This is a genomic window from Kocuria varians, assembly GCF_006539885.1.
In the GTDB taxonomy this organism is placed as follows: Bacteria; Actinomycetota; Actinomycetes; order Actinomycetales; family Micrococcaceae; genus Kocuria; species Kocuria varians.
This window is the reverse complement of record NZ_BJNW01000002.1, coordinates 169,125-212,413: the sequence shown is the minus strand read 5'-3', so window position 1 is coordinate 212,413 and position 43,289 is coordinate 169,125. Positions and strand designations below refer to the sequence as shown.

At 70.1% G+C, this 43,289-nt stretch carries 36 protein-coding genes and 1 pseudogene (1 of these 37 only partly in view); 18 read left to right on the top strand and 19 right to left on the bottom strand.

Features of this window, described 5'->3' with window-relative positions; all coding sequences use genetic code 11:
- Positions 1 to 43 precede the first annotated feature (43 nt).
- Complete coding sequence (locus KVA01_RS02165) at positions 44 to 1,180, bottom strand: diaminopropionate ammonia-lyase (protein WP_141268729.1); 1,137 nt, start codon at positions 1,178 to 1,180, stop codon at positions 44 to 46.
- A gap of 345 nt (positions 1,181 to 1,525) precedes the next feature.
- Here KVA01_RS02165 and KVA01_RS02160 point away from each other — a divergent pair, with 345 nt between their 5' ends.
- From KVA01_RS02160 to ald, 6 genes are all read left to right on the top strand, one after another.
- Positions 1,526 to 2,857, top strand: a complete 1,332-nt coding sequence (locus tag KVA01_RS02160) for a lipase family protein (protein WP_141268727.1) — start codon at positions 1,526 to 1,528, stop codon at positions 2,855 to 2,857.
- Between the two features lie 193 nt (positions 2,858 to 3,050).
- Positions 3,051 to 4,073, top strand: coding sequence for a class II fructose-bisphosphate aldolase (gene fbaA, locus KVA01_RS02155; RefSeq protein ID WP_068467718.1), 1,023 nt, complete (start codon positions 3,051 to 3,053; stop codon positions 4,071 to 4,073).
- Positions 4,074 to 4,155: 82 nt separating this feature from the next.
- Positions 4,156 to 5,688, top strand: a complete 1,533-nt coding sequence (locus KVA01_RS02150; protein ID WP_231860559.1) for an amidohydrolase — start codon at positions 4,156 to 4,158, stop codon at positions 5,686 to 5,688.
- Between the two features lie 35 nt (positions 5,689 to 5,723).
- On the top strand, positions 5,724 to 7,358 hold the full coding sequence (locus KVA01_RS02145; RefSeq protein ID WP_068467720.1) for an AbgT family transporter: 1,635 nt from the start codon (positions 5,724 to 5,726) through the stop codon (positions 7,356 to 7,358).
- Positions 7,359 to 7,448: 90 nt separating this feature from the next.
- Positions 7,449 to 7,871: a DUF3151 domain-containing protein gene (locus KVA01_RS02140; protein WP_068467722.1), complete on the top strand. Its 423-nt coding sequence runs from the start codon at positions 7,449 to 7,451 to the stop codon at positions 7,869 to 7,871.
- Positions 7,872 to 8,053: 182 nt separating this feature from the next.
- A complete protein-coding gene (gene ald / locus KVA01_RS02135) occupies positions 8,054 to 9,142 on the top strand; it encodes an alanine dehydrogenase (RefSeq protein ID WP_141268725.1) in 1,089 nt (362 codons plus the stop codon).
- Positions 9,143 to 9,149: 7 nt separating this feature from the next.
- Here the strand turns inward: ald and KVA01_RS02130 are convergent, their stop codons facing one another.
- Positions 9,150 to 10,640, bottom strand: coding sequence for an amino acid permease (locus tag KVA01_RS02130; RefSeq protein ID WP_141268723.1), 1,491 nt, complete (start codon positions 10,638 to 10,640; stop codon positions 9,150 to 9,152).
- 229 nt (positions 10,641 to 10,869) lie between these two features.
- On the opposite strand from KVA01_RS02130, the gene KVA01_RS02125 reads away from it, so the two are divergent.
- Positions 10,870 to 12,048, top strand: coding sequence for a polysaccharide pyruvyl transferase family protein (locus KVA01_RS02125; protein WP_141268721.1), 1,179 nt, complete (start codon positions 10,870 to 10,872; stop codon positions 12,046 to 12,048).
- 113 nt (positions 12,049 to 12,161) lie between these two features.
- On the opposite strand, the gene KVA01_RS02120 is transcribed toward KVA01_RS02125, so the two are convergent.
- On the bottom strand, positions 12,162 to 16,013 hold the full coding sequence (locus KVA01_RS02120) for a S8 family serine peptidase (RefSeq protein WP_141268719.1): 3,852 nt from the start codon (positions 16,011 to 16,013) through the stop codon (positions 12,162 to 12,164).
- Positions 16,014 to 16,355: 342 nt separating this feature from the next.
- On the opposite strand from KVA01_RS02120, the gene KVA01_RS02115 reads away from it, so the two are divergent.
- On the top strand, positions 16,356 to 17,645 hold the full coding sequence (locus tag KVA01_RS02115; RefSeq protein WP_068467727.1) for an adenylosuccinate synthase: 1,290 nt from the start codon (positions 16,356 to 16,358) through the stop codon (positions 17,643 to 17,645).
- Between the two features lie 177 nt (positions 17,646 to 17,822).
- Here the strand turns inward: KVA01_RS02115 and KVA01_RS02110 are convergent, their stop codons facing one another.
- From KVA01_RS02110 to KVA01_RS02100, 3 genes are all read right to left on the bottom strand, one after another.
- Complete coding sequence (locus KVA01_RS02110; RefSeq protein WP_082810225.1) at positions 17,823 to 19,430, bottom strand: amino acid permease; 1,608 nt, start codon at positions 19,428 to 19,430, stop codon at positions 17,823 to 17,825.
- Positions 19,431 to 19,497: 67 nt separating this feature from the next.
- The gene (locus KVA01_RS02105; protein WP_068467731.1) at positions 19,498 to 19,839 is read right to left on the bottom strand and encodes a DUF202 domain-containing protein; all 342 of its coding nucleotides are present in this window, start codon (positions 19,837 to 19,839) and stop codon (positions 19,498 to 19,500) included.
- The gene (locus KVA01_RS02100; RefSeq protein ID WP_068467734.1) at positions 19,836 to 20,228 is read right to left on the bottom strand and encodes a YidH family protein; all 393 of its coding nucleotides are present in this window, start codon (positions 20,226 to 20,228) and stop codon (positions 19,836 to 19,838) included. Before KVA01_RS02100 ends, KVA01_RS02105 begins: the two co-directional genes overlap by 4 nt.
- 161 nt (positions 20,229 to 20,389) lie before the next feature.
- On the opposite strand from KVA01_RS02100, the gene KVA01_RS02095 reads away from it, so the two are divergent.
- Positions 20,390 to 20,944: a DUF4190 domain-containing protein gene (locus tag KVA01_RS02095; RefSeq protein ID WP_141268715.1), complete on the top strand. Its 555-nt coding sequence runs from the start codon at positions 20,390 to 20,392 to the stop codon at positions 20,942 to 20,944.
- 90 nt (positions 20,945 to 21,034) lie between these two features.
- Here KVA01_RS02095 and KVA01_RS02090 read toward each other — a convergent pair whose 3' ends face one another.
- Complete coding sequence (locus KVA01_RS02090) at positions 21,035 to 23,032, bottom strand: M13 family metallopeptidase (RefSeq protein WP_141268713.1); 1,998 nt, start codon at positions 23,030 to 23,032, stop codon at positions 21,035 to 21,037.
- 511 nt (positions 23,033 to 23,543) lie between these two features.
- On the opposite strand from KVA01_RS02090, the gene KVA01_RS02085 reads away from it, so the two are divergent.
- A complete protein-coding gene (locus KVA01_RS02085; protein WP_141268711.1) occupies positions 23,544 to 24,035 on the top strand; it encodes a hypothetical protein in 492 nt (163 codons plus the stop codon).
- Between the two features lie 437 nt (positions 24,036 to 24,472).
- A complete protein-coding gene (locus tag KVA01_RS02080) occupies positions 24,473 to 25,162 on the top strand; it encodes a hypothetical protein (protein WP_068467739.1) in 690 nt (229 codons plus the stop codon).
- A gap of 186 nt (positions 25,163 to 25,348) precedes the next feature.
- Here the strand turns inward: KVA01_RS02080 and KVA01_RS02075 are convergent.
- The 7 genes and pseudogenes from KVA01_RS02075 to paaA form a co-directional block, all read right to left on the bottom strand.
- Positions 25,349 to 26,202: pseudogene (locus tag KVA01_RS02075) on the bottom strand (formate/nitrite transporter family protein).
- A 282-nt stretch (positions 26,203 to 26,484) separates the two neighbouring features.
- Complete coding sequence (locus tag KVA01_RS02070) at positions 26,485 to 27,258, bottom strand: enoyl-CoA hydratase/isomerase family protein (protein ID WP_068467743.1); 774 nt, start codon at positions 27,256 to 27,258, stop codon at positions 26,485 to 26,487.
- Between the two features lie 103 nt (positions 27,259 to 27,361).
- A complete protein-coding gene (gene paaE / locus KVA01_RS02065) occupies positions 27,362 to 28,561 on the bottom strand; it encodes a 1,2-phenylacetyl-CoA epoxidase subunit PaaE (protein WP_068467745.1) in 1,200 nt (399 codons plus the stop codon).
- Positions 28,562 to 28,563: 2 nt separating this feature from the next.
- On the bottom strand, positions 28,564 to 29,100 hold the full coding sequence (gene paaD, locus KVA01_RS02060; protein WP_082810231.1) for a 1,2-phenylacetyl-CoA epoxidase subunit PaaD: 537 nt from the start codon (positions 29,098 to 29,100) through the stop codon (positions 28,564 to 28,566).
- Positions 29,101 to 29,150: 50 nt separating this feature from the next.
- Positions 29,151 to 29,987, bottom strand: a complete 837-nt coding sequence (paaC, locus tag KVA01_RS02055; protein ID WP_141268709.1) for a 1,2-phenylacetyl-CoA epoxidase subunit PaaC — start codon at positions 29,985 to 29,987, stop codon at positions 29,151 to 29,153.
- Positions 29,984 to 30,280 carry a 1,2-phenylacetyl-CoA epoxidase subunit PaaB gene (paaB, locus tag KVA01_RS02050; RefSeq protein WP_055082364.1) on the bottom strand — a complete coding sequence of 99 codons (297 nt, stop codon included), beginning with the start codon at positions 30,278 to 30,280 and terminating at the stop codon, positions 29,984 to 29,986. Before paaB ends, paaC begins: the two co-directional genes overlap by 4 nt.
- Entirely contained in the window at positions 30,277 to 31,341 is a 1,065-nt protein-coding gene (paaA, locus tag KVA01_RS02045) for a 1,2-phenylacetyl-CoA epoxidase subunit PaaA (RefSeq protein ID WP_141268707.1), read from the bottom strand. Before paaA ends, paaB begins: the two co-directional genes overlap by 4 nt.
- Before the next feature lie 233 nt (positions 31,342 to 31,574).
- Between paaA and KVA01_RS02040 the strand changes: the two genes are divergently transcribed.
- The 4 genes from KVA01_RS02040 to KVA01_RS02025 all read left to right on the top strand — a co-directional run bounded on the left by KVA01_RS02040 (position 31,575) and on the right by KVA01_RS02025 (position 34,493).
- A complete protein-coding gene (locus KVA01_RS02040) occupies positions 31,575 to 31,985 on the top strand; it encodes a PaaI family thioesterase (RefSeq protein ID WP_068467753.1) in 411 nt (136 codons plus the stop codon).
- A gap of 5 nt (positions 31,986 to 31,990) precedes the next feature.
- Positions 31,991 to 33,328 carry a phenylacetate--CoA ligase family protein gene (locus tag KVA01_RS02035; RefSeq protein ID WP_174805690.1) on the top strand — a complete coding sequence of 446 codons (1,338 nt, stop codon included), beginning with the start codon at positions 31,991 to 31,993 and terminating at the stop codon, positions 33,326 to 33,328.
- Positions 33,329 to 33,427: 99 nt separating this feature from the next.
- Positions 33,428 to 34,078 (top strand): TetR/AcrR family transcriptional regulator, encoded by a 651-nt coding sequence (locus tag KVA01_RS02030; RefSeq protein ID WP_068467756.1) that lies wholly within the window; start codon positions 33,428 to 33,430, stop codon positions 34,076 to 34,078.
- A gap of 22 nt (positions 34,079 to 34,100) precedes the next feature.
- Positions 34,101 to 34,493, top strand: a complete 393-nt coding sequence (locus KVA01_RS02025; protein WP_082810232.1) for a GNAT family N-acetyltransferase — start codon at positions 34,101 to 34,103, stop codon at positions 34,491 to 34,493.
- Positions 34,494 to 34,505: 12 nt separating this feature from the next.
- On the opposite strand, the gene KVA01_RS02020 is transcribed toward KVA01_RS02025, so the two are convergent.
- From KVA01_RS02020 to paaZ, 3 genes are all read right to left on the bottom strand, one after another.
- Positions 34,506 to 35,693: an ATP-binding protein gene (locus KVA01_RS02020; RefSeq protein ID WP_141268703.1), complete on the bottom strand. Its 1,188-nt coding sequence runs from the start codon at positions 35,691 to 35,693 to the stop codon at positions 34,506 to 34,508.
- A gap of 71 nt (positions 35,694 to 35,764) precedes the next feature.
- Entirely contained in the window at positions 35,765 to 36,259 is a 495-nt protein-coding gene (locus KVA01_RS02015) for a GNAT family N-acetyltransferase (RefSeq protein ID WP_068467765.1), read from the bottom strand.
- Positions 36,256 to 38,388: a phenylacetic acid degradation bifunctional protein PaaZ gene (gene paaZ / locus KVA01_RS02010; protein WP_141268701.1), complete on the bottom strand. Its 2,133-nt coding sequence runs from the start codon at positions 38,386 to 38,388 to the stop codon at positions 36,256 to 36,258. Before paaZ ends, KVA01_RS02015 begins: the two co-directional genes overlap by 4 nt.
- A gap of 235 nt (positions 38,389 to 38,623) precedes the next feature.
- Between paaZ and KVA01_RS02005 the strand changes: the two genes are divergently transcribed.
- Positions 38,624 to 39,055 carry a hotdog fold thioesterase gene (locus tag KVA01_RS02005; protein ID WP_141268745.1) on the top strand — a complete coding sequence of 144 codons (432 nt, stop codon included), beginning with the start codon at positions 38,624 to 38,626 and terminating at the stop codon, positions 39,053 to 39,055.
- 351 nt (positions 39,056 to 39,406) lie between these two features.
- Here the strand turns inward: KVA01_RS02005 and aceA are convergent, their stop codons facing one another.
- Entirely contained in the window at positions 39,407 to 40,693 is a 1,287-nt protein-coding gene (gene aceA, locus KVA01_RS02000; protein WP_068467815.1) for an isocitrate lyase, read from the bottom strand.
- A gap of 331 nt (positions 40,694 to 41,024) precedes the next feature.
- On the opposite strand from aceA, the gene KVA01_RS01995 reads away from it, so the two are divergent.
- Positions 41,025 to 42,497, top strand: coding sequence for a helix-turn-helix domain-containing protein (locus KVA01_RS01995; protein ID WP_141268743.1), 1,473 nt, complete (start codon positions 41,025 to 41,027; stop codon positions 42,495 to 42,497).
- 126 nt (positions 42,498 to 42,623) lie between these two features.
- Positions 42,624 to 43,091 carry a ribonuclease E activity regulator RraA gene (rraA, locus tag KVA01_RS01990; protein ID WP_141268699.1) on the top strand — a complete coding sequence of 156 codons (468 nt, stop codon included), beginning with the start codon at positions 42,624 to 42,626 and terminating at the stop codon, positions 43,089 to 43,091.
- 81 nt (positions 43,092 to 43,172) lie between these two features.
- Here the strand turns inward: rraA and KVA01_RS01985 are convergent, their stop codons facing one another.
- Positions 43,173 to 43,289, bottom strand: partial view of a hypothetical protein gene (locus KVA01_RS01985; RefSeq protein WP_068467819.1) — the 3' end only. The gene runs 717 nt beyond the window's last position; the window shows 117 of its 834 coding nt (coding positions 718-834); its start codon lies off the right edge, out of view; its stop codon occupies positions 43,173 to 43,175.

The window sequence follows — 43,289 nt, the reverse complement described above, 5'->3', positions numbered from 1 at the left end:
GGGGGGGGGGGGGGGGGGGGGGGGGACGGTCCCGGTCAGTGTGTCACGCGTTCGGGAGGGGGTTGGCGTTCAGACCCTCCGTGCTGATGAGCAGCACCGTGGAGGTGCCGTCCAGCCCCAGCTCCTCGCGTGCGCCGGGTGCGGCCAGCAGGTCGCGAACCCCCGCCAACGACGCCGCCCCGCACGGCCCCGAGTCCTGCCCCAGCTCCTGCAGGTCGAGCACGGCGCGGCGGCACTCGTCCTCGGTCACGGACACCGCCGCGCTCAGGCCGTCCCGGAGCGAGGGCCATCCGATCCCGGAGGGCGTGCCACAGTTGAGCCCGGCCATCATGGTGGGCGTTGAGGTGTCCACGGTGACGGGTTCACCGGCCGCCAGGGACCGGGCCACGCAGTCCGCGGTGCGCGGCTCCACCGTCAGCAGGGCGGCCTCCGAGCCGACGGCGCCCCTGTAGTGCTCCACCATGGAGTGCGCGAGCGCGCCGACCCCCACCGGGCAGGCCACGAGGTCCGCCGGGCGTGCTCCGGCGGCTGCGAGCTGCTCGTCCGCCTCCGCGAAGAGCGTCGTGTACCCCTCCACGATCCAGCGCGGCACCTCCTCAAAGCCGGGCCATGAGGTGTCCTGCACCAGCAGCTCGTCGGGGCCGGTGACGGACGCGGCGGCGGTGGCCACGGCGTCGTCGTACGTGGGGCCGCCGCGGAGCACCGGCGCGCCCTCCGCGGCGATGGCGCGGACCGCGGACTCGCCGACGCCGCGTGGGATGTACACGCGCGCCCGCAGCCCGAGTGCCGCGGCCATGCGGGCGACGGCGCGGCCGTGGTTGCCGTCGGTCGCCGTGACCACCGTGAGGTCCGGGGACCCTGCGGCGGCCAGTGCCGCGCGCAGAGCCGTCACCGTGAGGTGCTCGGGGGAGACCTCTATCCTGCGGGCGACCGCGCGGCACACCGCCCACGAGGCCCCCAGGATCTTGAAGGCGGGCAGGCCCAGGCGGTCGGACTCGTCCTTGATGAACACGCGGGCCACCCCGAGCTCGGTCGCCAGCACGGGCAGCTCGCGCAGGGCGGTGGGGGCGTAGCCGGCCATGCTGCGGTGCAGCTCGTGGGCGCGGGCCTGCGCGGGGGTCGTGCGCCAGTGGGCGGCGCGGGCGTTGAGGTACGGGGCGGCGGTGTGCGTGAGGGTCATGCCTCCATGCTCGGGGGCGCAGAGGGGTAAGAAAAGCGCGATTTTTTGCACATGAATGTTCACATTTGCTTCATTGTTCGGCTGCCTCGAGGCTGGGCGCTGCGGGCGGCGCGGTGACGTTGCTCGCGCCCCGGATCGCTCTCCGCCCGCAGGACCCGCCGGTCCACGCCATCTGACGGAGCGCAAAGTCTGACGGGGCGCGAAAGTCTGGCCGATCGGCTATAGGTCTGCGGGCGCGGGTGCCGTAGCGTCACGTGAGATGGATCACATGATGAAAGGGTCACCCGACCATGACGTGATCGACCTCACGCCCCGTTTCCCCTCCGCCGTTCCGCCGGCGCCGCCGTGCTCGGCCTCGGCCTGCTGCTGGCGGGGCTGCCACCCGCTCACGCCGAAACCCGGCCCGGATCTCCTGCCGGTGCTGCGGCGGACGGCGAGTTCTCCAAGCTGCCGAGCGCCCAGCAGGACCAGAAGCTGGAGGAGGAGGGCCTGACCCGCGCTGACGTGGCCCGGGAGGACGCCCTCCAGAAGCTCCGGGCCACCACCGACCCGTCCTTCTACAGTCCCCCGGCCCAGCTGCCCGCCGCGAACGGAGCAGTGGTGCGCTCGGAGGAGTCCACGTTCTACCTGGACCCCGTCAGGCTCATCAAGCCCAACGCGTCCGTCACGCGCCTCATGTACCGGACCACCAACAGCAAGAACCAGGCGGTGGCGGCCAGCGGCACCGTGCTGCAGTCGAAGAACGCGTGGCGCAAGTCCACACCCCGCCCGCTCGTGGTGTTCTCCCCTGGCGCGCAGGGCATGGGCGACTCCTGCGCGCCCTCCCGCCAGCTCGCGTTCGGCACGAACTACGAGGGACTCAACCTGACCGGGCTGGTCAACGCCGGGTACAACGTGGTGGTCCCGGACTACGTGGGTCTGGGAACACCGGGCGCGCACACCTACATGAACCGGGTGGGCCAGGGCCATGCGGTGCTCGACGCCGTGCGCGCGGCCCAGGGACTCGGCCTGAAGGGTGTGGACGCCACGACCCCCGTGGCCGCGGTGGGCTACTCGCAGGGCGGCGGCGCCACGGCGTCGGCGGTGGAGATGGCGGCGGACTACGCACCGGAGGTGAAGCTCGCCAGCGGGTGGGTGGGCGCGCCCCCGGCGGACCTCGTCGCGACGGGCAAGAAGATTGACTCCACCCTGTTCACGGGCCTGTCCCTCTACGTGATGGGCGCCGCCCAGGACACCGGTGTGGACGTGCGCGGCAAGCTCAATGCGGAGGGGCAGCGGCACTACGACCGGGCGCAGGACAGCTGCGTGGTCGGCACCGTGCTCGGGGAGGCGTTCGTCCCGTCCAAGAAGCTCACCGCGGACGGCCGCACGTTCTCCCAGCTGCTCGGCGACCCCGGTCTGAAGGAGTACCTGGCCGAGCAGACCAACGGCGTGGCGGGGCGCCACCCGCGCATCCCGGTGCGGATCGCACACGGGCTCACGGACGACGTCGTGCCCTACCAGGCCGGGCGCACGCTCGCCCAGAACTGGTGCGCCCAGGGCACGAATGTGTCCCTGCAGACCCTTGCCACGCCCACCCACCTGGGCGGCTACGTCGAGGGCATCCCCTCGATGCTGGCCTACCTGGACGCCCGTTTCAACGGCATCCCGCAGGTCAACTCCTGCTGGCGGCTGTGAGGCCGGACGGCGACGCCGCGGCGTCGCCGTCCGGGCCCGTCGGGCTGCCGGGGAGGCTGCCGGGAATCCCGGAAATCCCCGAATTTCCGGGTGCCGCCCCGGTCCGTGAGGGCCCCGGCGGACTAGACTGGGGGGGGCAGGCCTCAGGCCACGGTCCAGCCGTGCACCGGTAACCGAGTAGAAGGAGCACTCCATGCCCATCGCAACCCCTGACGTTTACTCCGAGATGATCGACCGGGCCAAGGAGAAGGGCTTCGCGTACCCGGCCATCAACGTGACCTCCTCGCAGACGCTGAACGCCGCAATCCGCGGTTTCGCCGAGGCTGGTTCGGACGGCATCGTCCAGGTCTCCACCGGCGGTGCGGCCTACTGGTCCGGTGCCTCCGTGAAGGACATGGTCACCGGTTCGCTGGCCATGGCCGCGTTCGCGCGCGAAGTGGCGAAGAACTACGACGTCAACATCGCCCTGCACACGGACCACTGCCCGAAGGACAAGCTCGAGGGCTTCGTGCTGCCGTTGCTCGCCGAGTCCGAGAAGGCCGTGGCCCGCGGCGAGGACCCCATCTTCCAGTCGCACATGTGGGACGGATCCGCGATCCCCCTGGACGAGAACCTCAAGATCGCCCAAGAGCTGCTGGAGCGCACCAACAAGGCGCACATCATCCTGGAGGTGGAGATCGGCGCCGTCGGCGGTGAGGAGGACGGCGTGGTCGGCGAGATCAACGACTCCCTCTACACCACCGTGGCGGACGCCATGAAGACCATCGAGGCGCTCGGCACCGGTGAGAAGGGCCGCTACCTCACCGCGCTGACCTTCGGCAACGTGCACGGCGTGTACAAGCCGGGCAACGTGCGCCTGCGACCGGAGCTGCTCAAGGAGATCCAGGACGAGGTCGGCCAGAAGATCGGCAAGGACCGCCCCTTCGACCTCGTGTTCCACGGCGGCTCCGGCTCCACCGCGCAGGAGATCGCGGACGCGGTGTCCTACGGCGTGGTCAAGATGAACGTGGACACGGACACCCAGTACGCGTTCACGCGCCCCGTGGCCGGGTTCATGTTCAGCAACTACGACGGCGTCCTCAAGGTCGACGGCGGGGTCGGCGACAAGAAGAAGTACGACCCCCGCGTGTGGGGCGCCGAGGCGGAGGCCGGCATGGCTGCGCGCGTGGTCGAAGCCTGCCAGAACCTCGGTTCCGCGGGTACCTCCCTCAAGTAGTCCCGCCCTCCGGCGACCCGGTGCCCCGCACGTCCGCGTGCGGGGCACCGCTGTGTTCCGGGTCACGTGCTAGTGTCCTGGCATGGCATCCGAGCAGCCGCAGGGCACACCGCCCGAGCGAACGACGACGCCGCCGCGAGACCGAGCCCCGCAGGGCCGGGCGTCGGGGGACCGGGTGCCGCGAGACCGCGCCTCGCAGGATCCTGCTCCGGGGGATCGGGCGGCGGCGGACCGGGCGCCGCACGACGGGGCGCGTGGAGACGGGGCGCCGCGGGACGCGGCCCCCGAGCCGTCCCACGCGTACCTGGACCAGCTGCGGCGGGACACCGAGGGCCGCAAGGGCGAGCTCGCCCACCACCTCGCGGACCACCGGGGTGCGGCACAGGAGCTGCACGAGCGGCTGGAGTCCCTCGTGGACGCCCAGGCCCAGGGGCTGACGCGTGTCCTGCACCTGCTGCACGAGAACCCCGAGACCGCGTTCCAGGAGCACCGGGCCGCCGCGTGGATCGTGGAGTACCTGGCCGCGCACGACATCGCCGCGCAGAGCCCCGTTCACGGTCTGGACACCGCCGTGCGCGCGGAGCTCGAGTCCGAGGACTTCGATCCCGGCCGGCACCGCACGATCGCGGTGATGTCCGAGTACGACGCGCTTCCGGGCATCGGCCACGGCTGCGGGCACAACGTGATCGCCGTGACCGGGCTGGGCGCGTTCGTGGCGCTCGTGGAACTGCTGCGCGAGGACCCGCGGGCGTTCTCCGGCCGCGTGGTCTACCTGGGGACCCCCGCGGAGGAGGGTGAGGGCGGCAAGGAGATCATGGCCCGGGCCGGTGCGCTCGAGGGCGTCGACGCCGCCGCGATGGTCCACTCCTACCCCGTGGACCTCGTGGACCAGGTCTGGCTCGGGCGCCGCCAGTGCGAGGTGCGCTTCCACGGCCGTGCCTCCCACGCGTCGTCGCACCCGTTCCTGGGCCGCAACGCGCTCGACGCCGCCGTGCTCGCCTACCAGGGGCTCGGCCTGCTGCGGCAGCAGACCCCTCCCACGGACCGCATCCACGCGGTGCTACCGGAGGGTGGTGAGCGGCCGAACATCATCACGGAGGAGGCCACGCTGCGGCTCTACGTGCGCTCGCAGCGTCCGGAGACCCTGGGGACGCTGTCCACGCGCGTCACCGAGGTGATGGAGGGAGCCGCACTGATGGCCGGTGTGGGCGTGACGGTCGCGTGGGACACCTCTCCCGCCACCCTGCCCGTCCTGGGCAATGGACCGCTGTCCGACCGCTGGGTGCTGGCCCAGCGGCGTCGTGACCGGGAGCCGTACCCCGCCGGAACCGTGTCCGAGGTGCTGGCCGCGTCCACGGACTTCGGCAACGTCAGCTACCGGGTCCCCGGGATCCACCCGCTCATCGGCCTCGCGGACGAGGACACCGGGCTGCACTCCCGCGAGTTCGCGGCCGCGGCGGCCACCCCCGCGGCGGAGAAGGCGGGCCTCGACGGCGCGTACGGCCTCGCGGCGGTGGCCCTGGACTACCTCACGGACGACGACCTCGCGCACGACGTCGCCGAGGACTTCCGCGCCAACGGCGGCGGCATCTCCGTGCCCGACTACTTCGCCTGACCCCGCCCTCAGCCCCCGACCACCACGGAGCCCGCATGAACGCCACCGCCAACGCCAGGCGCAGCCTGGGAGACCGCCTCCTCACGAGCATCGAGCGGGTGGGCAACAAGCTGCCCGAGCCCTTCGCGCTGTTCACCCTCCTCTTCCTGCTCACCGCCGTGGTCTCCACCGCCATGGCCTGGGCGCACGTGGTCGTGCAGGTCCCCGGCAAGGAGGACCCGGTGGCCGTGAAGGGGCTGTTCACGGGCGAGGGCATCGCGTGGTTCACCACCACGCTGGGGGAGAACTACATCGGCTTCCCACCCCTCGTGACCGTGGCGACCATCCTGCTGGCCATCGGGATCGCGGAGAAGTCCGGGTTCCTGGCCGCGGCCATCCGCTTCACGATCGGAAGCGCCCCGCGGTGGCTGCTGCCCTACACCGTGGGGTTCGTGGGCGTGGTGGGCTCGATCATGGCGGACTCCGCGTTCGTGGTGATCCCGCCCCTGGCCGCGCTCGCGTTCAAGGCCGCCGGGCGGCACCCCGTGGCCGGTCTGCTCGGAGGCTTCGCGGCGGCCGGCGCCGGGTACTCGACCAACATCTTCCCCACGTCCCTCGACGCCCTGTTTGCGGGCATCACCAACGCCGTGATCCCCACCGTTCCCGCGCTCGCGGCGAACGCGACCGAGGTCAACCCGCTGTCGAACTACTGGTTCAACATCGTGGCGGCCGTGGTGCTCTCCCTCGTGGCGGGCTGGGTCATCGACAGGGTCGTGGAACCGCGGATCCAGCGGGCCGGGGTCTCCACGGAGGAGGTGAACCCGGAGACCGACCAGCTCATGACGGACACCCGGGCCATCCGGATCATTGGTGACGAGCAAACCGTGGCCGAGTCCCGGGAACCGGACGTGGCGGCGTCGTTGTCCCCGCGGGAGCGCAAGGCCCTGCTGTGGGCGTGCACGGCATTCGTGCTGATCGGCGTGGCCATGGTCGTCTTCGCCCTGCTGCCCCACTCGCCGTGGCGCAACGAGGCCGGTCACTTCCTGCCCAAGTCCCCGCTGCTGTCCTCGATCGTGTTCATCATCTTCGTGTTCTTCTCCGTGAGCGGCTACGTCTACGGCCGCGTGGCCGGAACCGTGCGGGGCTACAAGGACGTTCCCGTGATGATGGGTGCCGCGCTGCGGGACATGATCTCGTTCCTGGTGCTCGCGTTCGTCCTGGGCCAGTTCATCGCGCTGTTCAACTGGTCCGGGATCGGCTCGTGGATCGCCGTCACGGGTGCCAGCGGGCTGGAGCACGCGGGAGTGACCGGGTTCCCGGTGGTCATCGGGTTCATCATCCTGTGCTCCCTGCTGAACCTGTTCATCATCTCCGGCTCCTCCATGTGGACGCTCATGGCCGCGGTGTTCGTGCCCATGTTCGGAATCCTGGGCTTCGAACCCGCCTTCATCCAGGCGGCGTTCCGCGTGGGCGACTCCGCGACCCAGGTGATGACCCCGCTGAACCCCTACATGGTGGTACTGCTGACCATGCTCCGGAAGTACGAACCCTCCGCGGGCCTGGGCACGGTCATGGCCCGGATGATCCCGTTCGTCGTTCCCTTCTGGGTGGTGTGGGTGATCATCCTGATGGTCTTCTACTTCCTGGACCTGCCGCTGGGGCCCGGCGTGGGCATCATGATCGGGAAGTAGCCTGCCGCTCGCAGGACCCGCCCTGCGGCGTCGTCGTGGCCCTGCGTAGAGTGGTGGCAAATCCCGTGACGACCGTGGAGAGGAACCACCGTGGCACTGCTCGGCAAGAACCTGCTGGACGAACCCGCCCCCACCTACCTGGAGGAGAACCCGGAACTCGTGTCCCGCTTCGAGGCGGGTGACGAGGCCGAGGACCTCGCCGCCGCGTTCCCCAAGGAGCAGCTGCCGTGGGCGATTCTCGCGGAGGAGGCGCTCGCGGACGGCCGCACCCTGGAGGGCTACGCGTACGCCCGCGTGGGCTACCACCGCGGCCTGGACTCCCTGCGCGGCCACGGCTGGAAGGGCCACGGCGCCGTGCCGTACTCCCACGAGCCCAACCGCGGATTCCTGCGGGCGCTCGCCGCGCTCGGCCAGGCCGCCGCGCAGATCGGTGAGACGGACGAGGCCGCCCGCATCGACAAGTTCCTCAACGATTCAGACCCGGAGGCCGCAGCGCAGATCCAGGCGCGCTGAGACCGGCAGTGAGCGCACTCGGAGCGCCCGTCCCCGCTGGGGGCGGGCGCTCCGGTCATGTTCCGGGGCTCCCTGGCGGCGCACGGTGATGCGGGACACAATGGGGGACACCCCACGGGGCTCACCGCCGAGCCCGAGCACATCCTCTCGGGTACGCGCGCCCCACGAAGGAGCGCGCAGCCATGAGAATCTCCGTACCCCGCGAGATCAAGCCCGAGGAGGCCCGCGTGGGCCTCACCCCCACCATGGTCACCTCCCTCACGGCCCAGGGCCACGAGGTGTTCGTGGAGGAGGGTGCCGGTCTCGGCGCCGGCTTCTCCGACGACGACTACGCCGCCGCCGGGGCACAGCTCACCACTCAGGAGGACGCCTGGGCCCGGGCCGATCTCCTGGTCAAGGTCAAGGAGCCGGTGGGTCCCGAGTACGGTTTCCTCCGCCCGGACCTCACGCTGTTCACGTACCTGCACCTGGCCGCGAGCAGGCCGCTCACCGAGGCGATGCTGGACAGCGGCATCACCGGCATCGCGTACGAGACGGTGCGCGTGGGCCGCACGCTGCCGCTGCTGCGGCCCATGTCCGAGATCGCGGGGCGTCTGGCCATTGCGAACGCCGCACACCACCTGCAGTTCCACGCGGACGGGCCCGGCATCCTGCTGGGCCGCGTGCCGGGCGTGGTGCCCGCCACGGCCCTCGTGATCGGCGGCGGCACGGTGGGGGAGCACGCGGCCCGCGCCGCCGTGGGTGCCGGGGCGGACGTCACCGTCCTGGAGGCCAACGGGGACCGGCTGCGCCAGCTCGACACCCTCTTCCCCAACGCGCGCGTGCTCATGAGCGACGCCCACCGGATCGAGGAGGAGCTGCCGCGCGCGGACGTGGTCGTGGGTTCCGTGCTCATCCCGGGTGCCGCCGCCCCGAAGCTCGTGCGGCGCGAGCACCTCGCCCTCCTGAAGCCCCACGCGCTCCTGGTGGACGTGGCCGTGGACCAGGGCGGGTGCTTCGAGACCACGCACCCCACCACGTACCACGACCCCGTGTATGTTGTGGACGGCATCCGTCACTACTGCGTGGCCAACCTGCCGGGCGCGGTCCCGGTGACCGCCACCCAGGCGCTCACCCACGCGACCACGCCGTACGTCATGGCGCTGGCAGGAGGGGTGGACGCCGCACTGGCCGCCGATGCCGGCCTGGCCGCCGGGCTCTCCACGCGGCAGGGGGCCCTGTGCTCACCGGGCGTCGCCGCGGCGTTCCCGGACCTGCCCGCCGCCGGGTGAGGCTCCGCTAGAGCCGGGGTGCGGCGTCGTCCTCGGCGGGCGTTGCGCTCCGGGTCGCCGCGGCGTCGTCGCCCCGGATGAGCAGCTTGCACGCCAGGGCGATCAGGCAGACCAGCACGAACGTGGCGATGAACTGGATGCGCACGGAGGGGTCCAGCAGCCCCAGCACCACGATGGCCGCGAGCAGCGCCAGCGCGAAGTAGGACAGCCACGGGAACGCCCACATCTTCAGGGGTGAGGGCTCGCCCGCGCGGTCCGCGCGGCGCCGCAGGATGATCTGCGAGACGAGGGCGACGCCCCACACCACCAGGCACGTGGAGCCGACGACGTTGAGCATCACGTTGAGCACGGTCTCCGGCCACAGGTAGTTGAGCACCACGGCCACGAACCCGAACGCCACGGACGCCACCACGGCCGCGCGGGGGACGCCGCGACCGGTCGTGTCGCCCAGGAAGCGGGGCGCGGAGCCGCGGCGGGCCAGGGAGAAGAGCATGCGCGAGCTGCCGTAGATGTTGGCGTTCAGCGCGGAGAGCAGGGCCAGGATGATCACCACGGTCATCAGCACGTCCGCACCGGGGATCCCGGCCTCCGTGAGCACAGCGACGAACGGGCTCGCGGAGAGGCCCTCGTTGTTCCACGGCAGCACCAGGACCATCACGGTCACCGAGCCCACGTAGAACACGAGGATGCGGATCAGGATGGTGCGGATGGCGCGGGCCACGTTGGTCTGCGGGTCCTCCGTCTCCGCGGCGGCGATCGTGACCAGCTCGGTGCCGCCGAACGCGAAGACCACCACGAGCAGGGCCGAGGCCACGCCGGTGAGCCCGTTGGGCATGAACCCGCCGTGCTCCGTGAGGTTGGATAGCCCCGGGGTGGGGGACGGCAGCACGTCCAGCAGGAAGAGGATGCCCACCACCAGGAACGCCACGACGGCGGCGACCTTGAGCAGCGCGAACCAGAACTCGGCCTCGCCCAGGGCGCCCACGCGCACCAGGTTGACCACGGTGAACCCGACCATGAAGATCAGCGCCCACGCCCACTGCGGCAGGCCCGGCCACAGCTCCGTCACCAGCTGGGCGGCGGCGGTGGCTTCCGCGGCCACGACCACCACGATCTGCGCCCACCACAGCCATCCGAGGGCCCGCCCGACCGTGGGACCCAGCGCCTTGCCCGCGTACGTGGAGAACGCACCGGAGGACGGGTCCGCTGCGGCCATCTCGCCCAGCGCCCGCATCACGAGCACCAGCAGCGTGCAGGCCACCAGGTAGGAGATCAGCACCGCGGGACCGGCGGTCTTGATGGCCGCGCCGGTGCCCACGAACAGCCCGGTGCCGATCGCGGAACCGAGCGCCATCATCACCAGGTGGCGCGGCTTGAGGTAGTTGCCCTGCGCCGGCTCCGGGGGCACGTGCGGTGTGTGCTCGCGGTTGCCGCCCTGGGTCACGCTGGACGAGCCTCGGGCGGGGGAGTCGTCACGGGGAGTCTGGGGCAGGGTCATGTGAGCAAAGATTACCCGGCGGGGCGGGGCCGACGGCGTTCACGCCGCCCTGGCGACGCCGCCTGTCTGCGCATCGGGGGTCGCGCGGGGTTCCCCGGGTGGGGAGGCATCCGCTGGGTCGTGGGGCGGCAACGGTCCAGCCGTCCCGTACGGGGTGGAGGCGCCCATGAAACGTCATCGAGACGTCGTCGTCACCGGGGGCCGCCCTCCCGACGGGTACTGTGCGACCATGCGAACGCTCCTGAAGGACCACCGCAGAATCCCGCCCGCGCGGACACCGCCCGTCTACCTGGTCTCCTGGGCGGGGTACCCCAACTTCGGGGACGAGCTGATCGCCGCCACGTGGGTCAACCACCTCGCGAAGGTCGCCCCCACCACGGACGTGTGGCTGGACGTCCGCGAGCCGGGCACCGTCACCGCCCTGCTGCGCGGCCTCCACCCGCGGCTGCACGTGGTCAACACCCTCTTCCGCACGATGCACGAGATGGACCACGGCCTGGACCGCTCGTGGCACAGCCTGCTCGGGGACCTCGGCTCCCCGAAGTACGACGCCGGTCTGCTCGCCCTGCGCGAGGCCGGCACCGTGCACCTGCTGGGCGGCGGGCTGCTGCACCGGGACTGGGTCGAGAACCTCCGGATCGTGGAGGCGATGCGGGCGGTGCGCGAGATCACCGGCGCCCGGCTTGTCGCCACCGGCCAGGGCCTGATGCCCTTTGCCGGGGACCCCCTCACGGACCTGGACCACCTGAGCGTCCGGGACCGCCCGAGCGCCGACGCCGCCGGGGTCCCCCTCGGGTACGACGACGCCTTCCTCCTCGCGGAGGACCCTCGGCACGCGCGCGCCCTCGGTCTTCTCGCCGGCCAGCGGGGCGGCAGGGCGGGCACGGGGGCGGGGGCCTCGAGCGCGCCGAGCGAAGTAGTGGTGTGCGTGCAGTCGGACACCCTCGCCGAGGGCTCCTTCGACCGGATGGTGGCCTTCACCGAGACCCAGCTGAAGAGGTGGGACCTGCCCCGGGAGTCCGTGCGCTACCTCGAGGCCATCCCGGGGGACGACCACCTGGGCTACGACCGGCTGCGCGACCTCGTGGCCCCGGACGGGTTCATACCGTTCCAGGCGGCCTGGGACGGGGAGTTCGCGTTCGGCCCGCACCAGGTCTGGCTGACCACGCGCTTCCACCACCACCTGGTGGGTGCGCTGCACGGGGCCCGGGGCGTGGCCCTGAGCGGAAAGCCGGGGTACTACGACGTCAAGCACCGCTCCGTCGCGGACGCCGGCTCGGACTGGGCGGTGGTGCACGGCGGGCCGGACGCGGAGACCGTGGGGCTGGAGGAGCTGGCGGCGCCGCGGGGCTTCGCCGAGGCGGTGCGCGCCAAGCGGGACGAGGCCGCCCAGCTCTACGGGCGGTAGCCGGCGCGCGGCGTCGGCCGCCGGAGCACGAACGAGGGCCCCGCGGTCTCCACGGTGTGGAGCCCACGGGGCCCTCGCCGGTGAACGGGATCACAGGATCCCGGCCACACCCCCTACTTCATCTGGTCGTACCGGTAGAGGAACGCGGCCATCTGGTCGCGCTGCACGGGCTGCCCCGGGCGGAACGTGCCGTCCGACCAGCCCTTGGTGATGCCCTGGCTGCTCATCCAGGAGATCTCCTTGTAGAAGACGTCGCTGGTGCGGACGTCCTTGAACGGGGAGACCTTCGGGGCGGTGTACGCCGGGGAACCCGCCATCCGGTAGAAGAAGGCGGCCATCTGCTCGCGGCTGATGTGCTGGTTCGGGCGGAACGTGCCGTCCGACCAGCCCTTGGTGACGCCCTGCTCGCTCAGCCAGGAGATCTCCTTGTAGAAGACGTGGCTGGTGGGCACGTCCTTGAAGGGAGACTTCGTGGGAGCGGTGTACTGCGGGGAGCCCGCCATGCGGTAGAGGAACGCGGCCATCTGGTCACGCTGCACGCCCTGGGTGGGGCGGAAGGTGCCGTCCGGCCAGCCCTTGGTGATGCCCTTGTTGGCCAGCCAGGAGATCTCCGAGTAGAACACGTAGTTCTTCGGGACGTCCTTGAACATCGGGTCCTGGGTCGCGGGCGGCGTGGCGGCGGACTGGAAGCGCTTCACCTCGGCCTTGCCGCCGTCCTCACCCTTGTGGATGCCGGAGAGGTCCCCGGTGCCGTTGTGCAGGTGCAGGAAGAGGGCCTGGCCGGCGGCCGAGGCCGAGCCGCGCAGCGCGGTCAGCTTCTTGCCGGGCTGGTCCGTGAACAGCGAGCTGTTGAACTGCTCACCGATGAAGGAGACCTTCGGGGCCACCGGGTTGAAGGCGATCGCGCTCGTGCGGTCCACCGCCCCGTCCATGTTCGCCGCGTAGGTGTTCACCTGGTAGGTGATCTTGGTGTCCTTCTTGGCGGGATCGATCCCCAGCTTGGCGGCGCTGACCGGCAGCACCACGGCATTGGTGTCGAAGGTGTTCGTGTCCTTGTCGCCCCACGAGCCGTTGACCGGCTGGCGGTCCACCACGGTGAACTCACCGTTCACGGAGGCGTACAGGTTCGCCACCGGGTAGTCCAGGCCCGTCGCGCGGCCCAGCGTCACGTAGTGGTCCGCGCGACCGTTGCCCGTGGTGTCGATGGCGATCTCCATCTCCGCGTCCGGCTTCATGGTGCTGGCGTTGCCCCAGCTCGAGATGCCGAAGTTGATCAGACCGTTCTTGGCGGCGTCCCCGCCCTGGGCGTTCAGCGCGGGGAGGTTGGAGGACGCCCCCACGTACTGCAGGTCCGCGAACTGGGAGTTGCCGCCAGCCAGCTTGGGGGAGGCCAGCCGGTCGGACGTCGCACCCAGCTCGAAGGCGCCCACGGCGGACTTCCAGCCGCCCTGGTCCACCCCGGTGCCGGCCAGGGCCACGGACGTCTTGCCGTCCTTGTCCCACTGGTCCAGCGTGGCGTTGTCCACGCGCATGTCCGCGGACGGCTTCGGGGCGATCGAGACCGGCAGGCGCATGTCCTGGCCCTTCTCGCTCAGCACAAGGCGGCCGGACTCGGTGGCCAGGAACTGGCGGGCGAGACCCAGCTGGGTCACGGCCTCTGAGGGGTCCTGGGTCTTCTTCAGTTGCGCCCGGTCCACGGTGGCGGTCACCTTCACGGTGGCCTTCCCGCCCTTGGGGACGGTGACCGAGCCCGGGGCGGTGATGCTCACGCCCGGCATGTCGGTGGAGGGATCGAAGCGCACCGCGTAGGTGTGTGCGGCCCCGCCGGTGTTGTCCACCACCAGCTCACGCGTGAAGGTGTCCTTGGTGTTTTTGATCTCGGCGACACCGAAGGTGGAGGAGACCACGGAGGTGTCCGCCTTGTCGTAGACCAGCACGTCCTGGTTCACGGCGCGCAGTGCATCCACGCGGCCCGAGCCCACACGGTCCACTGCGGAGGTCTTGCCGTTCGCCGCGTGCACGTCGTGCACCGCCGAGTTCATGATGGCGGCCTTGAGGTTCTGCGGGCTGTAGTCCTGGTGCTTCTGCTGCACCAGGGCCGCGATGCCCGCCACGTGCGGGGTCGCCATGGAGGTGCCGGTCTTGACCGACACGCCGTTGCCCTCGGACACACCGGCCGAGCCGATGTTCGTGCCGGGGGCCGCGACGTCCGGCTTCAGCACCCCGTTGCTGCCGTGCTGGCCGCGGGACGTGGAGTCGTTGACCTGGTCCAGGCCCCCGGTGCTCGTCCGGGCGGCGCCGATCCACTCCGGGGACAGCTTGATCTTCGCCCCGCCGGCCTGGACCGCGGGCTTGATCTTGTCCACGGACGCCTTGCCCATCAGCAGGCCCGGGATCTTGTCGTTGCCGGCGATGGCCGAGGGGTCCACGGCGTAGTCGGACTCGAGCACCACGCCCTTGCCCCCGGCGGCCGCGACGTTGTCGAAGCGGACCTTCGAGCCGCAGGGGAACGGACCGTTGTCCTCCCAGTCGAGCATGACCCACTTGCCCGCGAAGTTCTGCGAGAAGGGGGTGCATCCGAACTTGTTGTCCGCGGGAGCGGCCACCACGTCACCCTCCAGGTCCTCGGACTTGGCGGTGCGGTAGGGGTAGTTCCCGCTGTAGGAACCGGTGAGCTCACCCTTGGCGCTGTCCGGGGAGAGGGCCTCCGCCTTGTCCTGCACGGCGGTGCTGCCCTGCGAGTTGGCCACGGTCAGGGCCGAGCGCGCGCTGCCCGGGGAGCCGGAGACCTCGTGGAAGTCCCCGGCGTTGCCCGCCGCGATGACCGAGAGGATCCCCTGGCGGGACAGTGCGTCGATGAGGTCGTTCTGGGGGTCGTCCGCCGGGCCGAAGTCCGAGCCCAGGGACATGTTGACGATGTCCGCCTTGTCCGAGAAGTCCCCGTCCATGTTGGGGTCGAGGGTGCGGTCCAGGGCGTTGATGGTCAGGTTGGTGGAGCCCTCGCAGCCGAAGACGCGGAAGCTCATGAGCTGCGCCTCGGGAGCGGTGCCCGGGCCGATCTTCATCTTCCCGACCTGTTCCTTGGTCAGCTTGGTGAAGTCGCCCGTGAAGGTCTTGCCGTCCGCGCCCACGCCGTAGCCCGCGGTGGTGCCGGCCACGTGCGTGCCGTGCCCACCCGTCTCGCAGTCCAGCGGGTTGTTGTCCGGCTTCGGCACGCTGCCCGCCACGCGGGCGTCGTAGGCGTCCCCGGCGAGGTCGTAGCCGCCGATGAACTTCTTCGAGTCGTAGAGTCCCGAGTCCTTGGCCGGCAGGTCCGTGGAGGCCTTGGCCTTCTTGTAGGCGTCCGTGGTGCCCGGGCCGCCGAAGTCCGCGTGGGTGTAGTCCAGGCCGGAGTCGATGACGGCCACCTTGACGCCCTTGCCGGTCTGGGTCCAGGAGTTCAGCGCACCCGTGTCCACCACGGAGCCCGCGTTGCTGCGGGACACCGGGAGGATCTTGGAGATCTTCACGACGTCCGAGCGGGACGCCAGCTCGCGCAGCTTGGCGGCGTCGCCCTCGAGCGCCACGCCGCGCAGGGCATTGGCGGTGGTGTAGAGCAGGTCGGACGCGGACTCGGAGGCCAGGGTGGAGCCCGCGGTCTCCACGGACTGGCGGATGGCCCGGACCTGCGCGGCGGCCTGGACAGGGCTCTGCGAGCCGGAGCGCACGCCTGCGGGCTGGGTGGCCTCGAACGCGCCGGGTCCCTGCAGCTGGACGAAGACGGCCACCTGGCCCTCGGCATCCTTCAGGGCGGAGTCGATCAGCTGGTCGGGGTTCTGGGGGTTGACGTCGTCGGCCGCGGGGGCGGGGGTGACGTCCGCGGCGCTGGCCGGCACCGCAGTGCCCAGGGCCAGGGTCAGACCCAGGGCGGTGGCCAGGCAGGTCGTGGCGGCTCTGCCGCGACCAGCCCGTGACTGTTGGTTCATGATTTTTCCTTTGACATTCGGGGGGAGGATGCCGTGAAGCACATCACAATGTGCTCATACTGTGCCCTGAGCCATAAAAAACCAATGATTTCGTAAAAAGTTCCTGTGTTGCAGTCGCGAAGGGGCGTCGCGGGGAGTCGTGGCCGAGCGCCGTCGTCCCTGCTGCGCGGTCCGGGGGAGGGTCCGGGAGCTCCGGGCCGCGCGGCGTCGTCCCCGGTCGCGGCCACCTGCAACGCCCGGGCCCCCGGCGCCGCGTCCGCCGTGGCAGGTAGACTGGGCCGTCGGTTCCATCGGCCGTCTGGCCTCACCCGGACAGGCCACTCCCGAACAGAGAGTGTTTCCATGCCAGCAATCGTGATCGTCGGCGCCCAGTGGGGCGATGAGGGCAAGGGCAAGGCCACGGACCTCCTGGGGGGCCGCGTGGACTACGTGGTCAAGCCCAACGGAGGCAACAACGCCGGGCACACGGTGGTGGTGGGCGGCGAGAAGTTCGAGCTCAAGCTCCTTCCCGCCGGCATCCTCAGCCCCAACGCCACCTCCGTGATCGGCAACGGCGTGGTGATCAACCCGCAGGCCCTGTTCGAGGAGATCGACGGCCTCGAGGCCCGCGGCGCCGACACCTCCCACCTGCGCATCTCCGCGAACGCGCACCTGGTGGCCCCGTACCACCAGACGCTGGACCAGGTCACCGAGCGCTTCCTGGGCAAGCGCGCGATCGGCACCACGGGCCGCGGCATCGGGCCGTCCTACATCGACAAGGTGGGCCGCCTCGGCATCCGGGTGCAGGACCTCCTGGACGAGTCGATCCTGCGGCAGAAGATCGAGGGAGCGCTGCGGCAGAAGAACGAGCTGCTCGTGAAGCTCTACAACCGCCGCGCGTTCGAGGTGGACGAGATCGCGGACTACTTCATGGGCTTCGCGGACCGTCTCGCGCCCATGATCGTGGACTCCACCCGGCTGCTCAACGAGGCGCTGGACCGTGACGAGGTGGTGCTCATGGAGGGCGGGCAGGCCACGTTCCTGGACGTGGACCACGGCACCTACCCGTTCGTGACCTCCTCCAACCCCACGGCCGGCGGCGCGTGCGTGGGCTCCGGCGTGGGCCCCACGCGCATCACCCGCGTGATCGGCATCCAGAAGGCGTACACCACGCGCGTGGGCGCCGGGCCGTTCCCCACCGAGCTCTTCGACGAGATGGGTGAGCGGCTGCGCACCACCGGCGGCGAGTTCGGCGTCAACACCGGGCGCCCGCGCCGCACGGGCTGGTACGACGCCGTCCTGGCCCGGCAGGCCGCCCGGATCAACGGCTTCACGGACCTGTTCATCACCAAGCTGGACGTCCTCACCGGCATCTCGCAGATCCCGGTGTGCGTCGCGTACGAGGTGGACGGCCAGCGCTTCGACGAGATGCCCATGACGCAGTCCGACTTCCACCACGCCGTGCCCGTCTACGAGATGTTCCCCGGGTGGAAGGAAGACATCACCGGCGCCCGCTCGCTCGAGGACCTGCCGCGCAACGCACAGGACTACGTGCACGCACTGGAGAAGCTCTCCGGCTGCCGGATCTCGGCCATCGGCGTGGGTCCCGACCGTGACGACACCATCGTGGTGCGGGACTTGATCAGCGACTGATCCCGGTCTGCAGACAGGACGAGAAGGTCCCCGGTTCCCATGGGAACCGGGGACCTTCTCTGTGGGGCACGGTGTGCGCTCCGCCCGGTGCTGCGGCGCGGGCCGCAGCTGACGGGCCCCACGGGTCCGTGCGGCGTCGTCGCCCCCGCTGGGGGAGGGGCGACGACGCCGCCCGGCTCAGTGAGCCGCGGGGGACACATCCGCGGTGCGCAGGTCCACGGGCTTGTCCTTGGTGACCAGCTTGTGCCCGACCCACAGGGCCAGGAAGATCGGCAGGCCCAGGTAGGAGGACAGCAGGCTCAGGGGGTTGACGTCCCCGGAGGTGAAGAGGCTGTAGCCCTGGCCCACGATCACGATGGCGCACATGATCAGTGCGACCACCGGACCCAGCGGGAAGAACCTGGCCCGGTAGGTCAGGTTCCCGGGGTCGCCGCCCTGCAGCACGTACGCCTTGCGGAAGCGGTAGTGGCTCCAGGCGATGCCCATCCACACGATGAACCCGGCCAGGCCGGAGGCGTTGATGAGCCACACGTACGCCTCGCCCTCACCGATCAGGGTGGTGAGGAAGCAGAACATGCCGATCAGGGTGGTGGCCAGCAGCGCCATCATCGGCACGCCGCGGCGGTTGACCCGGGCGAGGAACCTGGGGGCCTTCCCGCTCTTGGCCAGCGCGTAGAGCATGCGCGTGGAGGCATACAGTCCGGAGTTGCCCGCGGAGAGGATGGCGGTGAGGATCACGGCGTTCATCACGGAGGCCGCGGCCAGCACGCCCGCGTGCTGGAAGACCAGGGTGAACGGGGAGATCGAGACGTCCTCCACGTCCGTGGCCAGCAGGTGGGGATCCGTGTAGGGGATCAGGAAGCCGATCACGGCGATGGCGCCGATGTAGAAGAGCAGGATGCGCAGGAACACGGTGCGGATGGCCTTGGGGACCGTCTCTCCCGGGTTCTCCGCCTCGCCGGCGGCCACACCCACGAGCTCGGTGCCCTGGAAGGAGAATCCGGCGACCATGAAGATGGCCATGATGCCCGTGAAGCCGTTCACGAACGGGGCCTCGCCGTCCGTCCAGTTGTGGAAGCCGGGTGAGGGCCCGCCGATCACCCCCAGGATCATGAGCACGCCCAGGGCCAGGAAGATCACCACGGTGATCACCTTGATGAGGGAGAACCAGAACTCGCCCTCGCCGTACGCCCGCGCGCTCAGCGCGTTGAGCGAGAACAGGATGACCAGGAACAGTGCGGACCAGATCCACGCGGGGACGTCCGGGAACCAGTAGCGCATCACGAGTGCTGCGGCCACGAGCTCCGCGGCCACGGTGATCGCCCAGTTGTACCAGTAGTTCCAGCCGATGGCGAAGCCGAACGAGCGGCTGATGTACCGGGTGGAGTACTCCTCGAAGGAGCCGGAGACCGGCAGGTGCGTGGCCATCTCGCCCAGGGACTGCATCAGCAGGAAGACCATGAGGCCGATCGCGGCGTAGGCCACGAGGGCGCCGCCGGGGCCGGCCGTGTTGATCGAGTTGCCGGAGGCCACGAACAGGCCGGTGCCGATCGCGCCGCCCATGGCGATCATGGTGAGGTGGCGGGGCCTGAGCGTGCGGTGCAGAGACTCGCCGCTCGGGCCGTCCTGGCCGGCGGGCGGCGGGGCGGTGTGAGGAGAATCGGGCGCGGCGGTCGGTGTGGAGACAGCCTGGTTGATTCCCCCATCGGACGCGGATGGGGCCACTGGGTACTCCCAAATGTGTTGGTCCGGGGTCGGAGCAGAACTGCTGCGACTGTCCGCCATTATGCGGTCTTGGTGAATATCGTGGCCGAGTTCCCACGCCAAGGTCCGCAGAAGTGACGACAAGTTCTCAGAAAACCAGGATTGTGACCAGCCCCAGCACACCGAGCACCAGGCACGCCCCCGCGGTGAGCCCCACGGCCACGGCGTCCGGGGTGAGCCACTCCCCGGCGATCCCCGTGGCCGCGCGCCGGTAGCGGCGCCGCTGCGTCCCGTAGATCCCCGCGGCCACGCACAGCGCCACCGCGAACAGGGTCAGCACGAACGTGCCGTGGGTGGGCAGCCACCGCAGGTAGAGGGCTGCGGCGGTGCACAGGGTCATCAGCGTGCGACCCCACGCGAGAGCGGTGCGCTCGGGCTGCAGACCCGGGTCCTCGTGGGGGCAGGGGGCTGCGGTGGACGGCGGCGTCATCGCGTCAGGACCACGACCACGAGCACACCCGAGGCGAGTGCGCCGCCGGCCGCCACCAGCGGTGCGATCAGCGGCAGCGGCAGGGGTGCCCGGTGTCGCATCGAACGCTCCACGTTGAGCCACCGCACGGCCGAGCCGCCGCTGAGCAGCATCCCGAGCAGCAGCAGGACCACGGCGAGCAGCTTCCGGACGGCGGGATCGAAGACGTCCCCCGTGAATGCCTCGATGGCAATACCTCCGGCGAGGAACGCCAGCGACGTGCGGATCCAGGCCAGGAACGTGCGCTCGTTCGCCAGGGTGAAGCGGGGGTCGGGTTCCGTGCCGCCGCGCAGCAGCCGTTCGCTGAGGGTACGACGACGCCGTTCGTTCGGCTCCTCGGGGTGGCTCACGGTGCTCCTCGGGTGGCTGGGCGCAGAAGACGTGCCCTCCGATGGTATGCCGCACCGGGCACGCACCGCCGCGGAGCGCCGTCCCCCGGTTCCGTGTCCATGACCGTTGCATGGGTCAGGATGGTCACATCTGCACACAGTCGATGCACGGAGGTCAGATCGTGAGTTCGAGCAACCAGCCGACGCCCGGAGAGCACCAGGTCCAGGACGGTCCCCGGGGTCACCGGGACGGTTCCGACGGGGCTCCTCTCGACACACGGGGTGCCGCGAACGGCACCGACGTCCGCGAGGCCCGCGGCGGCGTCGTCCCGTCCCACGAGAGCACGGGCGCGGACGGGCAGGGCCGCGGCGCGCGAGGCATGAGCGTCCCCGCCAACGAGTACCAGCCCCACGCGCAGTCCACCGGTCACTGGGAGTACTTTCCCGCGAGCCCGAAGGACGCCCAGCGCCACCAGCAGGTCCTCAAGAGCACCGATGCTTCCCTGATCCTGGGCATCCTGAGCGTCACCGTGCTGCCACTCCTGGGGCCCTTCGCGGTCTGGCAGGCGTCCAAGGCCGAGAAGCTCGGCGGCCGGGCCACCGTGGGCAAGATTCTCGGGTGGGTCGGGGTGGCCGTGCTCATCCTGGCGGTCCTGTGGTTCGCCTTCATCGCCCTGATGTGGGGTGTCGTGTTCACGGAGCTCCAGGACCAGGTGAACACGAGCAGCCACGTCTGAGCGGTCTCCTGCACCGAACGTGACGGTGGCCGGTCCGCTCCCCGAGGAGCAGGACCGGCCACCGTTCTCATGCGCGGATCGGCGTGGACGTCACCAGATGCGCACGCGCTCCTCCTCCGGAAGCCACATGGCGTCCGAGTCGGTGACGCCGAAGGCCTCGTAGAAGGCGTCCACGTTGCGCGGGGTCTGGCTCGCCCGGAACTCCGCGGGGGAGTGCGGGTCCGTGGCGATCCGCGTGCGCAGTGCCTCGTCCCGGGACTTCTCCTGCCACACGTAGCCCCACGAGATGAACAGCCGCTGCGCCGGGGTGTAGCCGTCGATGCTCTCGGTGTCCGGGGTCTCCCGCTTCTGCTGCGCGGTCTTCCATGCCTTGTAGGCAATGGACAGTCCGCCCAGGTCCCCGATGTTCTCGCCCAGGGTGAGCTCGCCGTTGACGTGCGGGGCGTCGTCGGCGCCCTCGAACTGGGCGGGGACCAGCGCCGAGTACTGGCCCACGAGCCGGGCCGTGCGCTCCTCGAACGCCTCGCGGTCCGCGTCCGTCCACCAGTTGCGCAGCCTGCCCTCGCCGTCGCACGTGGAGCCCTTGTCGTCGAAGCCGTGGCCGATCTCGTGGCCGATCACGGAGCCGATGCCGCCGTAGTTCACGGCGTCGTCCGCCTCCTCGTCGAAGAACGGGGGCTGCAGGATGGCCGCGGGGAACACGATCTCGTTGCGCAGCGGGTGGTAGTACGCGTTGACCGTCTGCGGGGTCATCAGCCACTCGTGCTTCTCCACGGGCTTGCCGGCCTTGCGGGCGAGCTCTGCGATGGCGAACTCGGTGGTGCGCACCACGTTGCCCACGAGGTCGTCGCTGCGGATCTCCAGCGTGGAGTAGTCCTTCCACTTCTCCGGGAAGCCGATCTTGGGCGTGAACCCGGAGAGCTTCTTCAGTGCCTCCGCGCGAGTGTCCTCGGTCATCCAGTCCAGCGTCTCGATCGAGTCGCGGTAGGCGTCCAGCAGGTTGGCCACGAGCTCGTCCATGCGTGCCTTCGCCGTGGGGGAGAAGTTCTCCGCGACGTACAGCTTGCCCACGGCCTCGCCCAGCGCGCCGTTGACCAGGGCGACGCCGCGCTTCCACCGCTCGCGCAGCTGCGGCGTGCCGGAGAGCACGGTGCCGTAGAACGCGAAGTTCTCGGCCACGAACGCCTCCGGGAGGTAGGAGGCGCGGGCGGAGACGACGTTCCAGCGTGCCCAGGACTTCCACGCCTCCAGCTCGTCCTGCGTGAGCAGCCCGTCCAGTCCGGTGAAGAAGCTCGGCTGCGCGTTGACCACGGTGGCCAGGTGCTCCGGCGTCAGCCCCGCGCCCTCCAGCACGGCGTCCCAGTCCAGGTTCTGCACCTGCGCCGAGAGCTCCTCGTAGCCCATGGGGTTGTACATCTTGGTGAGGTCCCGGACCGTGACCTTGTCCCAGTGGTGGGAGGCGATGCGCGTCTCCAGGTCCATGACCGCGCGAGCCTGCTCCGCGGCGTCGTCGTACCCCGAGAGCTCGAGCATCTTCTGGACGTGCGCCACGTACTTCTCGCGGATCGGCGCGTACTGCTCCTCGCGGTAGTACTCCTCGTCCGGCAGCCCCAGCCCGGACTGCCCCACGAACACGAGGTTGCGCTGCGGGTCCCCCGGGTCCGAGTCCAGGTCGATGTCCAGCGCGGCACCCAGACCGCGGCGCATGGCCGTGCCGAACCAGCGGGACAGGGCGCGCGGTGAGTCGATCGCGGCCACGGCCTCCAGGTCCTCGCGCAGCGGCTCCGTGCCCAGCGCCTCGATCCGCCCGGTGTCCATGAAGGACTCGAACAGCAGCGCGATCTTCGTCTCCGCGCTCTGCTCGTCGGACGACGACGCCGCCTGCCCGCCGTCCGCGCTCGCCCCGGTGATGATCTCGCGCACCGCCTGCTCCGCCTTGTCGCGCAGCTCGATGAACGCGCCGGTGCTCGGCTTGTCGTCGGGGATCTCCACGCTGCGCAGCCAGGCGCCGTTGACGTGGCGGAAGAGGTCGTCCTGCGGGCGGACCGAGGGGTCGAAGCCCTCGAGGTCGAATACGGAAGTCGTCATGGTGCACACGCTAACGGCCCCGCCGGGCAGGCTCCACGGGTGCGCCGGGGCTTTTTCGGACAGCTAAACGGGAACGGCCCCCGGGGCACTCGGCGAGCCGGAGGATGTCCTCCCCCTGAAGATTTAGTGCGGCTTTCGCCATGTCGAGGGCGGTTCTTGGCACAAGCTGCACTTAATCCGCACGCCGTCTGCCTGGCGGCGTCGTCCCGAGGTCCCCAGCCTCCGTCTGTCTCCAGCGCAGCCATCAGACCCCACCCGCCACCTGCTGCACTAACGGAGCAAACGCAGCCCAGAGGGCCCGCGCGCTGCCTTTACTCCGCTGCACAGCATCACGGGGCACGGCGCGGAGATGACGACGGCGCCCCGTCGGCAGGACTCGACGCAACACCCCCCCCGGCTAGAGTTCCCAGCAGGATTGCCGCCGTGAACTGCGGCGTGCGCGGGAAGGGAGGAACGGATGGCCGAGGTGGAGGGCAATCAGGGGATGCGGGCGTGAATCGTTGTCTGGTCGGTGGCCACGGCCCTGCTGCTGGCGGTGGTCCTGGGCCTGTCGAAGATGCCCTGGGCCGTCGTGCTCTTCGTGGCTCTGGTGCCGCTGGTACTCGGGGCGTGTGCGTCCGCGACTGAACGGCGGCGGGTGCGCAGGGCCTATGGCGACTACGAGGTCCAGACGCAGGCGGCTCGCAGCGAGGCATTCCTCGTGGTCGAGGCAGATCCGGAGGCTGTGAAAGATGCCGTGCGCCGTGCGGCCACGGACCGTTTCCGACTCGTGGGCGAGCGTGGCGAGGAGCTGATCCTCCTGCGCCGGATGAACCTGGCGACGTGGGGGATGACCGCGCGTGTCACGGTTGCTGCTCACACGCAGGGAACCCGCATTCACGTGCGGGAGGAACCGCGGCTCGGGACCACGATCTACGACTGGGGCCAGGGTCGGCGCGACATCGTCCTGCTCCTCGACCCGATCGGGGAGCAGCTCACGGGGCCTGTCTCGCCTGCCGAGTGAGGCAGGGCGCTCAGCGCGATGAGGGTCCCCGGGCGTCGTCGCTTCTGACGGCCGACCGCCGGTGTGGCGGCAACCGCTGCCCCGACCCACCACAACCCTGCACCACCGCACGCGGCGTCGTCGCAAGAGCGGAGCAAATGCAGCCCAGGGGGCCGCGCGCTGTTTTCACTCCGCCGCGCAGCATCACGTGGCGCGCTCCGCCGAGAGAAACGGCGTCCCGCGAACCGGAGGCGCCCGCGCCATTGAAGATTTAGTGCAGCTTCTGCCACCTCGAGAGCGATTCCTGGCACAAGCTGCACTAGATTCTGACGGCGTACCCGGGCCGCAGAGAGTCCCCGGGGCCTGGGCGGCGCCGGACGGCCACGCGGACCGCGCCCATCCCACGTGCGAGGATGAACCGCAGGACTTCCGACGTCGACGAGGTGGAACGGGCAGGAATGGCGATCAGCGCACTGGTGGGTGGCACGGCCTCCGTGCTGGGGCTGGGCCTGGTCATGGGCTTCTCGCCCACCGTCTACGCGCTGGTGCTGCGGATCCTCACGCACCACGCCCATCCCGCCCGTGCCGTGCACTTCCTGACGCTGGGCATGGCGCTCGGCACCACGCTGCTGCTCGTCGTCTTCCGCACGGTGGACCCGCAGACCCTGACCGCTCTGCTCGAGGACCGCACCAAGGAGCTGCTGGTCCGGCGCGGTGTGGACCTCACCGCTGGGGTGCTGCTCGCGGTCCTCGCCGTGGTCGAGCTCGTCCGTTGGCGCACCCGCCCCCGCACGGCCCACCGGGCCCCGAAGTCCGAGGAGATGGACTCGCCCCGCCGCATGGTCACCCTGGGGCTCCTCAACACCGTGGTGGGCGTCAGCGGCCCGGCGACCATGTACATCGCCGGCCGCCTCTTCACCGGGCTGAGCCCCCACCTGGCCGTGCAGGCGGTGTTCTTCCTGGTGTTCCTGCTCGCCGTCGTGGGTCCGTACTGGCTCATCACGTGGGCGTGGGAGAAGGTGCCCGCCCTCTCGCGCAACGTGGAACGCGTCACCGGGTGGGTGGCCGCGCAGGACCCCCGCCCCCTCCTGGCGCTGGGTCTGGCGGTGGCGGCCGCCGTCTTCCTGGTCATGGGCGTGCGGGACTGACCCCGCGCCCCGGTGCCGCCACGGCGGCGTCGGACCTGTCTGGTGCCGACGAAGCCGCATCCGGTCGTCCGTGACGGCCGCCCCGACACCGCGGGCGTCACGCCGGGCGTGCCTTGGGCGGCCGCGGGCTGCGCCGCGGGCTTCTGGGTGCCCTGGTGACCGGAGCCGGGGCCGACGACGCCGCGTTCAGTCCTCCTCGGCGGTCGCGTCCGAGATCTTCTCGCCGTGCCGCTCCGCCATCAGCAGCTCCCACGTGCGGACCAGCCGGGGCAGGGAGATGATCACCATGCCGCCCACCATGTTCAGCGGGATGACCCACGCGAACCAGCCGAGCCAGTCCAGGTAGGAGTAGTCCCACCCGGCGTGCATGGCCCCGAAGATCACGATCGAGTTCAGCGCACCGTGGAGCATCCCCAGCCCCACCACGAGCAGCCCCCCGATCAGGGAGATCACGGCGGTCATCATGTCCTCGCCGGTGCCCTGCTGCATGCGGGTCATGAGGGTGATCGTGGAGCCGGCGAGCAGGGCCAGGCACACAGTCTCCACACCGAAGCCGTCCGAGACGTACCTGGAGGCGATGGTCACCAGGGTGTCGGAGAAGTCCGGGAACGCGGCGACCACCACCCACATGAACGCCCACCCACCCACGAGGTTGGTGACCAGGGTGACCGTCCACAGCCGCACGAGCGACCACCAGGACCCGTGCCCCGCGACCACGGCGTTGAGCGGCAGCAGGAAGTCCTCGGTGAACAGCTCCGAGTGGGCGAGGCGCAGGGCCCCAGCAGCCCGATGCCGAACGCGATCCCCGCGAGCAGCTTCGAGCCGGTGGCGTCCATGACGGCGAGCATGGCCATGATGCCCAGGCCCACGTCGATCCCGCCGAACAGCCCGGTGACGACCAGCGCCCGCCACGTGCGGTGCAACCGGTCCGCACCCTCCTGGACGGTGTTGCGGAACTCTTCGACCAGCTCGTCCTCGAGGGGCTGGGCGGTGCGCCCGGAGGAACGCCGTGCGGTCTCGCCGTCGCGGGTGTCTGCCATGCGGTTCAGCGTAGGCCACGGGGTGCACGCGTTCGCCCGTGCGGAACTGCTGCCTGGCGGAGTAAGTGCAGCCCGCGGGGTCGAAAACCTGCACTGACGGAGTAAACGCAACGGGGTGGGTGCCCCGAGAGGAGTGTGACCTGACCCCGGGAGGTTCACGGTCCGCGCATGCGAGCCCAAGGCGGATGCCCCGCAGGAACCGCTGCCTGGCGGCGCAAGTGCAGCCCGCGGGGTCGAAAACCTGCACTGACGGAGCAAATGCAACGGGGCGGGTACCCGCGATCAGGGCTTGCCGGTGAAGCGCGGCGGCCGCTTCTCCTGGAAGGCCTTGAAGCCCTCCCGGTAGTCGGCAGTGGCGGCGAGTTCGGCCTGGACGCGGTTCTCGCCGGCCATGGAGTCCCACAGCCCGGCGCGCTCGTCGCGGACCTGGGCGACGAGCCGCTTGGACGCGATGAACGACTGCGTGGCGCCGTGTGCCGCCTTCCGGACCCGTTCGAGGGTGAACTCGAGCAGCTCCTCCGCGGGCACGGCGCGCGAGAACAGTCCCGCGGCCACGGCCTCCGCACCGCTCATGAGGTCACCGGTGTAGATCAGGTCCAGGGCGCGGTGTGCCCCGAGCCGCTCGGTGAACAGGGCGTGCCCGCCGGAGTCGAGGATCGCTCCCAGGTTGGCGAACGGCGAGCCGATCTTCGCGTTCTCCGCCACGTAGACCACGTCCGTGGCGATCGCCAGGCCGAGCCCCACGCCCAGGCAGGCCCCCTGCACCGCGGCGAACGTGGGGGCGGGGAACGCGGAGATCTGGCGCAGCAGCGGCTGCAGCGTCCCGTCCAGGTATCCGGCGGTGTCGTCGGTGGCCGGGTCCACCCCAGAGATGTCGCGGCCGGCGCAGAACGCCCGGCCCTCGCCGGTGAGCACGAGCGCGCGCACCCCGGCCGCCTCCGCCTCCGTGTAGGCGGCCGAGAGCTCGGTCAGGGCGTCGCGGTCCAGCGAGTTCATCTTCTGGGGCGCGTTGAGCACCACGCGGGCGGTCTCGTCCTCGATGGTCAGGTCGATCACGGTGTTCTCCTCGGGGTTCGGGTCTCGCGCGGGGCGGGCGTGGGCAGAGACGGCGACGACGCCGCCCGGGGGCCGGTGCGGCGTCGTCGTCACGATCGGCGGGTCAGGCGTCGAAGTCCACGCTCAACCGGTCCGAGGTGGGGCGCGTCTGGCACGTGAGCACGTACCCGGCGTCCACCTCGTCCTTCTCGAGCGCGAAGTTCTCCTCCATCTCGAAGTCCCCGGAGGTGACCTTGGCACGGCACGTGCCGCACACGCCGCCGGCGCACGCGAAGGGCACGTCCGGGCGCACGCGCAGCGCGGCGTTGAGCACGGTCTCTTGCGCGGACTTGGGGGACTCCACCTGGGCGGAGGTGCCGTCCAGGTTGAAGACGATCTCGTAGTTCTCGCCCTGGGGATCCGCCTGGACCGCACGGCCCTGCTGACCCTGCGGGGCGGTGGGCTTGCCGGTGGTGAACAGCTCGAAGCGCACGCGGGACTCGTCCACCCCGCGCTCCTTGAGGACGTCGCGGCACAGCTGCACGAGCTCGAACGGACCGCACAGGAACCACTCGTCCGTGGAGTCCACCTGGATCACGTGGTCCAGCAGCTCCGCGAGCTTGTCGTGGTCGATCCGCCCGGACATCAGCGGCGAGATCCGCTGCTCCCGGGAGAGCACGTGGTGCACGGCCAGGCGGGAGGGGTACTTGTCCTTGAGGTCGCCCAGCTCCTCCGCGAACATCACGTCCATGGAGGACCGGTTGGCGTAGATCACGTCCATCGCGGCGGTGTCCGAGGCGCGCAGCAGGGCGCGGGCGATCGCCATGATGGGGGTGATCCCGGACCCGGCGGCGAAGGCCACCAGGTGCACGTCGCGCTTCTTGGCGACCTCCCGCTCGGCGAGCTTCTCGGGGTCGTTCATGGAGGTGATGTTGACCTTGGAGGTGAACGCGCCCTGCGGGTTCATCACGTCCAGGGTGTCCCCGGCGGCCAGCTGCTCGTTGGCCCACGTGGAGAAGACGCCGCCCATGTCCTTCTTGATGGCCACGCGGATCTCACCGGGGGTGGGGTCCGCGCAGATCGAGTAGGACCGGCGCACCTCGTGGCCGTTGATCGTGGCGCGGATGGCCACGTACTGGCCCGGGAGGTAGTCGTAGTCGGGGACGAGGTCCTCGGGGACCTCGAACGTGACCTCCACAGAGTCCGCGGTCAGCTTGCGCACCTCGGAGACGGCGAGGGTATTGAACGTGGCACGGCGCTTGCCGCCGCCCGCGCTGGCTTCGGTGGCGGCCTCCAGGGCGGAGGCGTCAGCGGTTTCGCTCATGATCAGTGCACCTTGAAGTAGTCGAAGGGTTCTCTGCAGTCCTGGCAGACCCACAGGGACTTGCAGGAGGTGGACCCGAAGCGGGTCATCTCACGGGTGTTCAGGGAGCTGCACCGCGGGCACTTCACGGCCAGGCTCAGCCGCACCGGGCCGGAGTTGTGCCCGGCGCTCGTGCGGCCGGTGGGCGGGGCGATGCCGTACTCGCGCAGCTTGGCCTGGCCTTCCTCGGACATCCAGTCCGTGGTCCACGCCGGGCGCAGGACCTGCACCACGCGCACGTTCTCGTACCCGGCGGCCGCGACCGCCGCTTCGAGGTCCGCGGCCATGGTGTCCATGGCGGGGCAGCCGGAGTAGGTGGGGGTGATGACGACGACGTTCTCGTCCTCCCCTGCCACGGCGTCCCGCAGCACCCCGAGGTCCTCGAGCGTGAGCACGGGGATCTCGGGATCGCACACGGTGGCGGCGACGTCCCACAGGGCGGCGTCGCGCGGGTCCCTCGGGCGCTGCGACGGGCCCACGGGAACCTCGCGGGGAGGCACCTCACCCGTGGGCGGCAGCGAACGGGGCGGAACGCGGGAGAACACGGTGCTCACCACGTGGCGCCGGGATGCTGGCGGGCGAGCCACTGCATCTCGGCGAGGATGTACCCGCGGTACTCGGAGTAGGCGCCGTCGCGCGGTGCCGCGGACAGCCGGGCCTGGGCCACGTTCGGAACCTCGAGCTCGGCCTCGGCCAGCAGGGCGGTGACCCGGTCCATGGTGGGCGCGCGCAGCGAGGAGGGCCGCACGGCAATGTCCTCGAGCTCGTCGTGCAGCGGCTCGTCCGCGAACAGCTCGTCCAGGTAGGGCCACATGTAGTAGAGGTCCTCCTGGATGCGCCGCTTGGACTCCTCGGTGCCGAGGCCCAGGCGCAGGATCCACTGGGCCGCGTGGTCCTGGTGGTACTCGACCTCCTTCAGCGCCTTGTCCGCGATGGCGGCCAGGGTCTGGTCCGTGGAGGACTGCAGCGCCGAGTAGAGCTCGTACTGGTAGAAGGAGAACAGCAGCTGACGCGCGATGGTCTGGCCGAAGTCCCCGTTCTCCTGCTCTACGAGGCGCACAGAGCGGAACTCCTCTTCGTTGCGGAAGTACGCGAGCTCGTCCTCGGTCTTGCCCCATGCGGAGCCCGCGTAGGTCAGAAGGAAGCGGGCGTGGCCGATGAGGTCCAGCGCGATGTTGCCGAGCGCGATGTCCTCCTCGAGCTCGGGGGCCCGGGAGATCCACCAGCCGAGACGCTGGGAGAGCATCAGGGCGTCGTCGCCCAGGCGCAAGGCGTACTGCGCCACGGCTTCGGAGGCCTTGCCCGCGGTCTCCGCGATCTCCTCGGGGGTGATCGCGGTGCCCGCGGACTGCTTGGTCGCGGAGTCGTGGGAGGCGAACGCGCTCACAGGTGCTTCACCCCTTCGCTCTTGGTGTAGTACGTGGCGTGGCGGTAGCTCTTGCCCTGCGCGGACTCGAAGTAGCCGCCCTTGGAGTCCGGGTCCGAGGCCGTGATGGCGTCCGCGGGGACCACCCACACGCTCGTGCCCTCGTTGCGGCGGGTGTAGAGGTCACGGGCGTTGCGCACGGCCATGGTGGCGTCCGGGGCGTGCAGGGAGCCCGCGTGCACGTGGGACAGCCCGCGCGAGGAGCGCACGAAGACCTCCCACAGGGGCCAGTTGCCGGTCTGGTTCTCGCTCATGCCCGCGCTCCGATCAGCTCGGCGGAGCCGCGCCCCGCGACGACGGTGAATTCTTCGGTGGCCTCGGCATCAGCCGACGACGACGCCGCGGCCGCCTCCGCGGCCTCGCGCGCCTGGCGCTGTGCGTAGGCCTCGGCCGCCTCGCGGACCCAGGCGCCGTTGGCGTGCGCCTCGCGACGACGCTTCATGCGCTGCACGTTGCACGGGCCGGAGCCCTGGATCACGGACATGAACTCGTCCCAGTCCAGCTGACCGTAGTCGTAGTGCCCGCGCTCCTCGTTCCACTTCAGGTCCGGGTCCGGCAGGGTCAGACCCAGGGCCTCCGCCTGCGGCACGATCATGTCCACGAAGCGCTGGCGCAGCTCGTCGTTGGAGAAGCGCTTGATGTTCCACTGCATGGACTGCTGCGAGTTGGGGGAGTCCGCGTCCGGGGGGCCGAACATCTGCAGGGCGGGGCCGTAGAAGCGGTTCACGGCGTCCTGCGCCATCTGCTTCTGCGCCTCGGTGCCGTGGGAGAGCTCGTAGAGGATCTCCCAGCCCTGGCGCTGGTGGAAGGACTCCTCCTTGCAGATGCGCACCATTGCGCGGCCGTACGGGCCGTAGGACGCGCGGCACAGCGGCACCTGGTTGCAGATCGCGGCGCCGTCCACGAGCCAGCCGATCGCACCCATGTCCGCCCAGGTGCGGGCCGGGTAGTTGAAGATCGAGGAGTACTTGGCCTTGCCGCTGAGCAGCTGCTCGTTGAGCACGGAGCGCGGGGTGCCCAGGGTCTCCGCGGCGGAGTAGAGGTACAGCCCGTGGCCTGCCTCGTCCTGGACCTTGGCCATGAGCACAGCCTTGCGCTTGAGGCTCGGCGCGCGCGTGATCCAGTTGGCCTCCGGCTGCATGCCGATGATCTCCGAGTGCGCGTGCTGGGAGACCTGACGGGTCAGGCTCTTGCGGTAGGCCTCGGGCATCCAGTCGCGGGGCTCCACGCGGGAGTCCTCGCTGATGAGGTGGTCGAAGTGCTGCTGCTCGGCGGTGAGATCCGCCTGGTCCGCGGCAGTGGTCTGCTCGGTCATGGTGTGTGTCCTCGGTTCGCGGGTGAAATGGGAGCGGAGGATGAAGTCTGTACGCTGCCGGCAATAATAACCGACCGCTCGTTCAGAATATAGGCCCCCTGTGTGATCGTCAACACATTCTCGACCCGCACGAGGCGGCGTCGTCAACGGTTCACGGGGCCGATTTCTGTTGACACAGATCACATTTCGCGGTTACCTACTGACCGATCGTTCTGAAAATCTGAGGAGTCCCCGTGCCCCACCATGCCGTTCTCGACGGAGACCACGCGTCCGAGTGGCTGGGCATCACCGTGCAGCGGGCAGACCCGGGGCACTGCGTGATCTCCATGCCCGTGCGGGAGGAGATGCTCAACGGGTTCGGCATCGTGCACGGCGGCATGGTCTTCGCGCTCGCAGACTCCTGCTTCGCCATGACCTGCAACGACCCCGAGCCGGACGGCACCTCCATGACCGTGGCCCAGGGTGTGGACATCAACTTCCTCAGCTCCGCCCACCCCGGACAGACCCTCGTCGCCGAGGGCCGTCAGATCGCAACCACCGGACGCAGCGGACTGTGCGACATCACCGTCTCCACCCAGGACGGCGACGTCGTCGCCCAGTTCCGCGGTCGCAGCCGCACCGTGCCCCTTCGCCAGAAAGCGTGAATCCCATGACGTCGTGCTCCGTCCCCAATCCGTACCACCCGGTGGCCTCCCAGGACCCGTCGCAACCGGATCCCGAGGAACTGATGAGCCGGGACCAGATCGAGGCGCTGCAGACGGAGCGCCTGAACTGGACCCTGCACTACGCGTACGAGAACGTCTCCGCGTACCGGGAGCTCTTCGACGAGCACGGCGTGCACCCGGACGACTTCCACGAGCTCGAGGACCTCGCCAAGTTCCCGTACACGGACAAGGAGTTCCTCCGGAAGGCGTATCCGTTCAAGGCGCTGGCCACGCCCATGTCCGAGATCCGCCGCATCCACGCGTCGTCGGGCACCACCGGCCAGCCCACCGTGGTGGCGTACACGGAGGAGGACCTGCAGACGTGGGGGACCCTCGTGGCCCGCTGCTTCCGGCTCTCCGGCATCAACCCCGGGGACAAGGTGCACAACGCGTACGGCTACGGGCTGTTCACCGGCGGGCTGGGGGCGCACTACGGCGCGGAGCGGCTCGGGTGCGCGGTGATCCCCATGTCCGGCGGGCAGACCGAGAAGCAGGTCCAGCTGATCCGCGACTTCGAGCCGCAGGCCATCCTCTCCACCCCCACCTACCTGCTGACCATCGCGGACGGGTTCCGCAAGCTGGGTCTGGACCCGCGCGAGACCTCCCTGCGCCACGCGGTCCTGGGTGCAGAGCCCTGGACCGAGGAGATGCGCCACGAGATCGAGAAGACGTTCAACATCTCCGCGAGCGACATCTACGGTCTCTCCGAGGTCATGGGCCCTGGCGTGGCCGGCGAGTCCTGCGAGACCAAGGACGGCTCGCACATCTGGGAGGACCACTTCCGCCCGGAGATCATCGACCCGTTCGACGACACCGTGCAGGACACCGGGCGCCCCGGCGAGCTCGTCTTCACCGCGCTGACCAAGCAGGCGCTGCCGATCATCCGCTACCGCACCCACGACCTCACGCGGCTGCTGCCCGGCACCGCGCGTCCGGGGCACCGCCGGATGGGCAGGATCACCGGGCGCTCGGACGACATGATCATCCTGCGCGGCGTGAACCTCTTTCCGTCCCAGATCGAGGAGCTCGCGCTGAAGATCCCGGCGCTCTCGCCGCACTTCACGCTCGAGATCACGCGGCCGAACCGCATGGACCAGATGACCATCCACATCGAGCGGCGCGAGGACGCCACCGTGGAGGAGGCCCAGGAGGGCGGGCGCGGGTTGCTGCACGAGATCAAGACGAAGATCGGCTCGAGCGCCACCATCGACATCGCCGAGCCGGACACCCTCGCCCGGTCCTCCGGCAAGCTGCGGCGCGTCTACGACCACCGCGACAAGTAAGTCCCGGTGTTGCTGAGGGACCTCCGCGGGAACGGGGCCCGGGTGACGAGCCGGTAACCTGATGACTCCGTTCCCGGCAGAAGGTCGAGGTGCACGAAGATGTCCCCCGAGAGCAAGCCCCCCGCTTCCGACGATGCCGCCGCGGCGCCCAAGCGCGGGCGTCCCGGCTACGACCGGGAGACCCTGCTGTCCGTGTGCGTGGACGTCTTCAACCGCTACGGCTACGACGCCACCTCCATGGGCACCCTGTCCAAGCACCTGGGGATCTCCAAGTCCGCGATCTACCACCACGTGGAGTCCAAGGAGGCGATCCTCGGGCAGGCCCTGGACCGCGCCCTGGATGCGCTGGAGGCCGTGTTCTCGGAGGTGCTCGCGAACGACAGCGACCCCGTGAACAAGCTTGAGCAGATCTTGGACGGCTCCGTGCGGGTGCTCGTGGCGCAGATGCCGTACGTGACCCTGTTGCTGCGGCTGCGCGGGAACTCGGAGGTCGAGGAGGCGGCGCTGCAGCGGCGTCGTCACCTGACCCGCACCGTGGAGGACCTGGTGCGCCAGGCACAGGAGCGCGGCGAGCTGCGCACGGACATCTCCGGGAAGTCCGCCCCGCGCCTGATGCTGGGCATGGTCAACTCCATCGTGGACTGGTACCAGCCGGGTCGCTCCGGCACGGTGGACCAGCTCGCGGCCACCGTGGTCACGATCATCTTCTCGGGACTGCGGACGCAGCCCCCGTCCGAGCTCCGCAGCTAGAGTGCGACTCTCACGCTCCCGGATGATCGACCCGTCCGCGCTGATCCGCCTGTACGACGCCGTCGGGTGGAGCACCTACACGAGCCGCCCCGAGAACTTCGGACCCATGGTCGAGAACTCTTGGCTGGTGGTCTCGGCGTGGGCGGACGGCGAACTCGTAGGGCTGGCGCGCGTGGTGGGCGACGGCGCCACGGTCGCGTACATCCAGGACCTCCTGGTGGACCCGGGGCACCAGCTGCGAGGGATCGGGCGGGCACTGCTCGCCGAGGTGCTGGCCGAGACGGCGCACATCCGCCAGACGTACATCACCACTGACGATGCCGCCCGGAACGCCCACGTGCTCGCGCTCTACCGTTCGCTGGGCTTCCGCCCCACCCCGGACCTCGGGTGCACCACGCTCGCGATCATGCGGTGAGCAGGTGGGGGGTCAGTCCTCTGTTCCTTCGTGCTCCAGGATGTAGTCACTGAAACCAGGAGCGGTAAAAGAGAGCAGACCTCGCCCCGGGGAGTCCAGGATGCCCTTGTCCATGAGAGAGCGCCGGGCCATGCTGATCGCGGTGGTCGGTTTTCCGAGTGTTGCCGCAACGTCAGCTCTGCGCGGAGTTGGGCTTGTCTGCTGAGCCACTGCACGGAGCAGCTCACGTTCTGCGGGTGTGGCCTTGCCCCACCTCGTGCGGTAGAAGACGTCAAGCTGATCGTGCACCTCGTCCTCGGATGCCTCGACCGCCCCCAGCGTGATCATCCCGCCGGGGTGGGGGGAGCCCGCTGCCTCCCAGGCGGCGTGGGCCCAGAGCTGCAGGAAATGGGGATAGCCGTGAGCCTTCTCCAGAACTGCTTCGATGGCGCTGTGATGCCACGTCACCCCGAGGGTCTCGGCGGGCCCCGCCAGGGCTTCGTACGCGGCGTCCCGGCTGAGGTCCTTCAAACGGATGAACTCGAAACGTTCACCGAAGGTGGCGGCATCCGTGACCACATCTGAGGTGTGGCCGAGGCCGGCCCCGACGAGCGTGGCCGGAACGGAAGCTCCTTCCTGGGACCGAAGGTGCTGCCACGCGTAGGCCAGAGCCTTCAGGGCGGTGTGATCGGCTGTCCGAAACTCATCGATGAAGATCGCCAGACCCCCTCCGCCCTTGTGCAGCGTGCGTGCGGTGGCGGCGATCAGGGCTTCCAGCGCCTGACCGGGGGCCTCCACGGCAGCCGGTCGCTGGCTCGGGCCGGTGCTCACTCCGAACCCGGGGATGCTCAAGGAAAACTCGAGGTTCCGAATCAGGGACGTGATCTCCTGCGCGGCCGAGGAGTGCCAGGTCGCGGTCAGCTTTTCCAGCTCTGCGGACAGGACCGGCAGGAGATCGGCGTCGCCCGCGGTGATCCAGACCGTGGCCAGTCCTCGTTCACGTGCGGCCTTCTGCGCGTATCGCAGCAGGGAGGTCTTTCCCACCCCTCGGCTCCCCACGAACACCCGCGGGCGGGCAATGAACGCCCCCTCATCCGCTACAAGCTGCATTTGGGAGCGCAGCCGACGCATGTGCGTCTCCCGCCCAGGGAGGAAAGTCGTGACCTCGCCCGGCGTGTAAGGGGAGCGTTGCATGGATACTCCTTTATAGAAGGAGTTCAATTATAAAGAAGTATATGAACGCTTCTGGTCATTGTGCCAGGTCAGTACAGCTGGGATGCCGGGTCCGGTCCCTACAGCTGCTTCTTGAAACCGACGTGGGACGGGCGGTAGCCCAGGCGTTCGTAGAAGCGGTGGGCATCGGGCCGTGAGGTGTCGGTGGTCAGCTGGAGCAGTGAGCACCCGGAGGCGAGTGCAACGGTCTCCGCCCACGTGAACATCCGCTCGCCCAGTTCCTGGCGGCGCAGGGTGGAGGTCACCCGGACGGACTCGATCTGCAGGCGGCGCGCGCCCCCGCGGGACAGGCCGGGGATCACCGTGAGTTGCATGGTGCCCACCACGTCGCCCGCGTCGTTCCGGACGGCGGTCAGGAACTGGTGCGGATCGGCGTCGATCTCCTGGAAGGCGCGCTCGTAGGTGCCCATGTCCCCGCCTTCGCGAGCGCTCCCCAGCGGATCGTCCGCCAGGAGGCGCACGACCGCGGGGACGTCCTCGAGGCACGCCCGGCTGGGCTGGCACCGGGTTCCATCCGGCAGCGCCCAGCAGGCGTCCACCACGTGGATCGTCATGCCATGTCCTGGCCCGCTTCGCTCTCCGGCGTGGGCCACTGCTTGGCCACCAGGGTCAGGACGTCGTAGGTGGCCACGATCTCGTCGTTCTGGTTGGTCAGGCGGGCGTCCCAGGCGACCTCGCCGTACTCGTCCGTGACGCGGGGTGTGATCTTATTGGCGGTCAGGGTCACGCGGATGGCGTCGTCGTACGTCACCGGGGTGATGAAGCGCAGGTTCTCCAGCCCGTAGTTGGCGAGCACCGGTCCCGGGGAGGGCTCCACGAACAGCCCGGCGGCCCACGAGACCAGCAGGTAGCCGTGCGCCACGCGGCGCGGGAAGAACGGGTTGGCCGTGGCGGCCTCCTCGTCCGTGTGCGCGTAGAACGTGTCACCGGTCTTCTCCGCGAACTCGAGGATGTCCTCGAGCTTCACCGTGCGCAGGTCCGAGACGAACTGGTCCCCGATCCGCAGGGTCTCCAGGGACTTGCGGAACGGGTGCTCGCCCGTGCCGTTCTCCACGTCCTCGCGGGTCACGGTGGTGGCGCTCGCCCCCCAGTGCCACTGGCCGGTGATGCCGGTGAGCAGGTCAGGGGAGCCCTGCACGGCGGTGCGCTGCATGTAGTGCTTCACCGCGCGCACGCCGCCCAGCTCCTCGCCGCCGCCCGCGCGGCCGGGGCCGCCGTGGACGAGGTGCGGCACGGGGGAGCCGTGGCCGGTGGAGGTCTTGGCGTCGTCGCGGTCCAGGAACAGCACGCGGCCGTGGTGGGCCCCGATCCCGGAGAGGAACTGCGCCGCGAGCTCCGGGGAGTGCGTGCACACGGTGGCCACCAGGGAGCCACCGCCCAGCGCCGCGATCTCCACCGCGTCCGCGACGTCGCCCGAGTAGCCGAGCACGGAGGTGACCGGACCGAACGCCTCGACCTCGTGCACGGCGGGGGTGCGGGCGTCGTCGAAGGACAGGACCGTCACGGGGAAGAACGCGCCGTGCTCCGGGACCGAGGACAGCTCCTCCGGGCCGCCGAGCTCCACGCTCGCACCGGCGTCGATCAGTGCGCGCACGGAGCGCAGCACCTCGAAGTACTGCTCCTCGGACGCAAGCGGACCCACGGTCGTGGCGGCGTCGCGCGGATCGCCGACGGCGGCGCGCTCGGCCACGCGCTTCGTGATCGCCTCGACCACGGCGCCGCGGATCTCCTGCGGCACGATCACCCGTCGGATCGCGGTGCACTTCTGCCCGGCCTTGGCGGTGACCTCCAGGACCACCGACTTCACGAACGCCTCGAACTCGGGGGAGTCCTCGGTGACGTCCGGCGCCATGATGGCGGCGTTGAGGGAGTCCGTCTCCGCTGTGAAGCGCACCCCCTTCTCCTGGACGTTCGAGTGCGCCCGCAGGGACTGCGCCGTGGCCGCGGAACCGGTGAAGGCCACGTGGTCCCGGGCGTCCAGGTGGTCGAGCAGGTCCCGCGCGGAGCCGGAGATCAGCTGCAGCGATCCCTCCGGCAGCAGCCCGGAGTCCAGCATGAGCCGCACGCACGCCTCCGTGACGTAGCCGGTGGGGGTCGCCGGCTTCACGATGCTGGGCACTCCGGCGATGAACGCGGGCGCGAATTTCTCGAGCATGCCCCACACGGGGAAGTTGAACGCGTTGATCTGCACGGCCACGCCGGGCAGCCGCGTGTAGACGTGCTCGCCCAGGAAGGAGCCGTCCCGGGAGAGCTGCTCCACGGCGCCGTCCACGACCACGTTCGCGTTGGGCAGCTCTCGGCGGCCCTTGGAGGAGAAGGTGAACAGCGTGCCGATGCCGCCGTCGATGTCGATCAGGTGGTCCTTGGCGGTGGAACCCGTCGCGTAGGAGAGCTCGTACAGCTCCTCCTTGTGCTCGCCCAGGTACTGCGCGAGCTGCTTGAGGATCAGCGCGCGGTCGTGGATCCGCAGCTCTCCGAGGGAGGCATGTCCCACGGTGCGCCCGTACTCCACGGCCCCGGCGGTGTCGATGCCGTCCGTGCTCACGCGGGCCACGAGTTCCCCGCTGGCGGCGTCCCGCACGTCCGCGACGCGCTCGGGCTGCTCCGGCCGCCACCACTGCCCCTTCACGAAGCTGGGCAGGATCTGGGGTGCGGCGTCGGGCGCCTGGGTCTGGGTGCTCACGCTGGTCCTCCGGGTGTCGAGGTCAATAGCCGAACGATCGGTCAGTATTCGCCCCAGGATAACCTAGGTCACACAGCGGCACCATGGTCTTTCGGCGCGAGCGCCCGGGCGACGACGCCGCCCCGGGGACTCCCGGGGCCGCGGCCCCGGGCGGCGTCGTGGCCCCACGACACGAGGAGCAGAGATGCACGAGGACCCCACCCCCGCGGACGCACGCGTGGAGAACAAGCAGCAGATGCCGTCGGGCGGGACGAAAGGCACGTCGTTCGACCCCCTGAACATCGAGCTCGGCGAGCTGGACCGGAAGATGGGCGTGGAGGTGGAGGAGCAGTCCGCCGAGCGGATGGTCGCCACCATGCCCGTGGAGGGCAATCGGCAGGCGCTGGGGCTGCTGCACGGCGGGGCCTCCGTGGCGCTGGGGGAGATGCTGGGCTCGTGGGCCGCGGTGATCCACGGCTCCACGATGGGCAAGGTGGCCGTGGGCACGGACATCAACGCCACGCACCACGCCTCCGCGAAGAGCGGGCGGGTCCGCGGCGTGGCCACCGCCATCCGGCTGGGCCGCACCATGACCAGCCACGAGGTGGTCATCACCCACATCGACACCGGCCGGCGGCTGTGCACGGTGCGCATCACCAACTACCTCAAGGACGCCTCCGGCGAGTGAGGCCGCGGGGCACCGGGTGCAGTGACATCTGAGGCGCGATCTGACGCGGAGCCGCCCGTTTTAGCGGGCATGTCGCGCCGCAGATGTTTTGACGCCGCGGGGTGGGTCGGCGCGCCGGTGCGGCGTCGTCGTGGTCCCGACGGCGCTGGGCCGGGCCGCCTCCAGAGGGCACGCAAGCGCCCCGGTGCCGCGTCATGGTGCGGCGCCGGGGCGCTTGGTCGTCCGCGGGAGGGCTGAGGAGCCCCTCCCGCGGACGGGGTGAACGCGGAGGCCGGGTGCCCGGAGAACGTTGGCCTGGTGACCGTGCACCGACCTCCGCGAGTCTGGATCAGTCCTGCCGCGGGGTGCGGATCAGAACTGGGCGCTCTCGGTGGAGCCCTTGAGCGCGATGGTCGAGGAGTTGGGGTTGACCACCTGGGAGACCAGGTCGAAGTACCCGGTGCCCACCTCGCGCTGGTGCTTGGTGGCGGTGTAGCCGCGCTCCTCGGCGGCGAACTCGCGCTCCTGCAGCTCCACGTAGGCGCTCATCTGGTTGCGGGCGTAGCCGTGGGCCAGATCGAACATCGAGTAGTTCAGGGCGTGGAAGCCGGCCAGGGTGATGAACTGGAAGCGGAAGCCCATGGCACCGAGCTCGCGCTGGAACTTGGCGATGGTCTCGTCGTCCAGGTGCTTCTTCCAGTTGAAGGACGGCGAGCAGTTGTACGCGAGCATCTGGTCCGGGAACTCCTCGTGGACCGCCTCGGCGAACTGCCGGGCGAGCTCGAGGTCCGGGGTGCCCGTCTCCATCCAGATCAGGTCCGAGTACGGTGCGTACGCCTTGGCGCGTGCGATGCAGGGCTCGATCCCGTTGCGGACCTTGAAGAAGCCCTCCGGGGTGCGCTCGCCGGTGATGAACTCGGCGTCCTGCTCGTCGATGTCCGAGGTGATCAGCGTGGCGGCCTCGGCGTCCGTGCGGGCGATGACGATGCTCGGGACGTCCTCCACGTCCGCCGCGAGGCGTGCCGCGTTGAGGGTGCGGATGTGCTGCTGGGTGGGGATCAGCACCTTGCCGCCCAGGTGGCCGCACTTCTTCTCGGAGGCCAGCTGGTCCTCCCAGTGCACGCCCGCCGCACCGGCGTCGATCATGGACTTCATGAGCTCGAACGCGTTGAGCGGCCCGCCGAAGCCGGCCTCCGCGTCCGCGACGATCGGCGCCATCCAGTTCTCCACGGTGTGGACGTCCTCGGCGTGCTCGATCTGGTCCGCACGCTTGAGCGCGTTGTTGATCCGGCGCACCACCTGGGGAACGGAGTTCGCCGGGTAGAGGGACTGGTCCGGGTAGGTCTGGCCCGCCAGGTTGGCGTCACCGGCGACCTGCCAGCCGGAGAGGTAGATGGCCTTCAGCCCGGCCTTGACCTGCTGGACCGCCTGATTGCCGGTCAGAGCGCCCAGAGCATTGACGTAATCCTCCGAGTTGAGCAGGTACCAGAGGCGTTCCGCGCCGCGGCGCGCGTTGGTGTGCTCTTCTCGAAAGGAGCCCTGCAGACGCAGGACCTCCTCGGGGGCGTAGTCACGGGTCACACCCGCCCAGCGCGGGTTCTCCTCCCAGTCGCGGGCGAGTTCGTCGGCGGTGCGCAGGTTGCTGTTCTCGTTGCTCATCTCGGTCTCCTTCGATCGGTCGAGCCGGCGGTCTTCCTGGAAGCTCCGCACGGGTAACTTGATGTGCTCCACTTTTGCCGCGATCTGCACCCGCGCCTAGAGGTTTTTCGTGTGAAGAAAACGCTTTCTTCACGCCTGGGAAAGTTTTTCCTAAACTCGGACTATGACCCCGGACACAGAACCCCGCAGGCGCCGTCGCACCGCCGACGCCGCTCCCACCTCCACCGGCAACGCTGCCGCCGCACGCGCAGGCCGGGTGACGCCGCCGGCCACCCCGCGCACGGGGCGCACCGGCGCACCCGGGGTGCGGGCGGCGTCGTCGTCACCCGAGGTGCCGCCGGAGGAGGCGGGGGATCCCACGGACCCGATCGTGCTGGGGCGGCGCATCCGCTACCGCCGCAAGCGGATGCGGATCACGCTCGAGGAGCTCGCGCGAACGGCGGGGATGGCACCGTCTGCGCTGTCGCTGATCGAGAACGGGAAGCGGGAGCCCAAGCTGAGCGCGCTGTCCGCGATCGCCGGGGCCCTGGACATGGGGGTCGAGCAGCTGCTGGGCTCCAAGGCCCCCTCCCGGCGCATGGAGCTGGAGATCCAGGTGGAACGGGTCCAGCGCGGGACCATGTACGCGGCACTCGGACTGCCCACCGTGCGTGTGGGACCGGGGATGAGCACGGAGACGCTCGAGGCGCTCGCGGCACTGCAGCAGCAGCTCGGCCACCGCCTGGAGGAGCAGGCGGCCACGCCGGAGGAGGCCCGGCGCGCCAACACGCAGCTGCGGGCCCGGATGCAGGGCGTCAACAACTACTTCGAACGCATCGAGACCATGGCCGCGGAGCTGCTGGCGGCCATCCAGCACACGGGCGGGCCGCTGTCCGAGCACCACGTGTCCCGGCTCGTGGAGCATGTGGGCTTCGAGATCCACCAGGTCCCAGATCTGCCGCACTCCACCCGCTCCGTCACGGACCTGCGCAACCGGCGCTTCTACCTGCCCTCCAGCTCGGGGGCCGGGTCCCCGTGGTCCGTGCTGCTGCAGGCGGTGGGCCACTACCTCCTGGAACACCGCAGGCCCGCGAACTACGGGGAGTTCCTGGAGCAGCGGGTGGAGACCAACTACTTCGCCGCGGCCATGATGATCCCGGAGGCCTCCGCGGTGGAGCTGCTGGGCCGGGCGAAGTCGCAGCGGGAGCTGTCCGTGGACGACCTCCGGGACGCCTTCGCGGTCTCCCACGAGACCGCCGCGCACCGCATGACCAACCTGATGACCCAGCACTTCGAGATCCCCACGCACTTCGAGAAGGTGCACTCGTCCGGGATCATCCACAAGGCCTGGCAGAACGACGGCCTGCAGTTCCCCACGGACCACAGCGGCGCGGTGGAGGGGCAGCGGGCCTGCCGGTTCTTCTCCGCGCGCCAGGCGTTCTCCGGCACCAACCGGCTGCTGTCCCACTACCAGTACACGGACACCCCGCACGGCACGTTCTGGTGCTCCGCGCGTGTGGAGGGCTCCGAGCACGGGGAGTTCTCGATCTCCTTCGGCGTGCCCTACGAGCACGTCAAGTGGTTCCGCGGCCGCGCCACCAGCTACCGCCGCACCTCCACGTGTCCGGACCCCGCGTGCTGCCAGCAGCCGTCCCCCGCGCTCGCGGAGCTGTGGGACGGGCAGGCCTGGCCCTCCGCGCGGCCTGCGACCCACATGCTCGCGGCCATGCCCGCCGGGGCGTTCCCCGGGGTGGACGAGACCGAGGTCTTCCGCTTCCTGCAGCGCCACGCCCCGACCGTTGAACTGGGCGGGGACCTCGCGTAACGTCCATCACGTTCCTACTGCCGCGTAGGTCGACGCGGTTGCGGTGCGGGGCGCTCCTGCGTAGCGCGCCGCACACCGGACGACGACGCCGCGCGGCCCCCTTGTCCGCGACGAAAGGCCAGTGCCATGTCCATCTCCACGTGCGACCTCTACGACGAGCGCGGCGACGAGCTGCAGTCCGTGACCAGCCAGTTCATCTCGGTGGGTGGCCTGCACCAGTTCACCGGGCCGATCCGCACCGTGCGCTGCTACGAGTCCAACATGGACGTCAAGAAGCTCGTGGCCACCCCGGGCGACGGCGCAGTGCTCGTGGTGGACGGACAGGGCTCCATGAACTGCGCGCTGCTGGGCGACAACGTGGCCCGCACCGCCATGGAGAACGGCTGGGCCGGGCTGGTCATCAACGCACCGGTGCGCGACCGTGTGAAGCTCGGGACGCTGCAGATCGGCATCAAGGCACTGGGCACCAACCCGCGCAAGTCCTCGCCCAACGACTACGGCGAGACGGACGTGATCGTCACCTTCGGCGGCGTGGTCTTCCGCCCCGGCAAGACCCTGTGGGCGGACGAGGACGGGATCCTCATGGAGCGCTGAGCCGGTTGACCGGCTCGTACGCGAAGGGCGCGACCTCTCCAGGTCGCGCCCTTCGTCCGTCCCTGTCGTGGACGGTTCGTGCTACTTCTTCTGCACGAACGTGGTGCCGTTCCAGCCGTACTCGAGGATCTTCCCGGTGGGGGCACCCCCGCGCGCCATGTCCTTGACGATGATCGTGGGCTCTCCCGCGGCGTCGAT

Excerpts from the sequence above, each read along its gene's own strand:
- KVA01_RS02030 (WP_068467756.1), top strand. The coding sequence starts at position 33,428 with ATGTCCCCCGAGAGCAAGCCCCCCGCTTCCGACGATGCCGCCGCGGCG.
- fbaA (WP_068467718.1), top strand. The coding sequence starts at position 3,051 with ATGCCCATCGCAACCCCTGACGTTTACTCCGAGATGATCGACCGGGCC.
- KVA01_RS02015 (WP_068467765.1), bottom strand. The coding sequence starts at position 36,259 with ATGACGATCCACGTGGTGGACGCCTGCTGGGCGCTGCCGGATGGAACC.
- KVA01_RS02145 (WP_068467720.1), top strand. The coding sequence starts at position 5,724 with ATGAACGCCACCGCCAACGCCAGGCGCAGCCTGGGAGACCGCCTCCTC.
- KVA01_RS02080 (WP_068467739.1), top strand. The coding sequence starts at position 24,473 with ATGGCGATCAGCGCACTGGTGGGTGGCACGGCCTCCGTGCTGGGGCTG.
- KVA01_RS02120 (WP_141268719.1), bottom strand. The coding sequence starts at position 16,013 with ATGAACCAACAGTCACGGGCTGGTCGCGGCAGAGCCGCCACGACCTGC.
- paaA (WP_141268707.1), bottom strand. The coding sequence starts at position 31,341 with ATGACCGAGCAGACCACTGCCGCGGACCAGGCGGATCTCACCGCCGAG.
- paaB (WP_055082364.1), bottom strand. The coding sequence starts at position 30,280 with ATGAGCGAGAACCAGACCGGCAACTGGCCCCTGTGGGAGGTCTTCGTG.
- KVA01_RS02115 (WP_068467727.1), top strand. The coding sequence starts at position 16,356 with ATGCCAGCAATCGTGATCGTCGGCGCCCAGTGGGGCGATGAGGGCAAG.
- KVA01_RS02105 (WP_068467731.1), bottom strand. The coding sequence starts at position 19,839 with ATGACGCCGCCGTCCACCGCAGCCCCCTGCCCCCACGAGGACCCGGGT.
- KVA01_RS02005 (WP_141268745.1), top strand. The coding sequence starts at position 38,624 with ATGCCGTCGGGCGGGACGAAAGGCACGTCGTTCGACCCCCTGAACATC.
- KVA01_RS02165 (WP_141268729.1), bottom strand. The coding sequence starts at position 1,180 with ATGACCCTCACGCACACCGCCGCCCCGTACCTCAACGCCCGCGCCGCC.
- KVA01_RS02150 (WP_231860559.1), top strand. The coding sequence starts at position 4,156 with ATGGCATCCGAGCAGCCGCAGGGCACACCGCCCGAGCGAACGACGACG.
- KVA01_RS02110 (WP_082810225.1), bottom strand. The coding sequence starts at position 19,430 with ATGGCGGACAGTCGCAGCAGTTCTGCTCCGACCCCGGACCAACACATT.
- KVA01_RS02035 (WP_174805690.1), top strand. The coding sequence starts at position 31,991 with ATGACGTCGTGCTCCGTCCCCAATCCGTACCACCCGGTGGCCTCCCAG.
- KVA01_RS02130 (WP_141268723.1), bottom strand. The coding sequence starts at position 10,640 with ATGACCCTGCCCCAGACTCCCCGTGACGACTCCCCCGCCCGAGGCTCG.
- KVA01_RS02125 (WP_141268721.1), top strand. The coding sequence starts at position 10,870 with ATGCGAACGCTCCTGAAGGACCACCGCAGAATCCCGCCCGCGCGGACA.
- paaE (WP_068467745.1), bottom strand. The coding sequence starts at position 28,561 with ATGAGCGAAACCGCTGACGCCTCCGCCCTGGAGGCCGCCACCGAAGCC.
- KVA01_RS02025 (WP_082810232.1), top strand. The coding sequence starts at position 34,101 with ATGATCGACCCGTCCGCGCTGATCCGCCTGTACGACGCCGTCGGGTGG.
- rraA (WP_141268699.1), top strand. The coding sequence starts at position 42,624 with ATGTCCATCTCCACGTGCGACCTCTACGACGAGCGCGGCGACGAGCTG.
- KVA01_RS02090 (WP_141268713.1), bottom strand. The coding sequence starts at position 23,032 with ATGACGACTTCCGTATTCGACCTCGAGGGCTTCGACCCCTCGGTCCGC.
- aceA (WP_068467815.1), bottom strand. The coding sequence starts at position 40,693 with ATGAGCAACGAGAACAGCAACCTGCGCACCGCCGACGAACTCGCCCGC.
- ald (WP_141268725.1), top strand. The coding sequence starts at position 8,054 with ATGAGAATCTCCGTACCCCGCGAGATCAAGCCCGAGGAGGCCCGCGTG.